Consider the following 57671-nt stretch of genomic DNA (forward strand, 5'->3'; position numbering starts at 1 on the left):
GACCGCCTCGCGGTAGTAGCGGAGTTCGGCGATGGACTCGCGGATGTCGGCGAGGGCGCGGTGGTTGCCACCCCGGGGTGACACACCCCCCGACCGGACGCCGCCCGGTTCCTTCACACCCACGGCTCGATGACCGTCACCCCCGGCCCCCGGGCCGACCCCATCGCGGCCAGGGCGGCCGGTGCGGCGCCCAGTGCGATGGCGGAGGTCACGAGGAGGTCGGGGCGGAGTACTCCGGAGCGGACCAGTTCCAGCAGGGGCGGGTAGGCGTGGACCGCCATTCCGTGGCTGCCGAGGAGTTCGAGTTCGAGGGCGATGACCCGGGCCATCGGGACCGGGGTGACGCCGGTCGGCGAGGGCAGCAGACCGACCTGGACGTGCCGGCCGCGACGGCGCAGACCGTCGACGGAGGCCGCGCAGGTGCCGGGCGATCCGAGGGCGTCCAGCGACACGTGCGCGCCACCGCCGGTCAGTTCACGGACCGCCTCGGCCGGGTCCGCCACGGCGGAGGCGTCCACGCACTCCGCCGCCCCGAACCTCCGTGCCAGATCGAGGGCAGCCGAGGACACGTCGACGGCCACGACCCGTGCGCCGGAAGCCGTCGCGATCATCACCGCCGAAAGGCCGACGCCTCCGCAGCCGTGCACCGCCACCCACTCCCCCGGGGCCGCCCTCCCCTGCGAGACGACCGCCCGGAACGCCGTGGCGAACCGGCAGCCCAGGGAGGCCGCCGTCGCGAAGGACAGCTCCGGCGGCAGCGGGATCAGGTTCACGTCGGCGTGGTCCAGCGCCACGTACTGGGCGAAGGAGCCCCAGTGGGTGAACCCCGGCTGGGTCTGCCGCTCGCACACCTGCTGGTCGCCCGCCACGCAGGCGGGACAGCTTCCGCAGGCGCAGACGAACGGGACGGTGACCCGGTCGCCGGGGCGATGGCCGGTCACCCGGTCACCCACCGCCTCGATCACCCCGGCGAGTTCGTGGCCCGGCACATGCGGCAGCGTGATGTCCGGGTCGTGGCCCATCCAGCCGTGCCAGTCGCTCCGGCACAGCCCCGTGGCCTCGACCCGCACCACCACCCCGTGCTCCGCGGGCGCCGGGTCGGGCACCTCCCGTACCTCGGCCGGCTCCCCGTACCGCTCGAACACCACTGCCCGCATCGGCTCCCGCCCTCCGCTCGGAGATCAGCTCCCGCGGAAACGCTAGCCCCGCGCCTCGGCCCTGTCCCGACCGGGCTCCGACGCCTCTTCCGAGCCCGGCTCGGCGCCCGAGTCCGGCTCGGCGCCCGAGTCCGGCTCGGCGCCCGAGTCCGGCTCCGTGTCCGAGTCAGGCCCTGTGTCCAGGTCACGCTCGGTGTTCGAGTCACGCTCGGTGTCCGGGTCACGCTCGGCGTTCGAGGCCCGCTCGGTGTCCGGGTCCGAGGCCGTTTCGGGCGCCGCGTCCGGGACCGGCTCCCCCTCGGACATCGCGTCCGGGGCCGGAGCCGCCGGCGGGGCCACGGGTATCTCCCCCTCGCCGAGTCCGAACCGGTCGTGGAAGCGCCGCAGGGGTCCGGGCGCCCACCATGTGGCCCTCCCGGTCAGACGCATGACCGCCGGGACCAGCAGGCTGCGGACGACCATCGCGTCCATCAGGACGGCGAGCGCGACACCCAGTCCGAGCATCTTCGTGTTGGCCACCCGGGAGGTGCCGATGGCGACCATCACCACCGCGAGGATGACCGCGGCCGCGGTGATCAGCCCGCCGGTGCGCTGGAGTCCGAAGCGGACCGCCTCCCGGTGGTCGCCCGTGTGGTCGTACTCCTCCTTGATGCGGGAGAGGAGGAAGACGCCGTAGTCCATGGAGAGGCCGAAGGCGACGCAGAACATCAAAACCGGGAGAGTCGTCTCGATCGAACCGGAGCTGGTGAAGTCGAGGAGGCCGGAGAGATGGCCGTCCTGGAAGACCCAGACCACCGCGCCGAACATCGCGGTCAGGCTGAGCGCGTTGAGCAGGACCGCCTGGACCGGGATCAGCACACTGCCCGTCAGCAGGAACACCAGGAACAGGGTGACGATCGCGATGAAGCCCGCCGCCCACGGGAGCCGGTCGGCTATCGCGTGCTTGGAGTCGACCAGGACGGCCGCCGTGCCGGTCACGGAGGTGTCGAACGGGGCGTCCGTCGCGCGGAGTTCGCCCACCAGCCGCTGGGCCTCCTCGTCCACGGCCTCGCCCCTCGGCAGCACCGAGAAGTACGCGGTGTCGCCCTTCACCAGGGGGCCGTCCACGCGCAGCACCTCGGGCAGCGCGGCGATCCGCTCCTTGTACCGGGCGTACTCGGTCTCGGTGGCGGATCCTTCGGCCAGGACGTCGAGAGCGCCGCCGGGGCTGCCCCGGAAGCCGTCGCGGATGTGCTGCTGGACGACGTGCGACTCCGCGCCCGAGGGGAGCTGCCGGTCGTCGGCCGTACCGAACTTCACTCCCAGGAAGGGCAGTCCGAGGACGATGAGACCCGCCGTGGTCGCCACCGCGAAGAGCGGTGCCCTGCGCATGACGAGGGAGGCAGTGCGGCCCCAGAGGGCTCCGCCGCCGGCCGGGTCCGGTCGTCCGCGCCGGAACAGACGCCGCAGGTCGAGGGAGTTCACCCGGTCGCCGAGAAGCATCAGCGCGGCGGGGAGCAGGATCAGGGCGGCGGCCGCGGCGAGCAGCACGACGGCGATGCCCGCGTAGGCGAAGGAGCGCAGGAAGTACTGCGGGAAGACCAGCATCGCGGCGAGCGACACGGCGACCGTGAGGGAGGAGAAGAGAACGGTCCGTCCCGCGGTGCGCAGGGTGACACCGATCGCGGCGCGCGGCGGGGCGCCGGTGGCCAGCTCCTCGCGGAACCTGCGGACGATGAACAGGGCGTAATCGATGGCGAGTCCGAGACCGAGGGCCGTCGTCAGGTTCATCGCGAAGACCGAGACGTCCGTGACCTCGGTGAGTCCGCGCAGCACGGCGTTGGTGCCGAGGATCGCGATGATCCCGACCCCGAGCGGGAGCAGGGCCGCGACGGCGCTCCCGAAGACCATGACCAGCAGCAGGAGGGTCACCGGAAGGGCGATCATCTCCGCCCGGGTGAGGTCCTCCTTGATGGTCGTCTGCATCTCGTGCCGCACGGCGACCGGTCCGCCGACCTCGACCTCGACGGGACCGCTGCCGCCCCGGTAGGTGGGTGCGAGGCGGTCCAGGGTGGCGGCCGCGGCCGTCTCGTCGCCGGTGAGCCGGGCGGCGATCAGGGCTTCGTGGCCGTCGCTCGCCTTCAGCGCGGGTGAACCGGACTGCCAGTACGAACCGACGCCGGTGACACCGGGCTCGGCCGCCAGACGCGCGGCGATCCGCTTGGCCTCGGCGGCGACCGCGGGGTCGTCGACCGAGGCCCGGCCCGCGTCGAGTAGGAGCAGCAGATTGGGCTGCGAGGCGGGGAACTCCCGCTCCAGCGCCTTGGTGGCGTAGGTCGACTCCGCGGTCGGGTCCTCCCAGCCGCCGCTGCCCAGCCGGTCCGCGACCCCGCTGCCGGCGACCACGGCGAGCGCGGTCAGCAGGAGGGCGACGAGCAGGGAGAGCCGTGGCCGCGCCGTCACGAACCGGGTCCATCCGCCGAGGCGCGCGCCTGCCTCCGTACCCCCGCCCGAGCCCGAGCCCGTGAGCACGCCCCCGCCCGAGCCCGAGTCCGCAGGCGTGCCCCCGCCCCCGCCCTTGTCGGGCCTCGCCCCGGGCCCGTCGTCCACGCCGTCGACTTCGGACATGATGCGGTGTCCCCTCACCGTGACCCGATGACCCGCGTTCGTGCAGGCATCATGGATCGCCCATTGCCATAGACTGGCAAACACGAGTCGTCGCTCGCGTTCCCCAAGAATGCGAGTGGTAGCTCGCATTTGTCAATCGCGTCCCGAGAAGCTGGGGATCACCCGTGTCCGAGAAGCAGCAGACCGAGGAGCCGTCGGAGCTGGAGCAGCAGGCCGAGGACAGGCCGCGCCGCCGTCAGGCCCGCGGCGAGCGCCGCGTCGCCCAGCTCCTGCAAGCGGCGGCCTCGGTGTTCTGCCGGACCGGCTACACCGCGGCCAGCACCAACGCCATCGCCCGCGAGGCCGGCGTCTCGCCCGGCACGCTCTACCAGTTCTTCCCGAACAAGGAAGCCATCGCGGTCGGCCTCAGCGACCAGCTCCTCGACCACTGGGCCCACTCGCACGGACAGGCGCTCGCCCAGGAGAACGCCGGCCTCCCGCTGGACCGGATGCTCGACGCGGTCCTCGATCCGCTGATCGCCTTCAACGTCGAGAACCCGGCCTTCGCCGTCCTGATGCACGGTGCCGACACCCCGGGAGTGATCGTCGAGGAGATCGGCACCCTGCACGGCACCCTCCTCGCCCGCGTCGAGGAGATGATCGCGGCCCGGCTGCCGGACCTGCCGGCCGACGAGCGCGCCCGCACCGCGAACATGGCGGTCCACCTGTTCAAGGCGGGCCTGACCCTGGTCATGTCCCACGAGGGCGCCGAACGGGACGGGTACATCGCGGAGCTGAAGACGGTCATGCACCGCTATCTGGAGCCACTGCTCGACAGCGGGTCGCCCGCCGGCCGCTGAGCCGCGCCGAACGGAACCGGCCACGTCGGGCGGGGTCGAACGAGACGGGACCGGGCGAGACGGACAGGGCCCGACCGGGATGGGACCCACCCAGGCGGACGGGGCCGACCGAATCGGGACCGTTCCAGGCAAACAGTGCCGACCAAGACCGGCCCGTTCCAGGCGGACAGGGCCGACCGAGACCGGCCCACTCCAAGCGGGCAGGTCCGACCGGGACGAGGCCGACCCGGGCGGACACGGCCGACCCAGCCGGCACCGACCCAGCCGGCACCGACCCAGCCCGCACCGGCCCAGGCAGGGCGGCGCCAGCGCTCCGGTCCGCGACATCGGGAACATATGCCATAAGGTTCGGACAAATCGATCAGTGATCCGCGGCATCGACCCGTCCGCGCACCCCCGCGCCACCCGCCAGGGGGCCCGCCCCGACGCGCCGGAACGCGGGTCCCCCGTCCGAGCCCGCGGGCCACCCCGAGGGACAGAGGGATGGCCGTGACCCCGAATCAGCCGCCCGGCACACCCCGGGCCCGCATTCCCGGACCGCAGCAGCCCCCGCCGTCGTACCCCCGGATCCCCGCCGGCCTCTGGAAGCGCTGCCTGGGCATCGGGCTCGCCCTCTGGGCGCTGACCGCGGCCGCCGCGTACGCCACGGACGACGTCACGCCACTGCCGACCCTGATCCTGCTCGGCGGCTTCCTCACACCCGTCACCTTCATGCTCTGGGCGTACGAGCGGCACGGCCGCGATCCGGGCGCGACTCCCCTCCTCGGCTGCTTCCTGGCCGGCGGCGCCCTGGGCGTGCTCGGCGCGTCGGTGACGGAGTACCAGCTCACGCACCCCTCACTGTGGCTGTACGTCGTCTCGGGTCTGGCCGAGGAGGCCGTGAAGCTCGGCGCGCTGATGTACGTGCTGCGCCGACACACCCGGATCCGCGGGCCACGGGCCGGCCTGGTGCTCGGCGCGACGCTCGGGTTCGGCTTCGCGGCGCTGGAGAGCGCGGGCCACGCCTTCGACGCGGCCGTGTCGCTGCAAGGCCTCGACCTGCGCACCCTCCTGGAGACCGAGATCCTGCGCGGGATGCTCGCCCCGTTCGGACAGGGCCTGTGGAGCGCGGTCACGGGCGCGGCTCTGCTGGCGCGGCGCCGCCCGGACGGACGCTTCCGCCTCACCGCGCCGGTGGCCGGCGCCTGCCTCGGCGTCTCCCTCCTGCACGCGCTGCGGGACTCCACGCACGGGATCGCGCTGTGGCTGGTGGCCAGGCTCAGCCACGCCGGGCTCGGCGGGAAGCTGTTCGCGCCGGACCGGGCACCGCGGCCGACCGGCGGACAGGACCACCTCCTCACCCTGTTCTCGGTGGGCGGCCTGTTCCTCGTCGCGCTCGCGGGAGCGGCCTGGGCGCGTTCGCTGGCACACCGCGACCCTGCTTGGAGAAATACCCCCTAGGGGTATAGTGTCGTGAGCATCGAGGGGAACCCTGGGTTCCCAGGGATCCCTCCCGCACACGCACACGCCAGAACGCCTCGATGAGGAGTAACGCCATGACCGCCCAGACCGGCACCCAGGGTTCCGTCACCACCGTCTACCAGGTGAGCGGTATGAGCTGCGGACACTGTGAAGGCTCCGTCAGCGGCGAGATCTCCGCGATCCCGGGCGTGAGCTCGGTGAAGGCCGTCGCCTCGACGGGCGAGGTCACCGTCGTCTCCGCCGCCGCGCTCGACGAGAGCGCCGTGCGCGCCGCGGTCGACGAGGCGGGCTTCGAGCTCGTCGACCAGGCCTGAACGAGCCCCGGCAGCTCTCTTTACTCCGCACCGGGCCGTGCCGACCGGCTGATACCGGCTCCGCGCGGCCCGGCACATTCCTGGAGCCGCACCATGACCACCGCAGCACCCGAGACGCCGATAGGCGCGACCTCGGAGATCGAGCTCTCCATCGGCGGGATGACCTGCGCCTCCTGCGCGGCCCGCGTCGAGAAGAAGCTCAACCGCATGGACGGCGTCGTCGCCACCGTGAACTACGCGACGGAGAAGGCCAAGGTCTCCTACCCGGAGGGGATGGAGGTCGCCGATCTGATCGCCACCGTGGTCAGGACCGGCTACACCGCCGAGGAGCCACCGCCGCCCGCGCCGCGCGAGGAGGAGGCGCCCCCCGCGGCCGACGATCCCGAGACCGCCGCCCTGCGCGAACGTCTGACCGTCTCAGCGCTGCTCGCCCTGCCCGTCGTCCTCATGTCGATGGTCCCGGCCCTCCAGTTCGACAACTGGCAGTGGCTCTCGCTGACTCTCGCCGCGCCCGTCGTGGTCTGGGGCGGACTGCCCTTCCACCGGGCCGCCGTGACGAACGCGCGGCACGGCGCGGCCACCATGGACACCCTGGTCTCGGTCGGCACCCTCGCCGCGTTCGGCTGGTCCCTGTGGGCGCTGTTCTTCGGCGACGCGGGGATGCCGGGCATGCGGCACGGCTTCGAGTTCACCGTCTCCCGTACGGACGGGGCCTCCACGATCTACCTGGAGGTCGCGGCGGGAGTCGTCGCGTTCATCCTGCTCGGGCGCTTCCTGGAGGCACGCTCCAAGCGGCGCGCGGGAGCCGCGCTGCGGGCGCTGCTGGAGCTCGGCGCCAAGGACGTCGGCGTCCTGCGGGACGGCCGCGAGGTCCGCCTCCCGGTGGCACGGCTGACGGTCGGCGACCGCTTCGTCGTACGGCCCGGCGAGAAGATCGCCACCGACGGGACCGTGGTCGAGGGCACGTCGGCCGTGGACGCGTCCATGCTGACCGGCGAATCGGTGCCGGTGGACGTGGGCCTCGGGGACGCCGTCACCGGTGCGACCGTGAACGCGGGGGGCCGGCTCGTCGTCGAGGCCACCCGGATCGGAGCGGACACCCAGCTCGCGCGGATGGCCCGGCTCGTCGAGGACGCGCAGAACGGCAAGGCCGAGGTGCAGCGGCTCGCCGACCGGATCTCCGGGGTCTTCGTGCCCGTCGTCCTGCTGATCGCGCTCGCCACCTTCGCGGCCTGGATCGCGGTCACCGGGGACACGGTCGCGGCCTTCACCGCGGCCGTCGCGGTGCTGATCATCGCCTGCCCGTGCGCGCTCGGCCTGGCCACCCCGACCGCCCTGATGGTCGGCACCGGCCGCGGCGCCCAGCTCGGCATCCTGATCAAGGGACCCGAGGTCCTGGAGTCCACGCGCCGCGTCGACACCGTCCTCCTGGACAAGACCGGCACGGTGACGACGGGCCGGATGAGTCTGCACGAGGTGTACGTCGCCGAGGGGCGGGCCGAGGAAGACGTCCTGCGGCTCGCCGGAGCCCTGGAGCACGCCTCCGAGCATCCCGTTGCCCGAGCGATCGCGGCAGGCGCTCAGGAGCGCGTCGGCGGCCTTCCCGCGCCGGAACGCTTCGAGAACGTGCCGGGGCGGGGCGTACGCGGGCGGGTGGACGGCCGTGAGGTCACCGTCGGCCGGTTCCCGGGCGCGCTCCCGGCAACGCTTGCGGACGCGAAGAACGCGGCCGAGACCGCGGGCCGTACGGCCGTCGTGGTCGCGCTGGACGGCACGGCGGCCGGCGTCCTGGCCGTGGCCGACACGGTCAAGGCGACCAGTGCCGAGGCCGTACGCCAACTGCGGGCCCTCGGGCTCACGCCGATGCTGCTGACCGGGGACAACCGGGCGGTGGCCGAGGCCGTGGCGCGGGAGGTCGGCATCGGCCCGGACGACGTGATCGCCGAGGTACTGCCCGAGGACAAGGTCGCCGTCGTCGAGCGGCTGCGGGGCGAGGGGCGGACCGTCGCGATGGTCGGCGACGGGGTGAACGACGCGGCCGCCCTCGCCACCGCCGATCTGGGCCTCGCGATGGGCACCGGGACGGACGCGGCGATCGAGGCGAGCGACCTGACGCTCGTGCGCGGGGACCTGCGGGTGGCCGCGGACGCGATCCGGCTGGCGCGCGCCACCCTGTCGACGATCAAGGGAAACCTGGTCTGGGCCTTCGGCTACAACGTGGCCGCGCTTCCGCTGGCCGCCGCGGGACTGCTGAACCCCATGATCGCGGGAGCGGCCATGGCCTTCTCGTCCGTCTTCGTGGTCACGAACAGCCTTCGACTGAGAGCATTCGCGTGACGACAGGGCATGAGTCCCCCTAGAGTCCAACGCGAGCCTCACATAAGCTCTTCACAAGGCTCGCGCATCTTCCTTACGCTTGGTCCTCGATTCCCGTACCGGGTCTCTTGCCTATCTTCAGGACATATGCAAGAGATCCAGATCACAGTGATGTGAACGTAACCACCGAAGGGGTTCGTCAGTCTAAGTTGGCGATGTCAGAAGCGTCTTGGGGGGCGTGACTGGCATCTGGGGATGTCTTGGGGGACGTTCCCGGAAGTTGCGTCGCCGGGGCACGTACAGCGGGGAGCTTTGAGCGGCCCTCCCGATCCGTGCGCGTCCCGGCAGATCGCACCGCAGCAGCGCAGTACGGCGAGTTCCGCTCGCCCGGTTCACCGTCGGCCCCGTGCCGGCACACAGCGATTCAGGCGCTGTCCACAGACGCCCGGCCGGATCCCGTGGGGGGAATCCGCACCGGGACAAGGAAAGCGCCCTGACTACCGGCCCGTGGGGGGACCAGTAGCAGGGCGCTTTCCGTTTTTCGCGTTCTACGGGTTCTACGGATCCACCGGGCCCCGCGTGCGGAGCCCGGTGATCGCGTACGAGCCGCGTGCGAGCCTCAGCGAGCCTCGACCGGCACGAAGTCGCGCTCGACGACACCCGTGTAGATCTGGCGCGGGCGGCCGATGCGGGAGCCGGGCTCCTTGATCATCTCGTGCCACTGGGCGATCCAGCCCGGCAGCCGGCCGAGGGCGAACAGGACCGTGAACATCTCGGTCGGGAAGCCCATGGCGCGGTAGATGAGGCCGGTGTAGAAGTCGACGTTCGGGTAGAGGTTGCGCGAGACGAAGTAGTCGTCGGAGAGCGCGTGCTCCTCCAGCTTGAGGGCGATGTCCAGCAGCTCGTCGGACTTGCCGAGAGCGGACAGGACGTCGTGCGCGGCGGCCTTGATGATCTTCGCGCGCGGGTCGAAGGACTTGTACACCCGGTGGCCGAAGCCCATCAGGCGGACACCGTCCTCCTTGTTCTTCACCTTGCGGATGAACGAGTCGACGTCGCCGCCGTTCATCTGGATGCCCTCGAGCATCTCCAGGACGGACTGGTTGGCGCCGCCGTGCAGCGGGCCCCACAGCGCGGAGATGCCGGCCGAGATCGAGGCGAACATGTTCGCCTGCGAGGAGCCGACCAGACGCACGGTGGAGGTCGAACAGTTCTGCTCGTGGTCGGCGTGCAGGATCAGCAGCTTGTCCAGAGCGGAGACGACCACCGGGTCGAGCTCGTAGTCCTGCGCGGGGACCGAGAAGGTCATGCGCAGGAAGTTCTCGACGTACCCGAGGTCGTTGCGCGGGTAGACGAACGGGTGACCGATCGACTTCTTGTACGCGTACGCCGCGATCGTCGGAAGCTTGGCGAGCAGCCGGATCGTGGAGAGGTTGCGCTGCTTCTCGTCGAACGGGTTGTGGCTGTCCTGGTAGAACGTCGACAACGCCGAGACGACCGAAGACAGCATCGCCATCGGGTGGGCGTCACGCGGGAAGCCGCGGTAGAAGTTCTTGACGTCCTCGTGCAGCAGGGTGTGCTGCGTGATCTCGTTCTTGAAGGTGGAGAGCTCGTCGACATTCGGGAGCTCGCCGTTGATCAGCAGATAGGCCACCTCAAGGAAGGTGGAACGCTCGGCAAGCTGCTCGATCGGGTAGCCGCGGTAGCGGAGGATGCCCTGCTCACCGTCGAGATAGGTGATCGCGGATTTATACGCGGCGGTGTTGCCGTACCCGCTGTCCAGCGTCACCAGACCGGTCTGGGCCCGGAGCTTGCCGATGTCGAAGCCCTTGTCGCCGACGGTGCTGTCGATCACCGGGTAGGTGTACTCGCCATCGCCGAACCGCAGTACTACAGAGTTGTCGCTCACGTCATCCCTCACCGACGTTGTGCCTCTTCTTCGAGGTGCCCTGACTGTCTCTACCATCCCCCATTTGGCCCTGGAGAGTGCACTCGGGGTCGACCATTGGGCCTATCGGCGGCACTCAGTGCCGCCAACCTGCTCATCCTGCCCCGTTCGTCGCGCAACCGGAAGTGCTCTGTGACCTTCATGACTCGTTTGATCGATCATTTTTTGTGATGGACCTCGTCCCGAGTCCGAAAGGCCCCGTTCGGCGCTCGAACGGGGCCGGTTCGCCGCACGAGGAGGCGGTGGATCACGAGCCGGAGAGCCGGAAGTCCAGGGCCGTGCACCGGCGTCCCGCGGACACCGTACGCACCGCCTGGCCTATCGCCTTGCGCGAACCGACGAGAACGACCAGCTTCTTGGCCCGGGTGACCGCCGTGTAGAGCAGATTGCGCTGGAGCATCATCCAGGCGCCCGTGGTCACCGGGATCACCACCGCCGGGTACTCGCTGCCCTGGGAACGGTGGATGGTGACCGCGTAGGCGTGGGCCAGCTCGTCGAGTTCGTCGAATTCGTACGGCACCTCCTCGTCCTCGTCGGTGCGCACCGTCAGCCGCTGTTCGACCGGATCCAGCGAGGTGACGACACCCACGGTGCCGTTGAACACGCCGTTCTCGCCCTTGTCGTAGTTGTTGCGGATCTGGGTGACCTTGTCGCCGACCCGGAAGACCCGGCCGCCGAACCGCTTCTCGGCGAGATCCGGACGGCCGGGGGTGATGGCCTGCTGGAGCAGTCCGTTCAGGTGCCCCGCGCCGGCCGGGCCCCGGTGCATGGGAGCGAGGACCTGGATGTCCCGGCGTGGGTCCAGCCCGAACTTGGCCGGAATCCGCCGGGCCGCCACGTCCACGGTGAGCCGCCCGGCCTCCTCGGTGTCGTCCTCGACGAAGAGAAAGAAGTCCTTCATGCCCTCGGTGAGCGGATGCTGCCCGGAGTTGATGCGGTGCGCGTTGGACACCACCCCCGACTGCTGGGCCTGGCGGAAGACCTTGGTGAGGCGCACCGCGGGCACCGGGCCGCGCTCGGCGAGCAGGTCGCGCAGCACCTCTCCGGCGCCGACGCTCGGCAGCTGGTCGACATCGCCGACGAAGAGCAGGTGGGCGCCCGGGGGCACCGCCTTGACCAGCTTGTTGGCGAGGAGGAGGTCGAGCATGGAGGCCTCGTCCACGACGACCAGGTCGGCGTCCAGCGGACGGTCCTTGTCGTAGGCCGCGTCACCGCCGGGCTTGAGCTCCAGAAGCCGGTGCACGGTGGAGGCCTCGGCTCCGGTCAGCTCCGCCAGACGCTTGGCGGCCCTGCCGGTGGGCGCAGCGAGAACCACCTTGGCCCCCTTGGCGCGGGCCAGCTCCACGATCGAGCGGACCGTGAACGACTTGCCGCAGCCCGGTCCTCCGGTCAGCACGGCGACCTTCTCGGTGAGCGCGAGCCGCACCGCGGCCTCCTGCTCGGGGGCAAGCTCCGCGCCCGTACGTCCCTTCAGCCAGGCCAGCGCCTTGTCCCAGGCCACGTCGTGGAAGCCGGGCATCCGGTCCTTCCCGGTGCGCAGCAGGCGCAGCAGCTGCGCGGAGAGCGAGAGTTCGGCGCGATGGAAGGGGACCAGGTAGATCGCCGTCACCGGGTCGCCGCCGTCCTGGCCCGGCACCTTCTCCCGTACGACTCCGGGGTCCTCGCCCTCCTGCGGCGGGGCCGCCAGCTCGGCCAGGCACTCGATGACCAGGCCGGTGTCGACCTGGAGCAGCTTCACCGCGTCCGCGATCAGCCGCTCCTCGGGGAGATAGCAGTGACCCTGGTCGGTTGACTGCGACAGGGCGTACTGGAGGCCCGCCTTGACGCGCTCCGGGCTGTCGTGCGGGATGCCGACGGACTGGGCGATCTTGTCGGCGGTGAGGAAGCCGATGCCCCAGACGTCGGAGGCCAGGCGGTAGGGCTGGTTCTTCACCACCGAGATCGAGGCGTCGCCGTACTTCTTGTAGATGCGGACCGCGATGGAGGTGGACACCTCCACGGTCTGGAGGAAGAGCATGACCTCCTTGATCGCCTTCTGCTCCTCCCAGGCGTCGGCGATCCTCCCCGTGCGCTTGGGGCCGAGTCCCGGGACCTCGATCAGCCGCTTCGGCTCCTCCTCGATGATCCGCAGGGTGTCCAGGCCGAAATGCCCGGTGATGCGGTCGGCGAAGACCGGTCCGATGCCCTTGACCAGGCCGGAGCCGAGGTAGCGGCGGATTCCCTGGACGGTGGCCGGGAGCAGCGTCGTGTAGTTCTCCACGGTGAACTGCTTGCCGTACTGCGGGTGGGAGCCCCAGCGGCCCTCCATGCGCAGGGACTCGCCGACCTGGGCGCCGAGCAGGGAGCCGACGACGGTGAGCAGATCGCCCGCGCCCCGGCCGGTGTCGACCCGGGCGACTGTGTATCCGTTCTCCTCGTTGGCGTACGTGATGCGTTCGAGCACGCCTTCCAGCGTGGCCGGCCGCCGCTCGCCCGTCTGGGCGGCCCCCGCCTGATCGGTCATGAGCCGACGGTACCGCCCGCCTCCGACAGCGCCTCGGCCGTGCGGGTGACTCACCCGTTCGGAGTCCGCGGAGGGTGTCGGTCCCTCCCGGGTCCCGGGAAAATTTCGAGGGGCCCGGTCCGTCGACCGGGCCCCTCGGTTTCCCCTCCCGTATCAGAACCCCCGCGATCCCCCCGGATCCCCCTCCAAAGGTCCTGATGCCACGTACGACCCACGAGGCCGCGGAAGGGTTGCACGAACTTCCCAAGATTTTTCCGGCGGCCGCGACGGTACGGATCACCGCTGGTCGAAAGCCGGTTGGACGCCGGATCACCGCAGGTCACGGGGTGGTCGGGCGGTGATCCGGAGAACTATCCGGCGTGTTCCAGGAACCGGGCCACCGTGTCCGCCAGTACCTCGCGCCCGTCCCGGGCCCACAGTTCCTCGTTGAAGAGTTCGACCTCGATGGGGCCGGTGTAACCCGTCGCCTCGACCAGGCCGCGCCACGCGCGGAAGTCGACCGAGCCGTCGCCGAGCCGGCCGCGGCCGTTGAGCACGCCCTCGGGTAGCGGGGTGGTCCAGTCGGCGAGCTGGAAGCTGTGGATGCGGCCCCCCGCACCCGCGCGGGCGATCTGGGCCGGAGCCGTGTCGTCCCACCAGAGGTGGTACGTGTCGACGGTGACGCCGACCTGGTCGGCGGGGAAGCGTTCCGCGAGGTCCAGGGCCTGGGCGAGGGTGGAGACCACGCAGCGGTCGGCCGCGTACATCGGGTGGAGCGGTTCGACGGCGAGACGCACCCCGTGGGCGGCGGCGTAGGGGCCGAGTTCGCCGAGCGCGTCGGCGATGCGCTCCCGGGCCCCGTACAGGTCCTTCGAACCGGACGGCAGGCCTCCGGAGACCAGGACGAGGGTGTCGGTCCCGAGGGCCGCGGCCTCGTCGACGGCGGCCCGGTTGTCGGCCAGCGCCCGCCGCCGCTCCCCCGGGTCGATCGCCGTCAGGAAGCCGCCCCGGCAGAGGGTGGTGACGGCCAGGCCCGCGTCGTGGACGAGTCCCGCGGTGGCGTCGAGCCCGTACGAGCGCACGGGTTCGCGCCACAGGCCGACCCCCCGGATGCCCAGCTCAAGGCAGCCGGCGACGAGTTCGGGCATCGACAGCTGTTTGACCGTCATCTGGTTGACGGAGAAGCGGGCGAGGTCGCTCATGAGGACACTCCGTACAGGGCGAGCAGGGTCTTCATCCGGGCTTCGGCGAGCCCCGGGTCCGGGAACAGGCCCAGTCCGTCGGCCAGTTCGTAGGCACGGGCGAGGTGCGGCAGGGAGCGGGCCGACTGGAGGCCGCCCACCATGGCGAAGTGCTCCTGGTGGCCCGCGAGCCAGGCCAGCAGGACGACTCCCGTCTTGTAGAAGCGGGTCGGGGGCTGGAAGAGATGGCGGGCCAGGTCCACGGTGGGGTCGAGGAGTTCGCGGAAGCCCTTGACGTCTCCGGTGTCCAGGACGCGTACCGCCCGCGCGGCGAGGGGGCCGAGCGGGTCGAAGACGCCGAGCAGCGCGTGACTGAAGCCGCGCTCGTCGCCCGCGATCAGCTCGGGGTAGGCGAAGTCGTCGCCCGTGTAGCAGCGGACGCCGTCCGGGAGACGGCGGCGCAGGTCGACCTCCAGGCGGGCGTCCAGCAGGGAGACCTTGACCCCGTCCACCTTGTCCGGGTGGGCGGCGATCACCTGGAGGAACACCTCCGTCGCCGCGTCCAGGTCGTCCGATCCCCAGTAGCCCGACAGGGCCGGGTCGAACATCGGGCCGAGCCAGTGCAGGATCACGGGGCCGGCGGCCTGGCGCAGGAGGTGGCCGTAGACGTCGAGGTAGTCCTCGGGTCCGGTGGCGGTCGCGGCGAGCGCGCGGGAGGCCATGAGTACCGGCTGCGCGCCCGACTCCTCGACCAGGGCGAGCTGTTCCTCGTAGGCAGCCCGTACGTCCTGGAGCGCGGCCGGGCCGGTGAGCTGGTCCGTGCCGGCCCCGCAGGCGATCCGGCCGCCGGCTGCCCTGGCCTCGGCCGAGGACCTGCGGATCAGTTCGGCGGCCCCGGCCCAGTCCAGGCCCATGCCGCGCTGGGAGGTGTCCATCGCCTCTGCGACACCGAGGCCGTGCGACCACAAGTGGTGGCGGAAGGCGAGCGTGGCGTCCCAGTCGACGGCGGCGGGCGAGTCGGGCGAGACGTCCGCGTACGGGTCGGCGACGACGTGGGCGGCCGCGAAGACCGTACGGGAGGCGAGCGGTCCGCCCGCGGGAAGGACGGAGAGGGGGTCGGTGCACGGCTGGTGGGTACGCAACCCTCCGCCGGCGTCCGGGAGTTCGATGGTCACCGCGCGATCTCCGGGACGTCGAGGCGGCGGCCCTCGGCCGAGGATCTCAGGCCCAGTTCGGCGAGTTGGACGCCCCGGGCGCCGGCGAACAGGTCCCAGCGGTAGGGGGCGCCGGCGTAGACGTGCCGCAGGAACAGCTCCCACTGGGCCTTGAAGCCGTTGTCGAACTCGGCGTTGTCGGGGACCTCCTGCCACTGGTCGCGGAAGGAGTAGGTGGCCGGGATGTCCGGGTTCCAGACCGGCTTGGGGGTCGAACCACGGTGCTGGACACGGCAGTTGCGCAGTCCGGCGACGGCGGATCCCTCCGTGCCGTCGACCTGGAACTCGACGAGCTCGTCGCGGTTGACGCGCACCGTCCAGGAGGAGTTGATCTGGGCGACCGCGCCGCCCTCCAGCTCGAAGACGCCGTAGGCGGCGTCGTCGGCCGTGGCGTCGTAGGGCTTGCCCCGCTCGTCCCAGCGCTGCGGGATGTGGGTGGCGGTGAGCGCCTGGACCGAGGTGACCCGGCCGAAGAGTTCGTGCAGCACGTACTCCCAGTGCGGGAACATGTCGACGACGATGCCGCCGCCGTCCTCGGCACGGTAGTTCCAGGACGGCCGCTGCGCGCTCTGCCAGTCGCCCTCGAAGACCCAGTAGCCGAACTCCCCGCGGACGGAGAGGATCCGTCCGAAGAAGCCGCCGTCGACGAGCCGCTTCAGCTTGAGCAGGCCGGGGAGGAAGAGCTTGTCCTGGACGACACCGTGCTTGACGCCCGCGGCGTGCGCGAGGCGGGCCAGCGCGAGCGCTCCGTCGAACCCGGTGGCGGTCGGCTTCTCGGTGTAGACGTGCTTGCCCGCGGCGACGGCCTTCCTGAGAGCCTCCTCGCGCGCGGAGGTCACCTGGGCGTCGAAGTAGAGGTCGACGGACGGATCGGCGAGCACCGCGTCCAGGTCCGTCGACCAGTGGCCGAGGCCGTGCCGCTCGGCGAGCGCCTTGAGCGCGTCCTCGCGGCGGCCGACGAGGACGGGTTCGGGCCACAGCACGGTGCCGTCGCCGAGGTCGAGTCCGCCCTGGTCGCGCAGGGCGAGTATCGAGCGGACGAGGTGCTGGCGGTAGCCCATGCGTCCCGTCACGCCGTTCATGGCGATCCGCACCGTCTTGCGTGTCACGTCTTTCCCTCCGTACCCCTCGGACGCCGCGCACGCTTCCAGGTGAGCGACGCAGCAAGCGCTTTCTATTCAGGAAGAAGCTAGCCTCTGTGCAGCGGTATGGACAAGACCACTGCGAAGACGAGTTGTTCGAGGGGGCGAACAACGGGGGCCGATGGCCGTATGGTCTGCACGGACCCTGCCCACAGAAAGCGGCGCACCCGGCCTTCGACTCCGTGTTCGACGCCGTACGACGAGACATGACCAGGCACGACGACGTACGAGACGTACGGCGTGCAGGACCAGACGCACGACCGGAGGACGACGAGATGACGGTGACCCTGGCGGACGTGGCGGCCCGCGCACAGGTCTCTCCCGCGACGGTGTCGCGCGTGCTGAACGGGAACTACCCCGTGGCCTCCTCCACGCGCGAGCGGGTGCTGCGCGCTGTGGACGAACTGGACTACGTGCTGAACGGGCCGGCGAGTTCGCTGGCCGCGGCGACCTCCGACCTCGTCGGCATCCTGGTCAACGACATCGCCGACCCCTTCTTCGGGATCATGGCGGCGGCGATCCAGGCGGAGATCGGCGGGCCCGGGGGGCGTGCGGGCGGGGAGCGGCTCGGGGTCGTCTGCAACACCGGTGGCTCCCCGGAGCGCGAGCTCACGTACCTCACGCTCCTTCAGCGCCAGCGCGCCGCCGCGGTCGTGCTCACCGGCGGCGCGATAGAGGACACCGCGCACGCGGGCGCCGTCGCCGCCAAGCTGCGCAAGCTGACGGAGGCAGGCACCCGGGTCGTACTGTGCGGACGGCCGCCCGCGCCGGAGGCGCCCGAGGCGATCGCGCTCACCTTCGACAACCGCGGTGGCGGCAGGCAGCTCACCGAGCACCTGATCGGTCTCGGCCACCGGCGGCTCGGATACATCGCCGGCCCCGAGGAACGTACGACGACCCGCCACCGGCTGGAGGGCCACCGCGCCGCGCTCGCGGCCCATGGCGTCGAGGACGACCCGCGGCACACCGTGCACGGCCGCTACGACCGCCGGTCCGGTTACGAGGCGACGCTCGAACTCCTGCGCCGTGAACCGTCGTTGACGGCCGTCGTCGCCGCGAACGACACCGTGGCGCTGGGCGCCTGTGCCGCCCTGCGCGACTCCGGGCTGCGCATCCCGGACGACGTGTCCGTCGCGGGCTTCGACGATCTGCCGTTCAGCATCGACGCGGTGCCCGCCCTCACGACCGTACGGCTGCCGCTCTCCGAGGCGGGCGCCCGCGCGGGCCGGATCGCCATGGGCCGCGAGGAGCCGCCGCCGGGTGGGATCGCCACGGTGCGGGGGGAGTTGATGGTGCGGGGCTCCGCCGGGGTTCCTCGCAGCTGAGGTCCGCTCACCGCGGGGGTCGGGGGCTCCCGGGGGCCGGGGTTCTTGGGCTTCCGGGGTTGCCCGGGCCGGGGTTACCGACATTCCCAGGGTTCCCGGAGTTCCCGGAGTTTCCGGGCCGGGGTTCCCGGGCCGGGGTTCCCGGGGTTCCCGGGCCGGGGTTCCCGGGCCGGGGTTCCCGGGGTTCCCGGGCCGGGAGTCCTGGAGTTTCCCCCCGTTCCGGGGCCGGGGTTTCCGGGGGCGGGTTCCAGGGGTCCCGGGGCCCAGCCTTTTTCGCCCCCTCCGCCCCTGCCCTTCCCACCCCTGGGGCTCCGCCCCAGACCCCGCTCCTCAAACGCCGGAGGGGCTGAAATTCACCCCCGCACCCGAGCCACGGTCCACCCGCAGCCGGCATCCGGCGCAAGGGGCCGTGCCGGTACATCGATGCCCGTCGCCACCGACGCTCACCCCTCACCCGACGGCGACGGGCTGATGCACCGGCACGGCCCCGACCCACCCACCGGACAGAACCCGGCCCGCCAACGCCGGCGCCAGTGCAAGCGACCCGTCGCCGAGAGGGTAGGCGGGAGGCCGTCGAGGGTTCTATGCTCGCAGCGGCGATATCTCTGACTGAGTCAGCCATCGAGGCCGAGCAGGCCGCCGCGTCCACGCACAGCCGACCTCCGGGGCCGATCATGACCGTCCAGGACATCCGCTCCTTCAACCGCTTCTACACGAACGTCATCGGCGCACTCGACTACGGCCGCCACCTCTACGCGCCGTACACGCTGACCGAGTCCCGAGTCCTGTACGAACTGGCGCACACGCCCCACGCCGACACCGCCGATCTCCGGACCGAACTCTCCCTGGACTCGGGCTACTTGACTCGCATCCTGAACAAGTTCGAGCAGGACGGGCTGATCGAGCGCGCCGCGTCCGAGAAGGACCCGCGGCGCCGCCGGATCACGCTCACCACGGCCGGCCGGAACGCCGCCGCACTGCTGGACGAGCGGGCCCGCCAGACGGTGGGCACGCTGCTGGCGACCGTACCGCCCGCCGACCGGCCGCGACTGGCGGACGCGATGCACACGGTGCGCGCGCTCCTCGGCGACGCGCGGACCGCGCCACGCCCCGAGGACGTCCTCCTGCGCGAGCCGGGCCCGGGCGACCTCGGCTGGATCGTGCAGCGCAACGCGGCACTGTACGCGGCCGAGTACGGCTGGAACGCCGACTACGAGGGCCTGATCGCGAGGATCGTCGCCGACTTCGCCGAGGACCACGACCCCCACCTGGAGCGGGTGTGGATCGCCGAGCTCGACGGGCGGCCCGTCGGATGCGTGATGTGCGTACGGGACGACGCCCCCGGCACCGCCCGGCTGCGGCTGCTGCTGGTCGAGCCGGAGGCGCGGGGTCTCGGCATCGGCGACCGGCTCGTCGGGGCGGTCGCCGACTTCGCCCGCGGCGTCGGCTATCGCGAACTCGTCCTGTGGACCAACGACGTCCTGACCGCCGCCCGGCGGATCTACCAGCGCCACGGTTTCGCCCTGGTCGCCGAGAAGCCGCACCGCTCCTTCGGCGCGGATCTGACCGGCCAGGACTGGCGACTGGACCTGCGCGCCGACCTGGACTGACACGGCCGGCGAAGGCTCGCACCGCACGCCACCGCACGCCGGCCAGGACCCGAACGGACGTCCGCCCGTCCGGAGTCCGGACAGCGCGTCCGCCCGCTGAACGAAGCCGCATCGCAGAGTTAACTCAAACACCCACCGTAAAGAACCGCTCACGCAACCTGGGTGCGGAAGCGTACTCCCCCAAGTAACCCGCTCTTAGGGGGAGTTGGCATATATGCAAGGCACCGTGGACGGCTTCGCGTTCGGGGCGGTGACTCCGGCGGCCTCCTACCTCGTCGCCTGTGTGGGCAGCGCCCTCGGGCTGCGCTGCGTCGTCCGTTCCCTCAGCAACCGGCAGTCGTGGAAGCCCGGTTGGCTGGCCCTCGGGGCAGCGACCATCGGCTGCGGCATCTGGACCATGCACTTCGTCGCGATGGTCGGCTTCAGGATCCAGGGGATCCCGATCGACTACGACTCCCGTCTGACCTCGCTCGGCCTCGTCGTGGCGATCGTGATGGTCGGCATCGGCGTCTTCGCGGTGGGATACCGCGGAGCCACCCCCGTCACCCTGACCGCGGCCGGGATCCTCACCGGACTCGCCGTGGTGGCCACGCACTACACCGGCATGGCCGCGCTCCAGCTGAACGGATCCCTGGAGTACGACTCGCTCACGGTCGCGGCCTCCGTGCTGATCGCGGTCGCCGCCGCGACCGCCGCCCTGTGGACCGCCGCCTCCTACCGGGGTTTCCCGGCCGCGCTCGGTGCCTCTCTGCTCATGGGGGTCGCCCTGACCGGCACGCACTACACCGGAATGGCCGCCCTCTCGGTGCATCTGCGCGGCGCGACGGACGCCTCGTACATGACGGGGATGTACGGAAACGCCTCGCCGGCCTCGATCCTGCTCCCCATGCTCATCGGACCGGTCGTCTTCCTGATCCTGGCCGGAGTGGTGGTGATGTTCGACCCCCAGCTCGTCCTCGGCGACGGGGACTGGAGCCGGGCCAACCCGCGCAGGCGCCGGGGCACGGCCGTCGTGCCCCAGCGCCCCGCGCACACCCCGCAGACCGCCTCGCTCTTCGAGCCCCGCGACCAGGGTGTGGGCCGGCACACTAGTCCGCGCGGGCGGTGATCCGCGCCGTACCGTCGAGGCACCAGTCCAGCACGGCGGGCCAGGGTCCGTAACCGGCGTCCATGCCGAGATGCCCGGCCCCCGACAGGACGTGCGTCGGTATGCCCAGGGGGTCGCCGTAGACGGCGCCGGCGCCCTCGGGGCAGTACGGGTCGTCGTCGCCGGCGACCAGCCGGGTGGGGCCGGGAAGAGTGAAGTCCCTTTCCCTCAGGGCAAATCCGGCGATCTCCGGCAGCCCCGCGAGGACGGAGGCGGACGGCGGGGCGACGAGCAGCACCCGGTCGACTCCCGCCACGCCCGGCAACGCGCGGGCGGCGGCGTGCAGCCACAGCACGGCCGAGAGGCTGTGGGCGACGACCACACGCTCGGACCCGCGCTGGGCGTCCAGATGGCGGGCCAGCTCCGCCATCCACACCTCCAGGTCCGGATCGTCGGGGCCGGGGAGCTGCGGGTAGACGACGTGCTGCCCCAGTTCCCCGAGCCGCCCGGCGAGCCAGTGCTGCCAGTGGCCCCGGGGGCGGTGGTTCTGCCAGCCGTGCAGGATCAGGAAGGACCGCGGGACCGGCCCGAGGCCGCCGTCGACGAGGTCGTCGGTGTCGCACGTGTTCATGGCACCGATCGTTTCCGATGCACGGCTCCCCGGTCCAGTGGCTCCGGTGGTCGATCGTGGACGGCGGTCTCCGAATCGGCCTCGCGCCCCGTGTACGGGTGCCCGTCAGCGGACCGTCGCACCCGCCACCCTCGCGGCCAGCCGTCGCCTGCACTCGGGCCACTCCGCCGCCGTCATCGAGAAGACCGCGGAGTCGCGCAGGAGGCCTTCCTCGCCCGGCGCCCAGGAGCGGGACCAGTTGCGCAGGACACCCTCGAAGCGGGCGCCGGTGCTCGCGATCGCCGCGCGGGAACGGGCGTTGCGGGCGTCGGTCTTCAGGTCCACGCGCGCCACGTCCCACTCCTCGAAGGCGTGGCCGAAGAGCAGAAGCTTTGACTCGGCGTTCAGGCCGGTGCCCTGGGCCGAGGCCGCGAGCCAGGTGAACCCGACCTCGACGGCGTCGAGCCGGTCGTCCGAGCGCCAGCACCGCGGCTCCCAGTACGCCGTGGCGCCGACCGGCCGTCCGGAGGCGAGGGCGATCTGCGCGTAGGGCGCGAGCCGCCCCGTCGCGGCGCGGGCGAGCTGCGCGTCGACGTAGTCCCCGACCTCGTCGGCCCGGGGCACCCAGGTGAACGCGTACGAGTCGCGGTGCTCCTCCGCCGCCTCGGCGAGGCCGGCCGCGTGCCGGTGGCCGAGCGGCTCCAGCCGTACCAGTGAACCTTCGAGGACCGGCCCCTCCAACTGGAATCCCAACGCCCCGCGTCCCTCCGCCGAATCGGTCGTGTCCGCTGCGATTCCTATGCGGTGGGGGCGGCCCGTGTCCAGCGGTTATACGGTCTCCACGGTGCCCGCGTGACGGGCGCGTTCGGCGGCCAGGACGGTGAGATGGCTGGTGAGGGACTCCCGGGGGCCGGACTTCACCAGGGCGGGGTCGCCGGTGGCGACGGCGGCGACGAACGCGTCCATGAGGGCGGCGTCGCCCCCGCCGTGGCCGCCCGCCGCGTCCATGGCGCCGGGGGCGGAGAGGCCGACGGCCTCCTCGGTCCGGGTCAGGAAGTCGTAGACGCTCAGGCTCTCGCCGTCGCCGCGCAGTTCGCCGCGGGTTCCGAAGATCCGGGTCCGGCGGTCGGCCTGTTCGGTGAAGGCGGTCATGGTGAAGGTGGCGGTGGCCCCGGAGGCGAACTCCATCGACACCACCTGGTGGTCGACCACGTCGTTGTCGCAGGCGTACACGCACCGCCCGTACGGGCCCTCGCGCAGGGCGGTCTCCAGGGCCTTAGGGGTGAAGTCGTCGACCACCACGCTCAGCGGCCAGTGGTGTTCGCCGCGGGCGAGCCGGTCGCCGTACTCGCGCCGGGCGGAGTAGGGGCAGGCGCTCTCCACCGAGCAGTCGAGGCAGCGGTCGGCGGCGCCCTCGGGCCTGTTCTCGGGCCGGAAGTGCGAGAGGCGTCCGAAACTGGAGACGCGGACGGGGGGTTGCCCGAGGACGTACTGCAACCAGTCGATGTCGTGGCAGGACTTGGCCATCAGCATGGTCGTGGCCCGGTCCGTGCGGCCCCAGTTGCCGCGGACGAAGGAGTGGGCCTGGTGCCAGAAGCCGACGGGCTCCAGGTGCTGGACGTTGACCACGTCACCGATCCGGCCGGAGTCCACGACCTCCTTCACGGCGCGGGTGTAGGGGGTGTAGCGCAACACGTGCCCGACCGCGAGGATCACCCCGGCCTTCTCCACGGCGTCGACGATCCGCCGGCACTCGTCCTCGGTCAGGGCCATCGGCTTCTCCAGCAGGATGTGGTAGCCGAGAGCCGCGAACTCCAGGACGGGTTCCAGGTGTTCGCGGTCGAGGGTGCAGATCAGCACGGCGTCCGCGATCCGGCCGCGGGCGGCCAGCACCCGCCAGTCGTCCACCGCGGCGTCCGGTTCCAGGGCGTGGGCGGCCGCGAACCGGTCGCGCCGGGTCCGCCGGGGTTCGGCGACGGCCACCACCCGGGCCCGCTCCGGGTGGTCCAGGGCCCAGCGCGCGTGACCGGTCCCCCGGTCCCCGGCACCGACGACGGCGAGTGTGACCACGGAGGAGGCCAAGGGGACGGAGGACATCGGCGGACCGCTTTCCCGAGTCGGGTCGCAGGCGCGGTCGCCGCTGTCCGGCGCCGAGCCGGCCTGCGCTGTCCGTCGCGAAGCTAGCCGTCCCGGATCTCCGCGACAAGACGCCCGCGGAGATCGACCGGGCCCGCTCAGCCGTCCTTCCCGGCGGCCGCCCAGGCCCCGAACACCTCGTGGAATGCCGGGAACGTCTTGCGTACGCATCCCGGGTCGTCGAAGACCATGCCCGGGGCGCGCAGCGACGTCACCGCGAAGGCCATGACGATGCGGTGGTCCCCGTACGTCCTGATCTCGGTGGCGGCGGGGGCGCCCGGGTGGATCTCGATCCGGTCGGGGCCGGTCTCCACCCGGACGCCGAGCCGCCGGAGGTTCTCGGCGCAGGCCTCGAGACGGTCGCACTCCTTGACCCGGGTGTTGGCGACGTCCTCGATGCGGACCGGACCTGAGGCGAAGGGCGCGATGGCGGCGAGCGTCGGCATGGTGTCGGAGATGTCCCGCATGTTGACGGTCAGGCCGCGCAGTTCGCCGGTGCCGCGCACCGTCGTGCGGTCGGGCCCGGTCTCCACGTGCGCGCCCATCCGGCGCAGGACGTCGACGAAGGCGAGGTCGCCCTGGAGCGCTCCCGCGCCGAGGCCGCGCACGGTGACCTCGCGGCCGGTCAGGGCGGCCGCCGCGAAGAAGTAGCTCGCGGTCGAGGCGTCGGGTTCGACGGGGTAGGTGGTGGCCCGGTAGCCGCCGGGCGCCACTTCGAAGACATCACCCTCCACGCGTACCTCCGCCCCGAACGCGCGCATCATCGCGAGGGTGATGCCGATGTACGGGGCGGAGACCAGGTCGGTGACCTCGATGCGCAGGCCTTTGCGGGTCAGCGGGCCGAGCAGGAGCAGGGCGGTGAGGTACTGGGAGGACTGGCCGGCGTCGAGGGTGACCGTGCCGCCCTCCACCCCGGAGGCGGCGATGCTCAGCGGGTGGTGGCCCTCCGCCTCCTCGTGCCGCAGGTCCACGCCCAGGTCGCGCAGGGCCCGTGAGAGGGGTCCCAGCGGGCGGCGGCGCATCTGGGCGGAGGCGTCGAAGCGGTAGGTGCCGTGGCCCGCGGCGGCGAGGGTCGGCAGGAAGCGGGCCGTGGTCGCGCCGTCCCGGCAGTACACGTCGGCCGTTGCCGCCGCGGGACCCTGCGGGCGGCCGTCGATGTGCCAGCTGTCCGGGGTCCGGCCGACGCGGTAGCCGAGCCGGGTCAGTCCCTCCGCGAAGCCCTCGGTGTCGTCGGAGCGGAGCGGGCGGAGGAGACGGGTGACCCCGTCCGCCGCCGCGGCCAAAAAGAGCGCGCGGGCGGTGATGGACTTGGAACCGGGAATGTCGACGACGGCCATGGGGTCATGCTGGCGCCCCGGCGTGTTCCGGCGCCGGAACGTCCGCCGACTGGACCTTTCGCGGCGTCCGCGAGGTGAGTGCGACCCCGCCCACGAGCAGGGCCGCGGCCACCCACCGCAGCGGGCTGATCGACTCGTGCAGGAACAGCGCCGCCGACGACATCCCGAAGACCGGGACGAGCAGCGAGAAGGGCGCGACGGTGGACGCGGGGTGCCGGTGCAGCAGCCAGCCCCAGGCGCCGAAGCCGAAGACGGTCGTGATCCAGGCGACGTAGCCGACGACGGCCGCGCCCTGCCAGTCCAGGGCGCGCAGGGCGTCGAGGTCGCGGGCGGGACCCTCGGTGAGCAGGGAGAGGCCGAGCAGCGGGAGGACGGGGACGGTGCTCACCCACACCATGAAGTTCAGCGGGTCGGGCGGGGACGCCTTGCGGGTGAGGACGTTGGACACTCCCCAGCAGGCCGCCGCCACGACGACCAGGGCGAAGGCGCCGAGCGGTCCTGTCGTGCCCTCGTCGACGGCGGCCAGGACCACTCCGCACAGGGCCACGGCCATGCCGGCCAGCCGGACGCGGCTGAGGCGTTCGCCGAGGAAGGCGAAGGCGACGGCCGCGGTGAAGACGGCCTGGATCTGGAGCACGAGGGAGGAGAGTCCGGCGGGCATCCCCGCGTTCATGCCGATGAACAGCAGCCCGAACTTCGCGACCCCGAGGACGAGGCCCACCGCCACGATCCACTTCCACGCCACCTTGGGGCGGCCCACGAGGAACACGGCGGGCAGGGCCGCCACCAGGAAGCGCAGGGCGGAGAAGAGGAGGGGCGGGAAGTGGCCGAGTCCGACCTCGATGACGGTGAAGTTGACGCCCCAGACGGCGGCGACGAGGACGGCGAGGCTGATGTGTGCGGGTCGCATGCGTCGAGCATCGGATGCCACCACCATGTAGCACCAGCGCGAATGTCTGCATGGATGGATGAAGCAACGCTTACGTAAGCTGGGTGCGGGCCGAGTCGGCCACATCACGGACCGGGAGGCTTCCATGCTCGATCTCCAGCGTCTGCGCGCCCTGCACGCCGTGTCGGTGCACGGCACGGTCGGCGCCGCCGCGGCCGCGCTCGGCTACACCCCGTCCGCCGTGTCCCAGCAGATCGCGAAACTGGAGCGGGAGACCAGAACCGTCCTGCTGGAACGGCGCGGGCGCGGTGTCCGGCTCACCGAGCAGGCCGAACAACTCGCATCCACCGCGCAGGAGTTGCTGGCGATCGTGGAGCGGGCGGAGACCGAACTCGAGGAGCGCCGGGGGATGCCGGCGGGGCGGCTGACGGTGGCCGCGTTCGCCTCGGCGGCCCGCGGTCTGATGCCTGCCGTGCTGGCCGATCTGGCCGCCCGTCATCCGGCCCTGGACACCCGGCTGACGGAGATCGACCCGCATCTGTCCGTCGACCTGGTCGCCAGGGGCGCGGTCGACATGGCCGTCGCGCACGACTGGGACATCTCCCCGCTGCCCGCCCCGCCGGGGGTGGAGCAGGCGGTGATCGGGGACGACCTGTGCGATCTGCTCGTCCCGGCCGGGCATCCCTTCGCCGGACGGGCCTCGGTACGGCGCGAGGACCTGGGCGGCCAGCGGTGGATCTGCCAGCCGCCCGGGCGGGTCTGCCACGACTGGCTGGTGCGCACGCTGCGCGCGGCGGGCAGCGAGCCGGACATCGTCCACCAGGCCGAGGAGAACCCGACGCTCATCGCCCTCGTCGCCGCCGGTCTCGGCGTCGCCCTCATCCCGCGCCTGGGCCGCGGCACCCTTCCCGAGGGGGTGGTGGAGGTGCCGCTCGACCCGCTGCCGGTCCGCCGGCTGTACGCGCTGTGGCGCTCGGGGGCGGCGCGTCGGCCGGCCATCGCCGAGACGGTCCGCACGCTCCAGGCACTCTGGCCCGCGGCGTCGGAACGCGCCTGAACGAGCCCGCAGCGCGGCCGGCACCGGCGCGCCCTCCTCCAACTGCGCCGGTGACGGCCCCTTCCCGGATACTGTGCACACTCTTGACTGGAAGAAACTTCCCGGATAATCGTAATTCCTCGAAAGTTTCCTTCACGAGGGAAGGAGCGCTTGTGCGCGACTCCAGCACGGGAAGCACCGCCGGACCGTCCGGACCGGCCGAGCCGGACAGACCGTCAGCGCCCAGCCGGCGTACGGTCCTCGCCGCCACGGCGGGCATCGGCGCCGCGCTGGCCGCCGGCCCCCGCGCCCACGCGGCCGGCGCCCGCCCGCACGACGACAAGGCCCTGCGCGCCCTGATCTCCCGTATGACACTGGAGGAGAAGGTCGGCCAGCTCTTCGTCATGCGGGTGTACGGCCATTCGGCGACCGCGCCCGACCAGGCCGACATCGACGCCAACCTCGCGGAGATCGGCGTCCGCACGGCCGCCGAGCTCATCGCCAAGTACCGTGTCGGCGGCATCATCTACTTCGCCTGGGCGCACAACACCCGTGATCCGCACCAGATCGCCGCCCTGTCGAACGGGATCCAGCGGGCCTCGCTCGAGCAGCCGCGCGGGCTGCCGCTGCTGATCTCCACCGACCAGGAGCACGGGATAGTGGCCCGGGTGGGCAAGCCCGCGACGCTGTTCCCGGGCGCCATGGCACTGGGCGCGGGCGGATCGCGGTCCGACGCCCGGACGGTGGGCCGTATCAGCGGCGCCGAACTCCGCGCGATCGGCATCAACCAGGACTACTCCCCCGACGCCGACGTGAACGTCAACCCGGCCAACCCGGTGATCGGCGTGCGCTCCTTCGGCGCCGATCCGGACGCGGTGGCGGGTCTGGTGGCGGCCGAGGTGAAGGGGTACCAGGGCTCGGGGGTCGCGGCCACGGCCAAGCACTTCCCCGGCCACGGCGACACCGCCGTGGACAGCCACTTCGGCTTCCCGGTCATCACCCACAGCCGCGAGTTGTGGTCGGAGCTCGACGCGGTGCCGTTCCGGGCGGCGATCCGCGCCGGCATCGACGCGATCATGACCGCGCACATCATGGTCCCGGCGCTCGACCCGGCCGGCGACCCCGCCACCCTGTCCCACCCGATCGTCACCGGCGTCCTGCGCGGCGAACTGGGCTACGACGGTGTCGTGGTGACGGACGCGCTGGGCATGGAGGGCGTGCGGACGAAGTACGGCGACGACCGCGTCCCCGTCCTCGCGCTCAAGGCCGGTGTCGACCAGCTCCTCAACCCGCCGGACCTGAACGTCGCGTGGAACGCGGTGCTGAACGCCGTGCGCGGCGGCGAGTTGACCGAGGCCCGTCTCGACGAGTCGATCCTGCGCGTCCTGCGGCTCAAGGCGAGGCACGGGCTGCTGAGCGACCCGTACGTCGCCGACGCGGACGTCGACCGGGTGGTCGGCGTCCCGGCGCACCTCAGGGCGGCCGACCGGATCGCCGAGCGGACCACGACGCTGCTGGTCAACAAGGAGGGGCTGCTCCCGCTGTCCCGGCGGCGCACCCCGAGAGTGCTGGTGGTGGGCGCCGATCCCGCCTCGCCCTCGCTGTCCGACGGGCCGCCCACCACCGTCGCCGCCGCCACGCTGACCGGACTGGGCTTCACGGCGACGGCCCTGTCCACGGGGACGGCGCCGTCGGCCGCCATGATCGACAAGGCCGTGGCCGCGGCGGCCGGCGCGGACGCGGTGGTCGCCCTGACGTACAACCTGACGGCGGCCGGGTCTCAGAAGACCCTGGTCGAACGGCTGGTCGCCACGGGTGTCCCGGTGACCGCCGTCGCCGTCCGCAACCCGTACGACATCGCCCAGATCCCGGGCGTCGGCGCCTGTCTGGCCTCGTACTCCTGGACCGATGTCGAAGTGCGCGCCGCCGCCCGGGTGATCGCCGGCCGGGTGGACCCGCACGGCAGGCTTCCGGTGGCGGTGCAGCGGGCGGACGACCCGGCGCAGGTGCTGTATCCGATCGGGTACGGGCTGAGGTACTAGGGCGGGTCCCGGGAGCCGCCGCCCTCGCGCCCGCACCGAGGAAGGCCGGCGGTCCGCGCCCGCCCGTGTCGGACACGGGCGGGCGCGGCCCCGATCCGGACAGGCCTCAGGGGCGCAGGGTCATGTCCCGTTCCGTGTCCCGGCGGTCCAGCCTCGCGTCGAACCGCGCGAGTGGCCGGGCCGCCGACGGGTTCGCCCGGACCGCGGCGGAGGCGACCCCGGCCCAGTCGAGGATGCGGGCGGTGGCGAGCGCCTTCTCGTCGGCGACGAGCCCGGCGACATTGGCGCCGTGGTTCAGGCCCGGTGCCGTCAGGACGTAGGAGTCGCGCGCCCCGGTGCCGAGCCGGAACCGTTCGGCTCCCCAGGGGTCGTTCTGGCCGTAGACGAACAGCATGTGGTGCGCGTGGCGGCGGACCCAGCCGTCCACGTCACGCATCGCCGACGGCTGGAACTTCATCGGGATGGAGCGCGGCACGAAGTTGCGCGGGGGCTGATAGCCGTAGCGGATGTACTTCTTCTCGATGTAGGGGAAGTGGATGGTGGGCGCGCCCAGTTGGGTGCCCGCCTGGTAGTAGTACGGGGTGTACGTCTCCAGGCCCTGGTCGGCGTAGGCGGAGAAGCCGGAGATGGTGTCGACGGAGTTCCAGATGTCGTCGTCGCTCGCGTGGGCGGCGTCCGCCGGGATCGTGTCGCAGTCCTTCAGCAGGCTGTACTGCCAAAAGCCCCACACGTAGTCGAGCACGACCGCCTCGTACGCCTTGTCGAGGCCGCCGATCGTGGTGAAGGTGTAGCCGTTGTCGGCGGCGTACGCGGCGTACTTGCTCTCCAGGGACGCCCGGCGCACCAGGGCCTCGCGCTGCACGGCGTTCAGTCTGTCGCGGCACTCCTTGGTGCCGACCTGTGCGAAGAAGCGGTCGTACGCCGAGTCCTCGTCGTTCACGACGTCGTCGGGCGCGACGTACGCGACGACGCCGTCCATGTCGCGCGGGTAGAAGCGCTCGTAGTACGTGGCGGTCATGCCGCCCTTGGAGCCGCCGGTGGAGAGCCACTTCTGGCCGTAGATCGGCTTCAGCGCCTGGAAGATGCGGTGCTGGTCGCTCGCCGCCTGCCAGATGTCGAGCTTGGACCAGTCGGCCGGGTCGGGCCGGGACGGCGTGAAGAAGCGGTACTCCATGGAGACCTGGTTGCCGTCCACGATCTGGGTCGGCTCGCGGCGGCTCGGGTTGGTCGAGACGTTGTAGCCGCCGGTGTAGAAGACCGTCGGGCGCGCGGTGTCCTTGTGCAGCACGGTGATCCGCTGCTGGAACGTGCCCTTGGACGGGTGCCGGTGGTCGACCGGCTGGGTGTAGTTCAGGACGATGAACCGGTAGCCGGGGTACGGCTTCTCCTGGACGAGGCTCATGCCCGGGATCGCGAGCAGCCGGTCCAGGATGTCCCTGCTCTCGTCGGCCGTGCTCGTGGTGCCGGTGGTTCCTGTGGTGGCGTGGGCCTCCGGCGACGGGGGTCCCCCCTGCCCGAGCGAAGTGGAGAGCTCGGGGGAGGCGGTGGCCGTCCCTGCCGTGCTCAGTGTGCCGATGAGCACCGTGAGCACGAGCAGCCCTCTGAGCGCCTTGCGCATGCACCCTCCCCTGGGAATACGCAGCTGTCCGCCGGAACCTAACGGAGCAACTCCCGTGACACCAGGGGGTCTTGGGTCATACGTGGTTCAGCACAGGATCCAGCCGGAACTCACCGATCCGGAGCCGACCGAGCCCTTGATGCGGACGCAGCGATGGCCCGCGTACAAGGTCACCGGGCCCGCGTGGTGCGCGAAGTGCCCGGCGTCCATCACCGGCCGGCCGCCGCGGGCCTGCACGCTGACGGACATCCGCTTGCGCGAACCGCGCGCCTCGGGGAGCGTCACGGCGCAGACATAGCCGCCGCGTCTGTACACCTGCACGATGCCGGTGGTGAAGGACAGGGTGCGGACCTTGCGGCCCGAGCAGAAGGAGGGGGCGGCCTGGGCACTGCCCGCACTCACGAAGGCGAGCAGTCCGGCCGCGGCCAGCACTCCCAGACCGAGCGCCAGGCGCCGGCGTATCGCACCACTGTCCACTGTCGTCCCTCCCGCAGCAATCAGCGTACTGGTGTACGGACGCAGAACATGCGGCGGATGGTTGCGTACCGCTACGACTTCACCGCCGGGCCCGCCTCATCCGTGTGAGGTTTTTTCCTTTTCGGACACAACCGTGCCTGTTTCCGCTTGGTCCAACGGAGCAGGAAACGAAAGGCGGTTACTCATGTCCGGCATCAAGTCCTCACTCACGACCGGTCGCGCGCTCATCGCCGCGGCCCTCCTGATCGCCGCCGGCGCCTCGGTGCCGGCAGTGGCCAGTTCCACCGCCGCGCCGCCCGCCCGCAGCGGGAGCAGCGCTCCCGCCTACGACCGGGTGGCCGACTTCTACGGCGCCTACATCGACGCCGTGACCGACGGGGATTCCGGCACCCTGAGCACCCGGCTGCGGACCTTCTACCTGACCCCGGCGCTCCGCTCCCAGCTCGCCGGCTGGGAGCACCGGCAGCACGCCGACGGGGTGCTGCGCGCCCAGGACGTGCCGAGCGCCTGGAGGGTGACGGCGGGCGACAGCGGCGCCGGGCACACCTGGTCGACGGTCCGGCTGACCTGGGGCTCCCCGCAGCACCCGACGTACACCTATCTGACGGTGCAGTCGGATCTGGCGACGAAGAAGATCTCCGGCATCAAGCCGAGGAGCTGACGGGCTCCTCGGGCTCCGGGGAGCCCACGAAGGTCCGCCACAGCGCGGCGTAGCGGCCGTCCCGGCGGAGCAGTTCCTCGTGGGTGCCGTCCTCGGCGACCCGGCCGTGGTCCATCACCACGACCCGGTCGGCGCGGGCGGCCGTCGTCAGCCGGTGGGCGACCACCAGCGTCGTACGGCGGCCGGCCAGCCGGTCGGTGGCCTGGTTGACCAGGGCCTCGGTCGCGAGGTCGAGCGCCGCCGTCGCCTCGTCGAGGAGCAGCACGTCCGGGTCGACCAGCTCGGCCCGGGCCAGCGCGATCAGCTGGCGCTGGCCCGCGGAGAGGTTCCGGCCGCGCTCGGCGACCTCGTGGAGATAGCCGCCGTCCAGCGTGGCGATCATGTCGTGGGCGCCGACCGCGCGGGCGGCGGCCTCCACCTCGGCGTCGCCGGCGCCCGGACGGCCGTAGGCGATGGCGTCGCGGACGGTCCCCTGGAAGAGGTAGGCCTCCTGGGGGACGACACCGAGCCGGTGCCGGTAGGCGGTGATGTCGAGGTCGCGCAGGTCGGTCCCGTCGACCGTGACCCGGCCGTCCGTCGGGTCGTAGAACCGTGCGACCAGCTTCACCAGCGTCGACTTGCCCGCGCCGGTCTCGCCGACGAAGGCGACGGTCTGCCCGGCGGGGATGCGCAACGACACCGCGCTGAGCGCCTCCTCGGCCTTGCCCGCGGGGCCGTACGCGAAGCCGACGTCCTCGAACGCGATCTCGCCCCGCAGCGCGGGCACCTCCAGCGGCTTCTCGGCGGCCTTCGTCGACGTCGGCTCCCGGAGCAGTTCCTGGATGCGGCCCAGCGAGACGGTGGCCTGCTGGTAGCCGTCGAAGACCTGTGAGAGCTGCTGCACGGGCGCGAAGAACAGGTCGATGTAGAGGAGATAGGCGACCAGCGCGCCGGTGGTGAGCGTGCCGGAGCCGATCCGGTGGGCGCCCACGATCAGCACGGCCGCCGCGGCCCCCGAGGCCAGCAGCTGCACGAAGGGGAAGTAGACGGAGATCAGCCACTGTCCGCGGATCCGTGCCCTGCGGTAGCTGTCGCTGCCCTCCGCGAACCGCCGCGCGCTCGCGTCCTCGCGCCGGAACGCCTGGAGGATCCGCAGCCCGGACACCGACTCCTGGAGATCGGCGTTGACCACCGAGACCCGCTCACGGGCCAGTTCGTACGCCTTGACGCTCGCCCGGCGGAAGAAGAACGTGCCGACGACCAGCGGCGGCAGCGTCACGAAGACGACCAGCGCCAGCTGTACGTCGATCACCAGCAGGGCGGCCATGATGCCGAAGAAGGTGACGACGGAGACGAACGCGGTGACGAGCCCGGTCTGGAGGAACGTCGACAGGGCGTCGACGTCGGTCGTCATCCGGGTCATGATCCGGCCGGTGAGCTCCCGCTCGTAGTAGTCGAGTCCGAGGCGCTGGAGCTGCGCGAAGATCTTCAGCCGCAGGGCGTACAGGACCCGCTCGCCGGTGCGGCCCGTCATCCGGGTCTCACCGATCTGCGCGGCCCACTGCACGAGCACGGTGATCAGCCCGAGCGCGGCGGCCGCCCAGACCGCGCCGAGCGCGAGCCGGGTGACGCCCTGGTCGATGCCGTGCCGGATCAGGACGGGCAGCAGCAGCGTCATCACCGCGTCGACGGCGACCAGCGCGAGGCTGATGAGCAGCGGGGCGCCGAAGCCGTGCAGCAGCCGGCGCAGTCCGTAGGAGTCCTCGGCCTTCACCGCGCGGGCCTCGTCGATGTCCGGCACGTCGTCGGCCGGGGGCAGCGCCTCGACCTGGGCGAGGAGCCCGGGGGTGGCGGGCATCCCTTCGAGCGCGTTGTCCCTGGGCTCGCGGTCGCCGGTCCACAGGTGCGGGGTCACTCCGCGCTCGGCGTCGAACTCGGCGTCCAGCTCGTCGCGTACGGAGGTGTCCTCCTGCGGCGCCGCGGGCAGGGCGTGTCCCGGGGAGACGCCGCCCAGCTCGTCGGGGTCGGTGAGCAGCCGCCGGTAGAGCGCGGAGCGGGCCTGGAGTTCCTCGTGGGTGCCGATGTCGGCGAGCCTGCCGCCGTCCAGGACGGCGATGCGGTCGGCGAGGTTGAGGGTGGAGCGGCGGTGCGCGATCAGCAGGGTCGTACGGCCCCGCATGACCTGTCCGAGCGCTTCGTGGATCTCGTGCTCGACCTGGGCGTCGACGGCGGAGGTGGCGTCGTCGAGGACGAGCAGCCGCGGGTCGGTGAGGATGGCGCGGGCGAGCGCGACGCGCTGGCGCTGGCCGCCGGAGAGGGTGAGGCCGTGCTCGCCGACCGTGGTGTCGTAGCCGTCGGACAGCTCGGCGATGAAGCGGTGCGCCTGGGCGGCGCGGGCGGCGGTCTCTATCTCGTCCTGGGTGGCGCCCGGGCGGCCGTAGGCGATGTTGGCGCGCACGGTGTCGGAGAAGAGGAAGGAGTCCTCGGGGACGAGCCCGATCGCCGCGCGCAGGGACTCGGCCGTCAGCTCGCGGACGTCGTGCCCGCCGATGAGGACGGCGCCGTGCGTCACGTCGTAGAAGCGGGGCAGCAGCAGCGAGACCGTCGACTTGCCCGAGCCGGAGGAGCCGACGACGGCGAGGGTCTCGCCGGGCCGGATCTCGAAGCTGAGCCCGTCCAGGACGGGCCGGTCATTGGTGTACCCGAAGGACACGTCGTCGAACTCGACGGTGGCGGGCGCGTCGGCCGGCAGGGTCTTGGTGCCGTCCTTGATCGACGGTTCGGTGTCGATGAGCTCCAGCACGCGTTCGGCGCCGGCACGGGCCTGCTGTCCGACGGTCAGGACGACGGCCAGCATCCGGACGGGTCCGACGAGCTGCGCGAGGTAGGTGGAGAAGGCCACGAAGGTGCCCAGCGTGATCTGGCCGCGCACCGCGAGCCAGCCGCCGAGCGCGAGCATCGCGACCTGGCCGAGGGCGGGCACGGCCTGGAGGGCCGGGGTGTACTTGGAGTTGAGCCGGATGGTCCGCAGCCGGCCGGCGAAGAGCCGCCGCCCGACCTCGCGCAGCTTGCCGGTCTCCTGGTCCTCCTGGCCGAAGCCCTTCACCACCCGGACGCCGCTGACGGCGCCGTCGACGACACCTGCCACGGCGGCGGCCTGCGCCTGCGCGTACCAGGTGGCGGGATGCAGCCGGGAGCGGCTGCGCTTGGCGACGAACCACAGGGCCGGGGCGACGGCCAGCGCCACCAGGGTGAGCGGCAGGGACAGCGCGGCCATGATCCCGATGGAGATCAGGAAGAGCAGGACGTTCCCGATGGTCATCGGGAGCATGAAGAGCAGGCCCTGGATCAGCTGGAGGTCGCTGGTCGCGCGGCCCACGACCTGCCCGGTGGACAGCTCGTCCTGGCGCCGGCCGTCGAGCCGGGTGATCGTCTCGTACATGTCGGTACGGAGATCGTGCTGGACGTCCAGGGCCAGCCGCCCGCCGTAGTAGCGGCGGACGAAGGTGAGGGCGTACACGAGGACGGCGGCGCCGAGCAGCGCGCCCGCCCAGGGGGCCATGTTCCGGCTGTGGTCACCGATGACGTCGTCGATGATCACCTTGGTGACCAGCGGGACCACCGCCATCAGCGCCATGCCGCCCAGTGAGGAGCCGAGCGCGAGCACCACGTCCTTCGGGTACCGCCAGGCGTACCCGGCGAGCCGCCGCGCCCATCCCCGTTCCGTCGCCACTCCGGCACCTTCCGTAGATCTCACTCCGCCGGAAGATGCCAACACCGAGCGAAGCGGATTTCATCCCTCCGCAACAATCGTCCGCCCGCCGGGCACGGTGGCCGGGCGGGCGGACGGAAGATCACGAACGTGGTGACGCGACAGGACGGCCCCGGTCAGCTCGCCGGAACGGCCGGGAAGGCCTCCGCCGGCCGCGAGGTCGGCGTGAACCGCTGGGGTGCGACGGCGGTCGGCACGAGGTCCTTGTGGATGACCTTGGCGACGGCCTGAACGGTGGCGACGCCGTAGTCCATGGTGCTGCTGCCGACGGTGAGCACCGACATCATGTAGTCGTGGCCGCCGCCGTTGAAGGTGCCGAGGCTGTGCACCCGCCACGCGTTCGAGGAGCGCGAGAGCCAGCCGTTCTTGACGTGCACGGCGACGGTCGAGGGGGCCCCGGCCGGTGTCCCCCAGCGCTGCGAGGAGATGACCTGGCCCATGAGCTTCAGGATGTAGGCGCGGGAGCTGTCGCTCAGCACCGTGTTCTTGGCGGTGACGAGCTTCAGCAGCTTCTGCTCGTCGGTGACGTTGATCTGGGTGAGACCCCAGTAGCCGCCGGTGCCGGGCGTGGTCTTCGTCATCCCCGCGGCGGTCAGGAAGCCCTTGATCTTCGTCAGACCGAGCTGGTTCCACAGCGTGGTCGTCGAGGCGTTGTCCGACTGGGTGATCATCTTCGTGGCGAGCGACGTCTCGGTGCTCGTCAGATAGCGGTTGTGCTTCTTCGCGTCCCACAGCAGCGTGGCGAGGACGGTGACCTTCACCGTGCTGGCCGAGTCGAACGAGGTGGTGGCGCGGAGCGTGCAGGTGGTGTTGGTGGACCGGTCGTACAGACCGACCGCGACGGTGCCCCGGCGGTTCGCGAGCGCCGCGGTGATGTCCGTCCGAAGCTTGGCGGCCAGACCGGCCTTGCCCGACGTACAGCTGACCGTCGGCGCCGGCGCGGCCCCGGCCGCGCCGGCCGCGAGCGGCACGATCACCGCGGCACCGATGCTCGCCGCGAGCACGCGGGCACCCCGGGATATCCGGTGAGTCATGGAGGTTTCCCATCCCCTTGAAGCGATACGAACGCGCCAAGGGCGCGCTCGCCTCAGATGACTCACAAGGGGGCCCGATAGTTGTACAGGTGTTCTGGGTACGGGGGTTCGGGTGCGGGGAGCCCAAATGCACAGGTCACACCCAGCCGGGCCACAGTCCGCACCCATCGGTGCGCGTCAGGGTGCGATGGTGACGTCTGCCACTGACCCATCGCCCGACGCCCCCACGACTCCCCCCGCCCCGCCGCCCGTTCCGGTGCCGGCGGGGTCCGCGGAGACGGCGCCGGCCGCACCTCGCTGGTCTCTCCCCGCGCTCCTCGCGATCCTCGTACTGGCCGCGGTCCTGTACTCCTGGAACCTGTCGGCCTCGAGCCTCAACAGCTTCTACAGCGCCGCCGTGCTCAGCGGTACGCAGAGCTGGAAGGCCTGGTTCTTCGGCTCGCTCGACGCGGGCAACTTCATCACGGTCGACAAGCCGCCGTTCGCGCTCATGATCATGAGTCTGTCCTGCCGGGTCCTCGGCTTCGGCACCTGGCAGATGATGGCGCCCATGGTCGCCGCCGCGCTCGGCACGATCTGGATCCTGCACGCGAGCGTGAAGCGGTACTTCGGGCACGCGGCCGCCGCCGTCGCCGCGCTCGTCCTCGCGCTCACCCCGATCACGGTCGCCATCAACCGCGACAACAACCCGGACACCACCCTCGTCCTGCTGATGGTGGCGGGCGCGGCCCTGGGCCTGCGGGCCACCCGCGACGGCAGGCTGCTGCCGCTGCTCGGCTCGGCGGTGTGCTTCGGGCTCGCCTTCAACACCAAGATGCTCCAGGCGTACATCGCCCTGCCCGCCGTCTTCGCGGTGTACGTGTACGCCTCCCGGCTCCCCTGGGCGAGGAAGGTCCGCGATCTGCTGCTCGCCACCGTGGCCCTGGCCGTCGCGAGCTTCTGGTGGGCGGCCGCCGTCTCCCTCGTGCCGGCCGGCGAGCGCCCGTACATCGGAGGCTCGACCGACGGCTCCGCCTGGGACCTGATCACGGGCTACAACGGCCTGGGCCGGGTGCTGGGCGGCGAGGGCAACGGCGGGGGCGGCGGAGGCGGAGGCGGCACGTTCGCCGGGACCGCAGGCCTCGGCCGCATGTTCAACGACATCCTCGGCGGCCAGATCTCCTGGCTGCTGCCCTTCGCCGGCATCGCGCTCGTGGGCGGCCTGGTGCTGTGCGGGCGTGCGCCGCGCACCGACCCGACGCGCGCCGCGCTGCTGCTCTGGGGCGGCTGGACCGTCCTGCACTACCTGACGTTCAGCATGGCCGAGGGCACCATGCACCCCTACTACACGACCGCGCTCGCCCCCGGCATCGCGGCGCTGACCGGCGCGGGCGGTGTCATGCTGCTGCGCGCGCTGCGCGGCCCCGACAGCCGCTGGGTGTGGGTGCTGCCCGCCGGACTCGCGGTCACCGCGGTCTGGGCGGTCGTCCTGCTGCGCCGGGCCGCCGACTGGAACGGCTGGCTGTGGCCGGCCGTCGCGGTGGTCATGGCACTGGCGGTCGCGGGCCTGATCGTCTTCCGCTCCGGCCACCGCGCCCGGCTGTTCACCGCCTCCGTGGCCGCGGCGGTCGTCGCGGCGCTGGCCGGCCCCGCGGCGTACTCCGTCGCCGAGCCGCTGGGGGCGGGCGGCGGCATGGGGGGCGGCGGCATGGGCGGCACCAATCCGACCGCCGGGCCGAGCACGGGCGGCGGCTTCGGCGGCGGTCCCGGCGGAGGCCTGAGCGGGTCCGGCGGTCCCGGCGGCACCCGGCAGGGCGGTCCGGGCACCGAGGCCGGCGGCCAGGCGGGCGGCTTCCCCGGCGGCCAGGCACCCGGCGGCAACGGCGAACCGTCCCAGGGCGGATTCCCCGGCGGGAACGGCGAGCTCCCCGCCGGCGGTCAGGCAGCGGGCGGGAACGGGGAACTCCCCGGCGGCGGCCAGGCGCCCGGCGGGAACGGCGCTCCGGGCGGTACCGGGGACCAGCCGGGCGGAGGCGGCGGAGGCGGCGGCATGGGCGGAGAGACCAGCAGCGCCCTGGTCGCCTATCTGGAGAAGCACCAGGACGGCGCCGAGTGGCTGCTGGCGGTGTCCAATTCGCAGGGGGCCGCCCAGCTGATCGTGAGCACCGGCAAACCCGTCATCTCCATGTTCGGCTTCACCGGTTCCGACAAGGCCATGACCCTCGCCAAGCTCAAGGAGCTCGTACGCAAGGGCGAGTTGCACTACATCCAGCTCGGCGGCGGCATGGGCGGCGGTATGGGCGGCAACAACACGCTCAGCTCGCAGATCACCGCATGGGTGGAGAAGAACGGCACGGCGGTGAAGCAGAGTGCCTACGACAAGTCCGCTTCGTCCGGCTCCACTTCGGAGTCCGGGTCCAACTCCGGGACCAGCACCGGCACTGGTTCCAACTCCGGTTCCGGAACCGACTCCGGTGCACAGAGCGGTGGTCAGTCGACCTCGGCGCTCTACCGGCTGGATCCGTCCGACCTCGGCTGACCGGCCCACCCGGCACGGCACAGCAGGTGCACCACGGGCACACCACACCCACGGCCCCCGACCGCTCGCACCGGTCGGGGGCTGTCCGTTCCGTCATGTCCCGCGTAGAACGGCCGAGTTGTTGAATCCCGACACAGAACCGCCACCTCCCCTTAACCCCACCACTCACATGTCCATGTCACCCTCCCGGTTATCCGCTCCATTCAACCCGCGTAGAACGGACACCCCACGATGCCCGCCACGCAGATACGCCGCTGGAAGACCCTGGCGCTGAGCACCTCCGCGGTCCTCGTCGGCCTCACCCTGCCGACGATGACCGCTTCCCCCGCGAGCGCGACGACGACCGCGTACGACAGCACGTACTACAAGAACGCGGTCGGCAAGACCGGCACGAGCCTGAAGTCCTCGCTGCACACCATCATCAGCAGCCAGACCAAGATCTCGTACTCCGCCGTCTGGAACGCGCTGATGGTCACCGACCAGGACCCGAACAACAGCAGCAACGTGATCCTGCTGTACAGCGGTGTCTCGCGTGCCAAGTCCCTCAACGGCGGCGACGTCGGCGACTGGAACCGCGAGCACGTCTGGGCCAAGTCCCACGGCAACTTCGGCGAGGTGACCGGTCCCGGCACCGACCTGCACCATCTGCGTCCGGCGGACGTCCAGGTCAACAGCATCCGGGGCAACCTGGACTTCGACAACGGCGGCAGCGCCGTCACCAGCGGGGGCGGCAGCAAGGTCGACTCCGACTCCTTCGAGCCGCGCGACGCCGACAAGGGCGACGTGGCCCGCATGATCCTCTACATGGCGGTCCGCTACGACGGCGGCGACGGCTTCGCCGACCTGGAGCCCGACGAGAAGGTCAACAACGGCAGCACCCCGTTCATCGGCAAGCTGTCCGTGCTCAAGGCGTGGAGCGACGAGGACCCGCCGAGCGCCTTCGAGGAGAAGCGCAACCAGGTCATCTACGACACCTACCAGCACAACCGCAACCCGTTCATCGACCACCCGGAGTGGGTCGATGCGATCTGGTAGACGGGCCGGCCGTCCCGGGACCCCCTCCCCTGCTGGAGGGGGTCCCGGGACGGCGTTCGGCTCAGGCGAGTCGGGCTCTCAGCCCAGGTGCGTCGGCGCGAACATGCGCAGCAGCGCCGGGAGGACGACCACCGAGGGGCCGGGGGCGGCCAGAGCCTTCGCCAGGTCCTCCTCCAGCGTCTCGGGGCTCGTCAGCACGCCCGGGACCCCGAAGGACTCGGCGAGGGCCACGTAGTCCGGGCGGGACAGTTCCGTGGCGGTCGCCTGGCCGAAGGCGCCGTTCATGTACTCGCGCAGGATGCCGTAGCCGCCGTCGTCGACGATGAGCCAGGTGACCGGGAGGTCGCACTGCCTGGCCGTAGCCAGCTCGGCGATGGAGTACAGCGCGCCGCCGTCGCCGGAGACCGCGAGGACCGGGCGGGAGGGGTCGGCCGCCGCCGCGCCCAGCGCCGCGGGGAAGCCGTAGCCGAGGCCGCCGGCACCCTGGGCGGAGTGCATGGTGTTGGTGCCGCGCGGATCGAAGGCCGACCACGCCCAGTACGCCAGGATCGTCATGTCCCAGAAGGACGGCGAGGTGTCCGGCAGGGCACGGCGGACGGACGCCAGGACGTCCTGTTCCAGGGTGAGTTCCTGACCCGCGATGCGCTCCGCGACCAGGGCGAGAACCGTGCTCACGCGCTGTTCCGCCGACGGGTCCGGGCGTTCGTCCACCGTCTCCAGGAGCGCCGACAGCGCGAGGCGGGCGTCCGCGTGGATGCCGAGCGCCGGGTGGTTGGACTCCAGCTTGCCGAGGTCGGCCTCGATCTGGATCACCCGGCCGCGGGGCCTGAACGTGTGGTAGTTCGAGGAGAGTTCACCCAGACCCGAGCCCACCACCAGCAGGACGTCCGCGTCCTCCAGGAAGTCGGTGGTGTGCCGGTCCTCCAGCCAGGACTGGAGCGAGAGCGGGTGCTCCCAGGGGAAGGCGCCCTTGCCGCCGAAGGTGGTGACGACCGGCGCGTTCAGCTTCTCGGCGAGCGCGAGCAGCTTGCCGGACGCGTCCGACCGTACGACCCCGCCGCCCGCGATGATCGCGGGGCGGGTCGCCGAGGACAGCAAGTGGGCGGCCAGCTCGGTCAGTTCGGGGCGCGGGACGACGTCCTCGGGGGTCGCGTCCATCGCCGTCACCATCGGCAGACTCGTCTCGGCGAGCAGGACGTCCTGCGGGATCTCGACCCAGACCGGTCCGTGCGGGGCGGTCAGCGCCGACTCCCAGGCCGCCGCGATGGCGGACGGGATCTGGGACTGCGTACGGACCGTGTGGACGGACTTCACCACACCCCGGAACGAGGCCTGCTGGTCGGGGAGTTCGTGCAGATAGCCGTGCCGGCCGCCGCCGAGGCCCGCGGTCGGGATCTGGCTGCTGATGGCGAGGACGGGCGCCGAGGCGGCCCGCGCCTCCTGGAGGGCGGCCAGCGAGGTCAGCGCCCCGGGGCCGGTGGAGAGCAGCAGCGGCGCGGCCTCGCCGGTGATCCGGCCGTAGGCGTCCGCCGCGAACCCGGCGTTGTTCTCGACGCGCAGTCCGACGTACTGGAGCGAGGAGCGGCGCAGCGCGTCGAACATGCCGAGCGCGTGCTGGCCCGGCAGTCCGAAGACGGTGGTGGCGCCGAGACCGGAGAGGGTCTCCACGACCAGGTCTCCGCCGTTGCGGCCAGGCTCCACGTGGCGCGAAGCGCCTCCATGAGGGGTGGCGGCCGGGTGGCGGGAGGGAGGGTTGAGCGCGGCCTCCGTCTGTGCCGCCGACGGGCGGAGAACCAGGTCGTGGTCGTGGGTCACTTGCTTCGGGCCTCCGCGATCTGGCGGGACATGATGGTGGTCAGTTCGTACGCGGTGTGGGACGCCGCCACCGCGGTGATCTCGGCGTGGTCGTAGGCCGGGGCGACCTCGACGACGTCGGCGGAGACCAGGTTGCAGGACGACAGTCCGCGCAGGATCTCCAGGAGCTCGCGGGAGGTCATGCCGCCCGCCTCCGGGGTTCCGGTGCCGGGCGCGTGCGCCGGGTCCAGGCAGTCGATGTCGATGGAGATGTAGAGCGGGCGGTTGCCGATGCGCTGGCGCAGCTGGTCGGCGACCTCGTCGGCGCCGCGGCGGTAGATGTCCGCCGAGGTGACGATGCCGAAGCCCATCTTCTCGTCGTCGGTGAGGTCCTGCTTGCCGTACAGCGGGCCGCGGGTGCCGACGTGGGAGAGCGCCGAGGTGTCGAGGATGCCCTCCTCGACGGCGCGGCGGAACGGGGTGCCGTGGGTGTACTCGGCGCCGAAGTACGTGTCCCAGGTGTCGAGGTGCGCGTCGAAGTGGAGCAGCGCGACCGGGCCGTGCTTCTTGGCGACGGAGCGCAGCAGCGGGAGCGCGATGGTGTGGTCGCCGCCGAGGGTCATCATGCGGGCGCCAGTGCCGAGGAGGTCGTCCGCGGCGGCCTCGATGGTCTCCACGGCCTCGTTGATGTTGAACGGGTTCGCCGCGATGTCTCCGGCGTCCGCGACCTGCGCGAGGGCGAACGGGGAGGCGTCCTGGGCGGGGTTGTAGGGGCGCAGCAGCCGGGACGCCTCGCGGATCGCGTTGCCGCCGAAGCGGGCGCCCGGCCGGTACGAGACGCCGGAGTCGAACGGCACACCGACGACGGCGACATCGGCGGTGCCGACCTCGTCGAGGCGGGGCAGCCGGGCGAAGGTCGCGGGACCGGCGTACCGCGGGACGCGGGACGAATCGACAGGGCCGCGGGGCGTCTCGTTGCTGCTCATGGGGTTTTGCCTTCTTTCCTACGCTTCGTCGCGTATGTACAACTAAGTACAAGTACTACGACTCTACTGGTGAACCGGGACCGGTTCGGACACGGGTTCGGCGTCACGGCCCGCGAGCCGCTCCCGCCAGGCGGCCAGCACCGCGGCGTCGGTCGCCGACGTGGCCAGCGAGACGATCACGTACGCGGCCAGGGAGAGGAGCAGTCCGTAGTAGACGGGCTCGTTCGCGAGGATGCCGAACGAGGCCATCAGGCCGATGACGGCGACCCCTCCGACGACGACGGAGGCGAGCGCGCCCTGGACCGTGCCCCGCTTCCACAGCAGGCCGCCGAGGATCGGGACGAGCAGACCGGCGACGAGCAGGTTGTAGGCGACGGTCAGCGCCTCGACCACGTTGTTGAGCGCGATCGCCGTGCAGATGACGGCGATGCCCATGACCAGGATGAAGACGCGGTTGCCCTTGACCTCGTCGTGGTCGTCACCGGCGTCACGCTTCACGGCGCCGCGCAGCCGCGACCAGATGTCGTTGTTGGCGACGGTGGCGCAGGCGATCAGGGCGCCGGACGAGGTGGACATCACGGCTGCGAGGGCCGCGGCGAGCACCAGTCCGCGTACGCCGACCGGGAGTTCGTCCTTGACGATGGTCGCGAAGGCGGTGTCGGCACTGGGCAGCTTCGGGTACATGACCTTGGCCGCGGTGCCGATGACGGCGCCGGCGACGGCGTACACCAGGCAGTAGGTGCCGGCGACGGTACCGCCCCACCTGGCGGTCGTGTCGTTGCGCGCGGTGAACACGCGCTGCCAGATGTCCTGGCCGATCAGCATGCCGAACGTGTAGATCAGCACATAGGTGAAGATGGTCTCGCCGCCGAAACCCAGCGGGTCGAAGTACTCGGTGGGCAGCTTGGCCTTCATCGCGGAGAAGCCGCCGGCCTTGACGACCGCGATGGGCAGCAGCAGGAGCAGCACGCCGACGGTCTTGACCACGAACTGCACCATGTCGGTGAGGGTGATCGACCACATGCCGCCGAGGGTCGAGTACGCGACGACGATCGAGCCGCCGAGGATGATCGCGAGCGTCCGGTTCATGTCGAAGAGGACGTCGAAGATCGTGGCGTACGCGATGGTCGAGGTGACCGCGAGCATCAGGGTGTACGCCCACATGACGACACCGGAGATGACCCCGGCCCGGCCGCCGTAGCGCAGGTCGAGCATCTCGGAGACGGTGTAGACCTTCAGGCGGGCGATGCGGGCGGAGAAGAAGACGCTGAGCGCCAGCAGGCCGAGGCCGATGGTGAAGACCATCCAGGCGCCGGAGAGCCCGTACTGGTAGCCGAGGCCCACACCGCCGATGGTGGACGCGCCACCGAGGACGATGGCGGCCATGGTGCCGGAGTACATGACGGGGCCGAGCCGCCGTCCCGCGACGAGGAAGTCGCTCTTGGACTTGGCGCGGCGCATACCCCACCAGCCCATGGCCAGCATGCCGGCCAGATAGACGACGATCACTGTGTAGTCGACGGCCATGAGTCTCCTCCAGGCGTTCGGTGGCGTGTCGTGCGGGGATGTGGGGGACGAGCCGGCAACTGATCGCGGGGACATCCGCCCGTACCCGTGGCTACCGGTCGGGACCGACATTAGGTGGCCGGAAAGCGACTGCGAAGTGTACGTTTCATCCATTCGACCCGAACGGGATGGAGGAAACGTCCACCGTGCCGGACCCACAGTCACCGTCCGCCCCCGCCGTGTCCGCTCCGGCGGTACCGCCGACCCCGCCGGTACCGCTGTCGGCGCTGCTGGCCCGTGAGGATCTGGGTCTGCGCCTGATCGCCGGGCCCGCGGAACCCGACACGGTGATCCACTGGGCGCACACCTCGGAGATGGCCGACCCCTTCCCGTACCTGCTGGGCGGGGAGCTGCTGCTGACCGCCGGGGTCCATGTGCCCGCCGCGGCCGGTGCCGACGGCGGCACCCCCGGCCCGGGCGGCGACGCGGGCACCCCGGGTTCGGACGACGACGGGAGCACCCCCGGTGCGGACCCGGACCCCGGCCCGGACGGAGCCGGGAGCCACGGGGACTACTTCGACGGCTATGTCTCCCGCATCGTCGCGGCGGGCGGCGCGGCCCTGGGCTTCGGCCTCGCGCCGGTGCACGACACGGTCCCGCGCGCCCTGGTCGCGGCCTGCGACACCTACGGGCTGCCGCTGCTGGAGGTCCCGCCCCGGACGACGTTCTCCGGGGTCGCCCGCGCGGTGTGGCAGCTCATGGCCCGGGCCCGGCTGGCCGAGCTGCGCCGGGTGACCGAGGCCCAGCAGAGCCTGGCGGCGGCCGCCGCACGCCCCGATCCGGTCCCGGCGGTACTGCGTCAGCTGGCCCGGCACGTCAACGGCCGGGCGGTGCTGTACGGCCCGGAGGGCACGGAACTGGCCCGCGCCGGACGGCTCCCGTCCTCCGGCCCGCAGACGGCACGCCCCGCGAACCCGCCCGGCGCCACGCCTGCGGCCGCCCCCGCCCCGACCGGCCTGACGACTGCGGACCGCTCGATCGGGACCGCCCCGAGAACGCCGGCCTCCCCACCGGCACCGGACCACCAGACACCGGCCGACGCAACGGCTCCGGACCGCCCGACACCAGCCACCCCAACGACCCCGGACCACCCGACACCGGCCACCCGAACAGCTCCGGACCACCAGACACCGGCCACCCCGACGCCCCCGGACCACCCGGCACCAGCCAACCCCCCGACCCCGGACCATCCGGCACCAGCCGACCCCCCGGCTCCCGGCCACCCCGCGGACGACGTGTCTCCCGAGGTGCTGCTCCGCGAGCTGGCCGGTGTCGTGCGGCCGCGTAAGGCCCAGGGGCCCGCTCCCTCCTCGGCCACCGACACCGTGGGCGGTGTCCACCTGGCGGCCTACGCCCTCGGCAGCGGCCAGGGCTTCGTCCTCGGGGTCGCCGCGCCGCGCCGCGACCCCGGCGACCACACGATCGCCTCCGTCGCGTCCGTGCTGCTCTCCCTCCTCACCGGGGAGCACCAGAGCGCGAGCGGGGCCGCGCGGTCGGCGGCCCTGGTGCGGCTGCTGCTCGGGGCCGCGCCGGAGGCGGTGGCGCCGCTGCTCGGCGGTGAGCGGTGGGTGGTCGTGCACGCGCGCCCCGCCGGGGACGGCCCCGCCCCGGACGCCGTCTCCGCCTCCGCGCTGGCGGCCGCGCTGGGCTCCGCACTGGTGGACGCGGGCGGCGACGTCGTACGCGTCCTCGTCCCCGGCGACCGCGAGCCCGCCGCGCAGCCGGGCTGGACCTGCGGGGTGAGCGCGCCCGCGGGCCCGCACGGATGGGCGGCCGCCGACACCCAGGCGGCCCGCGCGCTGACCCGCGCCAGGGCCACCCGGGCGGCACTGGTCCGGCACGGCGACCGTCCCGCGCTCGCCGACCTCGTCCCTCCGGCGGACGCGGAGGCCCACGCGGACGCCCTCCTCGCCCCCGTCGCCGGGACCTCCGCCCTGACCGAGACCCTGCGCACCTGGCTCTCCCTGCACGGCAGTTGGGACCGCACGGCGGTGGCCCTGTCCGTCCACCGCAACACCGTCCGCCAACGCATCGCCCGCTGCGCCGCGTTGCTGGACACGGACCTCGACGACCCGGACGTACGCATGGAGTTGTGGTTCGCGCTCAGGGAGAACTGAACACGGGCCGCCCGGACCGGCCCCGGGGTCCCGACACCCGAGTGACGCCCGTCCCAGCGACCGGGACAGCCGCACCCCGGGCCGGAGCGCACCGGCACAATGGTGGTATGCCGATACCCGGGACGCCCAGCCGCGCCGAACTCGTCGACCATCTCGTGAAGACCCGTATCGCGGGCGATGTCGCCACGCCCCGCGAGAACAACCTCTCCCACTACCGCAAGCTGGCGAACGGCGAGCGCAACTGGTGGCTCGGTCTGGAACTCGGTGACCGCTGGAGCGACGAGCAGGACGTGCTCGCGGTGATGGCGGAGCGCGTCGGCGTCAACGACGACCCGGAGTACCGGTACGGCCGGGACACCATCGACCCCGAGCTGACCGTGGACGCGCTGGACCGTCTCGCGGCGCGGCTGCGCAAGGCGGCCGAGGACCGGCAGCGGGTGCTGTTCGCGACGGGTCACCCCGGCGGGCTGCTGGACGTGCACCGGGCCACGGCCGCCGCCCTGCGCGCCGCCGGCTGCGAGATCGTGGTGATCCCGGACGGGCTCCAGACGGACGAGGGTTACGTCATGCAGTTCGCCGACGTGGCGGTCCTGGAGCACGGCGCCACGCTGTGGCACACCCACTCGGGCGAGCCGATGCGCGCGATCCTCACCGCGCTGGAGCGGGAGGGCCGCCCGCTGCCCGACCTGGTCGTGGCCGACCACGGCTGGGCCGGTTTCGCGGGGCAGCACGGGGTGGACTCCGTGGGATACGCCGACAGCAACGACCCGGCGCTCTTCCTCGCCGAGTCGGAGGGCACGCTCCAGGTCGTGGTCCCGCTCGACGACCACGTCGTCAGCCCGAGACACTACGACCCGATGACGGCGTATCTGCTCGACGCGGCGGGCCTGAAGTAGGCGTCGGCCGCCCCCGGCGACCGGTCCGGAAGCCGCCCGACCGGTCGCATCACCATTGGTCGCATGACCTTTGGTCGCATCACCCCTGGTCACGACACCCCTGACCACGACACGCTCGGTCGCACCGCTCCTGATCGCGCCGGCCTTGGTCGTACCCCCTGGCCCCTCCCCCTCACGGCCAGGGATTCAGCCCCTCGGACCGCCGCTGGGCGTACCCGGGAGTCGGGTCCAGATACACCCGGGTCACCGAGGGGAACACCGACCTGAGCCGGTCCTCGGCCTGTTCGCAGGCCCACTCGATCTGGGCCGCGGTCGACGCGTCCCGGAAGTCGACCTTGGCGGCGATGAGCGCCTCGCGCGGCCCCTGCATGAGCGTCGTCAGCTCCAGTACGGCCTCCACGTGCTCCACCTCCAGCAGCTCCGCACGGATCCGCTCCCGCATCGGCCTGGGCAGCGGCCGTCCGATCAGCAGCTCCGCGTTGGAGCGGCCGAGCACCCAGGCGACGTAGAGCAGCAGGAGCCCGATGAGCAGGGAGGCGACGCCGTCCCAGACGCCCGATCCGGTGAGCTGGCCGCCGAGCAGACCGCCCGCGGCGAACGCGAGTCCCACGAGCGCGGCCGAGTCCTCCATGACGACGGCCTTCACGGCGGTGTCGGGCGTGCGCCGCAGATAGGTCTTGAAAGGGGCGTCGACCCTGGCGGCCTCGCCGCGCGCCTGCCGCAGTCCCGTCCGCAGCGAGAAGCCCTCCAGGAGGAAGGCGACGGCCAGGACGATGTACGACACGAGCGGGTCCCCGAGCTGCTCGCCCGCGACGAGGGTGTGGACGCCGTCGTAGATCGAGAAGACCGCCCCGCCGACGAAGGTGGCGACGGCGGCGAGCAGGGCCCAGATGTAGCGCTCGGGGCCGTAGCCCAGCGGATGGTCCTCGTCGGCCGGCTTCTCGCTGCGTTTGAGCGCCGTGAGCAGCAGCAGTTCCGTGACGGTGTCGGCCACGGAGTGGGCGGCCTCCGACAGCATCGCGCTGGAGCCGCTGATGACACCGGCGACCGCCTTGGCGAGGGCGATCCCGAGATTGGCGGCTGCGGCGACGATCACCGTGGTGACGCTCTCGCCGCCGCCCGCCTCCCCGCCCGCACCCGCGCTTCCGCCCGCGTCGCCGCCGTCCGCCTGCCGCGCTGCCGCTTCCGTCATCCCCCAGTCATACCGGGGAACGCCTACCGCGGGACGCGGACCACGCCCTCCTGGATCACCGAGATGGCCAGCCGGCCGTCCTGGGTGTAGATCCGGGCCTGGCCGAGGCCCCGGCCGCCCGACGCGGACGGCGACTCCTGGTCGTAGAGCAGCCATTCGTCGGCGCGGAAGGGGCGGTGGAACCACATCGCGTGGTCCAGTGAGGCACCGACGACGTCGCCGGTCACCCAGCCGCCGCGCCCGTGCGCGAGCAGGATGGAGTCGAGGAGCGTCATGTCCGAGACGTAGGTGGCGAGGACGACGTGCAGCAGCGGGTCGTCCGCGAGCTTGCCGTTGGTGCGGAACCACACCTGGGAGCGCGGTTCGCGGGCCTCGCCGACGGTGCCGTACGGCGGCGCGTCGACATAGCGCAGGTCGACGGACTCGCGGGCCTCCAGGATGCGTGCCACGACCTCGGCGTCGGTGAAGACGTCGGCGTACCTCGACAGCAGTTCGGCGGCCGTGGGCAGCGTCTCCGGGTCGGGTGCGGGCGGCATCGGGGCCTGGTGCTCCATGCCCTCCTCGTACGTCTGGAAGGACGCGGAGAGGTGGAAGATCGGCTGTCCGTGCTGGACCGCGACCACCCGGCGGGTGGTGAAGGAGCGGCCGTCGCGGATGCGGTCCACGGAGTACACGATGGGCGCGCCGGGGTCACCGGTCCGCAGGAAGTAGGCGTGCAGGGAGTGGGCGAGCCGGTCCTCGGGGACCGTGCGCCCGGCGGCGACCAGTGCCTGCGCCGCCACCTGCCCGCCGAAGACGCGCGGAATGACGGCCGACCGTGACTGGCCTCGGAAGATGTCCTCCTCGATCCGCTCGAGATCGAGCAGATCGAGGAGAGACTGAAGTGCCTCGCTCATAAGGCAGTTGTACCGTGCAGTCTTTTCGTGGGCCTTACAGGCCCATGTCCTTGGCGATGATCGTCTTCATGATCTCGCTGGTCCCGCCGTAGATGCGGTTGACGCGGTTGTCCGCGTACAGGCGCGCGATCGGGTACTCGTTCATGAAGCCGTAGCCGCCGTGGAGCTGGAGGCAGCGGTCGATGACGCGGTGCGCGACCTCGGTGCAGAACAGCTTGGCGCTGGCGGCCTCGGCCGGGGTCAGCTCACCGGCGTCGAGGGCCTCGAGGGCGCGGTCGGCGACGGCCTCGGCCGCGTCCACCTCGGCCTGGCAGGCGGCCAGCTCGAACTTGGTGTTCTGGAAGGAGGCGACCGACTTGCCGAAGACGGTGCGCTCCTGGACGTACTCCTTGGCGAACCGGACGGCGGCCTTGGCCTGCGCGTAGGCGCCGAAGGCGATGCCCCAGCGCTCGGAGGCGAGGTTGTGGCCGAGGTAGTAGAAGCCCTTGTTCTCCTCGCCGAGCAGGTCCTCGACGGGCACCTTCACGTCGACGAACGCCAGCTCGGCGGTGTCGGAGGTCTTCAGGCCGAGCTTGTCGAGCTTGCGGCCGATGGAGTAGCCCTCGGACTTGGTGTCCACGGCGAACAGGGAGATGCCGAAGCGGCGGTCCTCGGCGGTGGGCGCGGAGGTGCGGGCGCAGACGATCACGCGGTCGGCGTGGACGCCACCGGTGATGAAGGTCTTGGAGCCGTTGAGGACGTAGTGCGTGCCGTCCTCGGAGAGCTTGGCGGTGGTCTTCATGCCCGCGAGGTCGGAGCCGGTGCCCGGCTCGGTCATCGCGAGGGCCCACATCTCCTCGGCGCTGACGAACTTCGGCAGGAAGCGCTTCTTCTGCTCGTCGGAGGCGAGCATCTTGATGTAGGGCAGGCCGAGCAGCACGTGCACACCGGAGCCGCCGAACTGGACACCGGCGCGCGCGGTCTCCTCGTACATCACGGCTTCGAACTTGTACGAGTCGATGCCGGCGCCGCCGAACTCCTCGTCCACGCGGATGCCGAAGACACCGAGCTCGGCGAGCTTGTAGTAGAAGTCGCGCGGCGCCTGGCCGGCGGCGAACCACTCGTCGTAGACCGGAACGACCTCGGCCTCGATGAAGGCGCGCAGGGTCTCCCGGAACGCCTCGTGGTCCTCGTTGAACACAGTACGGCGCACCGCCGCCACCTCCGCCTGGATATGGGTTATGTCTAAGCGCTTGCTCAGATACGAGGTTACCCGCCGGTCACGAGCGCCGTCCAGGGGTCACCCCCCGAGACGCTCGTCACCCTCGGGAACCATGGGAGCCACAGGAGCCACCGCGGCCGCCCCGAAGGCCCCTCTCGCCATCCGGTGCAGCAGCTCCGCCGTCACCGCCCGCCCCGGCAGCGCGCCCGGCCGCCCCAGGTGAGGAGTCGAGTTCAGCAGGCCGAAGACCGAGTGCACGGCCGAACGGGCGGCCGGCTCCATCAGCTCCGGATACACCTCGCGGACCACCTCCACCCACAGCTCGACGTACTGGCGCTGGAGCTGGCGCACGAGCTTGCGGTCGCTGTCCCGCAGGCGGTCCAGCTCGCGGTCGTGCAGGGTGATCAGAGGGCGGTCGTCGAGCGCGAAGTCGATGTGCCCCTCGATGAGCGAGTCGAGGAGGCACCCGGCGCTCCCCTCGGCCTGGGTCTCGGCCTCCGCCACCCTGCGCCGGCCGCCCGTGAGCAACTGCCCGCTGATGCCCACCAGCAGCTCGGCGAGCATCGCGTCCTTGCCGGCGAAGTGCCGGTAGAGACCGGGGCCGCTGATGCCGACCGCCGCTCCTATCTCATCCACTCCCACGCCGTGGAAACCGCGCTCGGCGAAGAGCCGGGCGGCCTCCCTGAGGATCTGCTCGCGCCGGGTGGGGGCGTCGGTTCTGGTGGCCATGAAATCAATTCTAGACATCGCGGTTAGCGGTCGTTAACCTGAAGGAGTTGCGTTAACGCTCATTAACTGGTCGACCACCTGGTGAGGGGACCGCAGGATGCAAGAGGCACCGGAGCTGACGAGCGCGGCTGATCCCGCGTCGGAGGCCTGGAGGGCCAACGAGGCGGCACACCGCGCGCTGGGCGAGGAGCTGCGCCGCAAGCTGGCCGCGGTTCGGCTCGGCGGCGGTGAGAGGGCACGCGCCCGGCACACCGCGCGCGGCAAGCTGCTGCCCCGCGACCGGGTGGACGCCCTGCTCGACCCCGGCTCCCCGTTCCTGGAGCTGGCGCCGCTGGCCGCCGACGGGATGTACGACGGAGCGGCCCCGGCCGCCGGCGTCATCGCCGGGATCGGCCGGGTCAGCGGGCGCGAGTGCGTGATCGTCGCCAACGACGCCACCGTCAAGGGCGGCACGTACTACCCGATGACGGTGAAGAAGCACCTGCGCGCCCAGGAGGTCGCGCTGGAGAACCGTCTGCCCTGCGTCTATCTCGTCGACTCCGGAGGCGCCTTCCTGCCCATGCAGGACGAGGTGTTCCCCGACCGCGAGCACTTCGGGCGGATCTTCTACAACCAGGCGCGGATGTCCGGCGCCGGCATCCCGCAGATCGCGGCCGTCCTCGGCTCCTGCACGGCGGGCGGCGCCTATGTGCCGGCGATGAGCGACGAGGCCGTGATCGTCCGCAACCAGGGCACGATCTTCCTGGGCGGTCCGCCGCTGGTGAAGGCCGCCACCGGTGAGGTCGTCACGGCCGAGGAGCTGGGCGGTGGCGAGGTCCACTCGCGGGTTTCGGGCGTCACCGACCATCTCGCCGAGGACGACCCGCACGCGCTGCGGATCGTCCGCGACATCGTCGCCACGCTCCCCGCGCGCGGGACGCTCCCCTGGGAGGTCACGGCCGCCGTCGAGCCCGAGGTCGACCCGCACGGGCTGTACGGCGCGGTGCCGGTCGACTCCCGCACCCCCTACGACGTGCGCGAGGTCATCGCCCGCGTGGTCGACGGCTCCCGATTCGCCGAGTTCAAGGCCGAGTTCGGGCAGACCCTGGTCACCGGCTTCGCGCGGATCCACGGACACCCGGTCGGGATCGTCGCCAACAACGGCATCCTGTTCTCCGAGTCCGCCCAGAAGGGCGCCCACTTCATCGAGCTGTGCGACCAGCGCGGCATCCCGCTGGTGTTCCTCCAGAACATCTCCGGGTTCATGGTGGGCCGCCAGTACGAGGCCGGCGGCATCGCCAAGCACGGCGCGAAGATGGTGACGGCCGTCGCCTGCACCCGGGTGCCGAAGCTGACCGTCGTGATCGGCGGTTCGTACGGCGCGGGCAACTACTCGATGTGCGGCCGGGCCTACTCGCCGCGCTTCCTGTGGATGTGGCCCGGAGCCAAGATCTCCGTGATGGGCGGCGAGCAGGCCGCCTCGGTCCTCGCGACCGTCAAGCGCGACCAGATCGAGGCGCGCGGCGAGTCCTGGCCGGCCGCGGACGAAGAGGACTTCAAGGACCCGATCCGCCGGCAGTACGAGCAGCAGGGCAGCGCCTACTACGCGAGCGCCCGGCTGTGGGACGACGGTGTGATCGACCCGACGGAGACCCGGCAGGTCCTCGGACTCGCCTTGACCGCCTGCGCCAACGCGCCCCTGGGTGACCCCCAGTTCGGCGTCTTCCGGATGTGAGGGAACCCATGTTTGACACGGTGCTTGTGGCCAACCGGGGCGAGATCGCCGTACGCGTCATCCGTACCCTGCGCGCGCTCGGCGTGCGTTCGGTGGCCGTCTTCTCGGACGCCGACGCGGAAGCCCGGCACGTCCGGGAGGCCGACACCGCGGTGCGGATCGGACCGGCGCCCGCGTCGGAGAGCTATCTGTCGGTGGAGCGGCTGCTGGAGGCGGCGGCCCGCACCGGCGCCCAGGCGGTGCACCCGGGCTACGGCTTCCTCGCCGAGAACGCCGGCTTCGCGCGGGCCTGCGCGGACGCCGGACTGGTCTTCATCGGCCCGTCCGCCGAGGCGATCTCCCTGATGGGCGACAAGATCCGCGCCAAGGAGACGGTGAAGGCGGCCGGTGTCCCGGTCGTCCCCGGCTCCTCCGGCAGCGGTCTGACGGACGCCGAACTGATCGCGGCCTCCCGGGAGATCGGCGTGCCGGTGCTCCTGAAGCCGAGCGCGGGCGGCGGCGGCAAGGGCATGCGCCTGGTGCGGGACCTCACGGTCCTGGCCGACGAGATCGCCGCCGCCCGGCGCGAGGCGCGGGCCTCCTTCGGCGACGACACGCTGCTCGTCGAGCGCTGGGTCGACCGGCCCCGGCACATCGAGATCCAGGTCCTGGCGGACGGGCACGGCAACGTCGTGCACCTGGGCGAGCGCGAGTGCTCCCTCCAGCGCCGCCACCAGAAGATCATCGAGGAGGCGCCCAGCGTGCTCCTGGACGACGCCACGCGGGCCGCGATGGGCGAGGCGGCCGTCCAGGCGGCCCGCTCCTGCGGCTACCGGGGCGCGGGCACGGTCGAGTTCATCGTCCCCGGCGGCGACCCTTCCTCGTACTACTTCATGGAGATGAACACCCGCCTCCAGGTGGAGCACCCGGTCACCGAGCTGGTGACCGGCCTCGACCTCGTCGAGTGGCAGCTGCGGGTCGCCGCCGGCGAGCATCTGCCGTACGGGCAGGCGGACATCACCCTCACCGGGCACGCGGTGGAGGCCCGTATCTGCGCCGAGGACCCGGCGCGCGGCTTCCTGCCCTCCGGGGGCACCGTGCTCGCCCTGCGCGAGCCGCAAGGAGACGGGGTACGCACCGACTCGGGCCTCTCCGAGGGCACCGAGGTCGGCAGCCTCTACGACCCGATGCTCTCCAAGGTCATCGCGTACGGCCCCGACCGCCCGACGGCGCTGCGCAGGCTTCGGGCCGCCCTCGCCGACACGGTCACGCTCGGGGTCCAGACGAACGCGGGCTTCCTGCGCCGGCTGCTGGCCCACCCTGACGTGGTGGCCGGCGACCTGGACACCGGACTGGTCGAGCGGGAGGCGGAGGGCCTGGTCCCGGACGGGGTGCCGGAGGAGGTGTACGAGGCGGCGGCGGCCGTCAGGCTCGCCGCTCTGGAGCCCGCGGCAGAGGGCTGGACCGACCCGTTCTCGGTGCCGAGCGGATGGCGGCTCGGCGGCACACCGAAGCCGGTCGGCTTCTCCCTGCGGGTCCTCGACCCCGTGGAGTACACCCCGCGCGGCACCCACACGGTCACCGCCGACAGGGTCGCGGTGACGCTCGACGGGGTGCGCCACACCTTCCACCGTGCCGCCGACTGGATCGGCCGCGACGGCGACGCCTGGCATGTGCGCGACCACGACCCGGTGGCCGCGTCTCTCACCGGATCCGCCCACGCGGGCGCCGATTCGCTGACCGCGCCCATGCCGGGCACGGTGACCGTCGTGAAGGTCGCCGTCGGCGACGAGGTGGCCGCCGGGCAGAGCCTGCTGGTGGTCGAGGCGATGAAGATGGAGCACGTCATCTCCGCGCCGCACGCCGGGACGGTCAGCGAGCTGGACGTCACCGCGGGCACGACCGTCGCCATGGACCAGGTCCTGGCGGTCATCACTCCCGCGGAGGAGACGGAATGAACACGTCCGAGCTCGGCCTGCCGATGCCCGTACCGGCCCAGGACCTGCCCGCACAGGTACGGATCTACGAGGTCGGCGCGCGCGACGGGCTCCAGAACGAGAAGGCGACCGTACCGACCGAGGTGAAGGCGGAGTTCATCCGGCGCCTCGCGGACGCCGGACTGGGCACGATCGAGGCGACCAGCTTCGTCCACCCGAAGTGGGTTCCCCAACTGGCGGACGCGGAGCAGCTGTTCCCGCAGGTCGCCGACCTGCCGGTGGCTCTTCCGGTGCTGGTGCCGAACGAGCGCGGGCTGGAGCGGGCGCTGGCGCTCGGCGCCCGGCACGTGGCCGTCTTCGCCAGCGCGACGGAGTCCTTCGCGAAGGCCAACCTCAACCGGACGGTCGACGAGTCGCTCGCCATGTTCGAGCCGGTGGTGAGCCGCGCGAAGGACGCGGGCCGCGCGGTCCGCGGCTATGTCTCGATGTGCTTCGGCGACCCGTGGGAGGGAGCCGTCCCGGTCCATCAGGTCGTCCGCGTCTGCAAGGCGCTGATGGACATGGGCTGCGACGAGCTGAGCCTCGGCGACACGATCGGTGTGGCGACACCGGGCCATGTGCAGGCCCTGCTCGCCGAGCTGAACGAGGAGGGCGTGCCCACCAGCGCGCTCGGCGTGCACTTCCACGACACCTACGGCCAGGCGCTGTCCAACACGCTGGCCGCCCTCCAGCACGGCGTCGCCACCGTCGACGCCTCCGCGGGCGGCCTCGGCGGCTGCCCGTACGCGAAGTCCGCGACCGGCAACCTCGCCACGGAAGACCTCGTATGGATGCTCCAGGGCCTCGGTATCGACACCGGGGTCGACCTCGGCCGCCTCACCGCCACGAGCGTGTGGATGGCCGGACAACTGGGCCGACCCAGCCCGTCCCGCACCGTCAAAGCACTCGGTCAAACGACTCAGTCCCACCAGGAGTGAACAGCATGTCCCTGGACCACCGACTGTCCCCCGAGCTCGAAGAACTCCGCCGTACGGTCGAGGAGTTCGCCCACGACGTCGTGGCGCCGAAGATCGGCGACCTCTACGAGCGGCACGAGTTCCCGTACGAGATCGTGCGGGAGATGGGCCGTATGGGCCTGTTCGGGCTGCCGTTCCCCGAGGAGTACGGCGGCATGGGCGGCGACTATCTCGCCCTCGGCATCGCCCTGGAGGAGCTGGCCCGGGTCGACTCGTCCGTGGCCATCACCCTGGAGGCGGGCGTCTCGCTCGGCGCCATGCCGATCCACCTCTTCGGCACCGAGGAGCAGAAGCGGGAGTGGCTCCCCCGGCTCTGCTCCGGCGAGATCCTGGGCGCCTTCGGCCTGACCGAGCCGGACGGCGGCTCGGACGCGGGCGCGACCCGTACGACGGCCCGGCTCGACCCCGAGACGGACGAGTGGGTCATCAACGGCAGCAAGTGCTTCATCACCAACTCCGGCACGGACATCACGGGCCTGGTGACGGTCACCGCGGTCACCGGCCGCAAGCCCGACGGCAAGCCGCTGATCTCCGCGATCATCGTGCCCTCCGGCACGCCCGGCTTCACGGTCGCCGCCCCGTACTCGAAGGTCGGCTGGAACGCCTCCGACACCCGTGAGCTGTCCTTCGCGGACGTGCGCGTCCCGGCGGCCAACCTGCTCGGGGAGGAGGGCCGCGGCTACGCGCAGTTCCTGCGCATCCTGGACGAGGGCCGCATCGCCATCGCGGCGCTGGCCACGGGTCTGGCGCAGGGCTGTGTCGACGAGTCGGTCAAGTACGCCAAGGAACGGCACGCGTTCGGACGTCCGATCGGCGCCAACCAGGCGATCCAGTTCAAGATCGCCGACATGGAGATGAAGGCGCACATGGCCCGCGTGGGCTGGCGCGACGCCGCGTCCCGTCTCGTCGCCGGCGAGCCCTTCAAGAAGGAGGCGGCGATCGCCAAGCTGTACTCCTCCACGATCGCCGTCGACAACGCCCGTGACGCCACCCAGGTCCACGGCGGCTACGGCTTCATGAACGAGTACCCGGTCGCCCGTATGTGGCGCGACTCCAAGATCCTGGAGATCGGTGAGGGCACGAGCGAGGTCCAGCGGATGCTGATCGCCCGCGAACTGGGGCTCTCCGGCTGAGTCCCGCGCGCTACCGGCACACCGCGGCCACCGGCCGGGCACCCGCCCGCCGGTGGCCGCAGCGCGTTCGGCGCCGCCCGTGTGTCGCCGCGTCAGCGGACGTACCGCACGGGCGGATCGCGGAGCGCGGATCTCGGACCCGGCCGGGCACCCGCCCCCTGGACAAGTGGTGAGGTTAGGCTAACCTACCTTCGAACTCGTCCGGCGGGCGTTACCCGCCCCGTGCCGAAAGCAGCCACACTCATGCCCAACGCCCGTGCCACCCACCTCACCCGTCGCGGCATCCTCGCCGCGGGCGGCGCCCTCGGCCTCGGTGCCGTCCTCGCCGCCTGCGGCGAGGACAACGACTCGAAAAGCGGTGGCTCGGAGTCGACGAAGGCCGCCGAGAAGTCGGGCCCGTGGACGTTCAAGGACGACCGCGGCACGACCGTGAAGCTGGACAAGGCGCCGGCGAACATCGTCGCCTTCACGGGTGTCGCCGCGGCCCTGTTCGACTACGGCATCGAGGTCAAGGGCGTCTTCGGCCCGACGAAGACCAAGGACGGCAAGGCCGATGTCCAGGCCGGCGACATGGACATCAGCAAGCTGACGATCCTCGGCAACGAGTGGGGCCAGTTCAACATCGAGAAGTACGCGGGCCTCGCCCCCGATGTCCTGATCTCGACGATGTTCGACACCGCGGGCACCC

Annotated in this window: 42 protein-coding genes (1 of these 42 running past the window's edge); 19 read left to right on the forward strand and 23 right to left on the reverse strand. The window is 71.8% G+C overall.

Annotated features, from left to right (window positions below; genetic code table 11):
- Positions 1-113: 113 nt before the first annotated feature.
- Positions 114-1157: a zinc-dependent alcohol dehydrogenase family protein gene (locus ABZV42_RS35500; RefSeq protein ID WP_356055588.1), complete on the reverse strand. Its 1044-nt coding sequence runs from the start codon at positions 1155-1157 to the stop codon at positions 114-116.
- A 42-nt stretch (positions 1158-1199) separates the two neighbouring features.
- Positions 1200-3764: an MMPL family transporter gene (locus tag ABZV42_RS35505; protein WP_356055590.1), complete on the reverse strand. Its 2565-nt coding sequence runs from the start codon at positions 3762-3764 to the stop codon at positions 1200-1202.
- 164 nt (positions 3765-3928) lie between these two features.
- On the opposite strand from ABZV42_RS35505, the gene ABZV42_RS35510 reads away from it, so the two are divergent.
- The 4 genes from ABZV42_RS35510 (at position 3929) to ABZV42_RS35525 (ending at position 8715) form a co-directional block, all read left to right on the forward strand.
- On the forward strand, positions 3929-4603 hold the full coding sequence (locus ABZV42_RS35510) for a TetR/AcrR family transcriptional regulator (RefSeq protein WP_355990826.1): 675 nt from the start codon (positions 3929-3931) through the stop codon (positions 4601-4603).
- Between the two features lie 489 nt (positions 4604-5092).
- Positions 5093-6043 carry a PrsW family glutamic-type intramembrane protease gene (locus ABZV42_RS35515; RefSeq protein WP_356055632.1) on the forward strand — a complete coding sequence of 317 codons (951 nt, stop codon included), beginning with the start codon at positions 5093-5095 and terminating at the stop codon, positions 6041-6043.
- Between the two features lie 95 nt (positions 6044-6138).
- Complete coding sequence (locus ABZV42_RS35520) at positions 6139-6378, forward strand: heavy-metal-associated domain-containing protein (RefSeq protein ID WP_355990828.1); 240 nt, start codon at positions 6139-6141, stop codon at positions 6376-6378.
- A 93-nt stretch (positions 6379-6471) separates the two neighbouring features.
- Positions 6472-8715, forward strand: coding sequence for a heavy metal translocating P-type ATPase (locus ABZV42_RS35525; RefSeq protein ID WP_356055592.1), 2244 nt, complete (start codon positions 6472-6474; stop codon positions 8713-8715).
- A gap of 598 nt (positions 8716-9313) precedes the next feature.
- Here the strand turns inward: ABZV42_RS35525 and ABZV42_RS35530 are convergent.
- From ABZV42_RS35530 to ABZV42_RS35550, 5 genes are all read right to left on the reverse strand, one after another.
- Positions 9314-10603 carry a citrate synthase gene (locus tag ABZV42_RS35530; RefSeq protein ID WP_355990832.1) on the reverse strand — a complete coding sequence of 430 codons (1290 nt, stop codon included), beginning with the start codon at positions 10601-10603 and terminating at the stop codon, positions 9314-9316.
- A 286-nt stretch (positions 10604-10889) separates the two neighbouring features.
- A complete protein-coding gene (locus ABZV42_RS35535) occupies positions 10890-13145 on the reverse strand; it encodes an ATP-dependent RecD-like DNA helicase (protein WP_355990834.1) in 2256 nt (751 codons plus the stop codon).
- 350 nt (positions 13146-13495) lie between these two features.
- Positions 13496-14326: a sugar phosphate isomerase/epimerase family protein gene (locus ABZV42_RS35540; RefSeq protein WP_356055594.1), complete on the reverse strand. Its 831-nt coding sequence runs from the start codon at positions 14324-14326 to the stop codon at positions 13496-13498.
- Positions 14323-15480 (reverse strand): dihydrodipicolinate synthase family protein, encoded by a 1158-nt coding sequence (locus ABZV42_RS35545; protein WP_355990838.1) that lies wholly within the window; start codon positions 15478-15480, stop codon positions 14323-14325. Before ABZV42_RS35545 ends, ABZV42_RS35540 begins: the two co-directional genes overlap by 4 nt.
- Positions 15477-16628 carry a Gfo/Idh/MocA family oxidoreductase gene (locus ABZV42_RS35550; RefSeq protein ID WP_355990840.1) on the reverse strand — a complete coding sequence of 384 codons (1152 nt, stop codon included), beginning with the start codon at positions 16626-16628 and terminating at the stop codon, positions 15477-15479. Before ABZV42_RS35550 ends, ABZV42_RS35545 begins: the two co-directional genes overlap by 4 nt.
- A gap of 308 nt (positions 16629-16936) precedes the next feature.
- Here ABZV42_RS35550 and ABZV42_RS35555 point away from each other — a divergent pair, with 308 nt between their 5' ends.
- The 3 genes from ABZV42_RS35555 to ABZV42_RS35565 all read left to right on the forward strand — a co-directional run bounded on the left by ABZV42_RS35555 (position 16937) and on the right by ABZV42_RS35565 (position 20704).
- Positions 16937-17986 (forward strand): LacI family DNA-binding transcriptional regulator, encoded by a 1050-nt coding sequence (locus ABZV42_RS35555; RefSeq protein ID WP_355990842.1) that lies wholly within the window; start codon positions 16937-16939, stop codon positions 17984-17986.
- A gap of 674 nt (positions 17987-18660) precedes the next feature.
- Entirely contained in the window at positions 18661-19596 is a 936-nt protein-coding gene (locus ABZV42_RS35560; RefSeq protein ID WP_356055596.1) for a helix-turn-helix domain-containing GNAT family N-acetyltransferase, read from the forward strand.
- 214 nt (positions 19597-19810) lie between these two features.
- A complete protein-coding gene (locus tag ABZV42_RS35565; protein WP_356055598.1) occupies positions 19811-20704 on the forward strand; it encodes an MHYT domain-containing protein in 894 nt (297 codons plus the stop codon).
- Here the strand turns inward: ABZV42_RS35565 and ABZV42_RS35570 are convergent.
- The 5 genes from ABZV42_RS35570 to ABZV42_RS35590 form a co-directional block, all read right to left on the reverse strand.
- A complete protein-coding gene (locus ABZV42_RS35570) occupies positions 20685-21314 on the reverse strand; it encodes an alpha/beta hydrolase (protein ID WP_356055600.1) in 630 nt (209 codons plus the stop codon). The two genes, ABZV42_RS35565 and ABZV42_RS35570, sit on opposite strands and share 20 nt — an antisense overlap.
- A gap of 105 nt (positions 21315-21419) precedes the next feature.
- Complete coding sequence (locus ABZV42_RS35575; RefSeq protein WP_356055602.1) at positions 21420-22046, reverse strand: GNAT family protein; 627 nt, start codon at positions 22044-22046, stop codon at positions 21420-21422.
- 75 nt (positions 22047-22121) lie between these two features.
- Positions 22122-23390 carry a Gfo/Idh/MocA family oxidoreductase gene (locus tag ABZV42_RS35580; RefSeq protein WP_356055604.1) on the reverse strand — a complete coding sequence of 423 codons (1269 nt, stop codon included), beginning with the start codon at positions 23388-23390 and terminating at the stop codon, positions 22122-22124.
- 137 nt (positions 23391-23527) lie between these two features.
- Entirely contained in the window at positions 23528-24766 is a 1239-nt protein-coding gene (gene aroA, locus ABZV42_RS35585) for a 3-phosphoshikimate 1-carboxyvinyltransferase (RefSeq protein WP_356055606.1), read from the reverse strand.
- A gap of 4 nt (positions 24767-24770) precedes the next feature.
- A complete protein-coding gene (locus ABZV42_RS35590; RefSeq protein ID WP_355991395.1) occupies positions 24771-25676 on the reverse strand; it encodes an EamA family transporter in 906 nt (301 codons plus the stop codon).
- A 124-nt stretch (positions 25677-25800) separates the two neighbouring features.
- On the opposite strand from ABZV42_RS35590, the gene ABZV42_RS35595 reads away from it, so the two are divergent.
- Both ABZV42_RS35595 and ABZV42_RS35600 read left to right on the forward strand, forming a co-directional pair.
- Positions 25801-26712: a LysR family transcriptional regulator gene (locus tag ABZV42_RS35595; protein WP_356055608.1), complete on the forward strand. Its 912-nt coding sequence runs from the start codon at positions 25801-25803 to the stop codon at positions 26710-26712.
- A gap of 152 nt (positions 26713-26864) precedes the next feature.
- Complete coding sequence (locus ABZV42_RS35600) at positions 26865-28733, forward strand: glycoside hydrolase family 3 N-terminal domain-containing protein (protein WP_355991399.1); 1869 nt, start codon at positions 26865-26867, stop codon at positions 28731-28733.
- A 106-nt stretch (positions 28734-28839) separates the two neighbouring features.
- Here ABZV42_RS35600 and ABZV42_RS35605 read toward each other — a convergent pair whose 3' ends face one another.
- Both ABZV42_RS35605 and ABZV42_RS35610 read right to left on the reverse strand, forming a co-directional pair.
- Positions 28840-30351 (reverse strand): S28 family serine protease, encoded by a 1512-nt coding sequence (locus ABZV42_RS35605; protein ID WP_356055610.1) that lies wholly within the window; start codon positions 30349-30351, stop codon positions 28840-28842.
- Positions 30352-30438: 87 nt separating this feature from the next.
- Positions 30439-30828 (reverse strand): hypothetical protein, encoded by a 390-nt coding sequence (locus ABZV42_RS35610; RefSeq protein ID WP_355988857.1) that lies wholly within the window; start codon positions 30826-30828, stop codon positions 30439-30441.
- 184 nt (positions 30829-31012) lie between these two features.
- Here ABZV42_RS35610 and ABZV42_RS35615 point away from each other — a divergent pair, with 184 nt between their 5' ends.
- Positions 31013-31489 (forward strand): hypothetical protein, encoded by a 477-nt coding sequence (locus ABZV42_RS35615; RefSeq protein ID WP_355988855.1) that lies wholly within the window; start codon positions 31013-31015, stop codon positions 31487-31489.
- Here ABZV42_RS35615 and ABZV42_RS35620 read toward each other — a convergent pair.
- Both ABZV42_RS35620 and ABZV42_RS35625 read right to left on the reverse strand, forming a co-directional pair.
- Positions 31473-35201: an ABC transporter ATP-binding protein gene (locus tag ABZV42_RS35620; RefSeq protein ID WP_355988853.1), complete on the reverse strand. Its 3729-nt coding sequence runs from the start codon at positions 35199-35201 to the stop codon at positions 31473-31475. The two genes, ABZV42_RS35615 and ABZV42_RS35620, sit on opposite strands and share 17 nt — an antisense overlap.
- Before the next feature lie 155 nt (positions 35202-35356).
- Positions 35357-36274 (reverse strand): serine hydrolase, encoded by a 918-nt coding sequence (locus tag ABZV42_RS35625; protein WP_355988850.1) that lies wholly within the window; start codon positions 36272-36274, stop codon positions 35357-35359.
- Positions 36275-36464: 190 nt separating this feature from the next.
- Here ABZV42_RS35625 and ABZV42_RS35630 point away from each other — a divergent pair, with 190 nt between their 5' ends.
- Positions 36465-38792 (forward strand): glycosyltransferase family 39 protein, encoded by a 2328-nt coding sequence (locus ABZV42_RS35630; protein WP_356055612.1) that lies wholly within the window; start codon positions 36465-36467, stop codon positions 38790-38792.
- 231 nt (positions 38793-39023) lie between these two features.
- Positions 39024-39827, forward strand: a complete 804-nt coding sequence (locus ABZV42_RS35635) for an endonuclease (RefSeq protein WP_356055614.1) — start codon at positions 39024-39026, stop codon at positions 39825-39827.
- 78 nt (positions 39828-39905) lie between these two features.
- Here ABZV42_RS35635 and ABZV42_RS35640 read toward each other — a convergent pair whose 3' ends face one another.
- From ABZV42_RS35640 to ABZV42_RS35650, 3 genes are all read right to left on the reverse strand, one after another.
- A complete protein-coding gene (locus ABZV42_RS35640; protein ID WP_355988842.1) occupies positions 39906-41642 on the reverse strand; it encodes a thiamine pyrophosphate-binding protein in 1737 nt (578 codons plus the stop codon).
- The gene (speB, locus tag ABZV42_RS35645) at positions 41639-42607 is read right to left on the reverse strand and encodes an agmatinase (RefSeq protein ID WP_355988839.1); all 969 of its coding nucleotides are present in this window, start codon (positions 42605-42607) and stop codon (positions 41639-41641) included. Before speB ends, ABZV42_RS35640 begins: the two co-directional genes overlap by 4 nt.
- Positions 42608-42670: 63 nt before the next feature.
- Positions 42671-44134, reverse strand: a complete 1464-nt coding sequence (locus tag ABZV42_RS35650) for a sodium:solute symporter (RefSeq protein ID WP_356055616.1) — start codon at positions 44132-44134, stop codon at positions 42671-42673.
- 167 nt (positions 44135-44301) lie between these two features.
- On the opposite strand from ABZV42_RS35650, the gene ABZV42_RS35655 reads away from it, so the two are divergent.
- Both ABZV42_RS35655 and ABZV42_RS35660 read left to right on the forward strand, forming a co-directional pair.
- Positions 44302-46290, forward strand: a complete 1989-nt coding sequence (locus ABZV42_RS35655) for a helix-turn-helix domain-containing protein (protein ID WP_356055618.1) — start codon at positions 44302-44304, stop codon at positions 46288-46290.
- Positions 46291-46397: 107 nt separating this feature from the next.
- Positions 46398-47186, forward strand: a complete 789-nt coding sequence (locus ABZV42_RS35660) for a phosphatase (protein ID WP_355988833.1) — start codon at positions 46398-46400, stop codon at positions 47184-47186.
- A 172-nt stretch (positions 47187-47358) separates the two neighbouring features.
- On the opposite strand, the gene ABZV42_RS35665 is transcribed toward ABZV42_RS35660, so the two are convergent.
- The 4 genes from ABZV42_RS35665 to ABZV42_RS35680 all read right to left on the reverse strand — a co-directional run bounded on the left by ABZV42_RS35665 (position 47359) and on the right by ABZV42_RS35680 (position 51204).
- A complete protein-coding gene (locus ABZV42_RS35665; protein ID WP_355988830.1) occupies positions 47359-48378 on the reverse strand; it encodes a cation diffusion facilitator family transporter in 1020 nt (339 codons plus the stop codon).
- A 23-nt stretch (positions 48379-48401) separates the two neighbouring features.
- A complete protein-coding gene (tesB, locus tag ABZV42_RS35670) occupies positions 48402-49274 on the reverse strand; it encodes an acyl-CoA thioesterase II (RefSeq protein WP_355988827.1) in 873 nt (290 codons plus the stop codon).
- A gap of 34 nt (positions 49275-49308) precedes the next feature.
- Positions 49309-50466 (reverse strand): acyl-CoA dehydrogenase family protein, encoded by a 1158-nt coding sequence (locus tag ABZV42_RS35675; protein ID WP_355988824.1) that lies wholly within the window; start codon positions 50464-50466, stop codon positions 49309-49311.
- A gap of 87 nt (positions 50467-50553) precedes the next feature.
- Positions 50554-51204, reverse strand: coding sequence for a TetR/AcrR family transcriptional regulator (locus ABZV42_RS35680; RefSeq protein WP_356055620.1), 651 nt, complete (start codon positions 51202-51204; stop codon positions 50554-50556).
- 97 nt (positions 51205-51301) lie between these two features.
- On the opposite strand from ABZV42_RS35680, the gene ABZV42_RS35685 reads away from it, so the two are divergent.
- From ABZV42_RS35685 to ABZV42_RS35705, 5 genes are all read left to right on the forward strand, one after another.
- The gene (locus tag ABZV42_RS35685) at positions 51302-52918 is read left to right on the forward strand and encodes a carboxyl transferase domain-containing protein (protein ID WP_356055622.1); all 1617 of its coding nucleotides are present in this window, start codon (positions 51302-51304) and stop codon (positions 52916-52918) included.
- A gap of 8 nt (positions 52919-52926) precedes the next feature.
- Positions 52927-54855: a biotin carboxylase N-terminal domain-containing protein gene (locus tag ABZV42_RS35690; protein ID WP_355988816.1), complete on the forward strand. Its 1929-nt coding sequence runs from the start codon at positions 52927-52929 to the stop codon at positions 54853-54855.
- Entirely contained in the window at positions 54852-55811 is a 960-nt protein-coding gene (locus ABZV42_RS35695; RefSeq protein WP_355988813.1) for a hydroxymethylglutaryl-CoA lyase, read from the forward strand. The genes ABZV42_RS35690 and ABZV42_RS35695 overlap by 4 nt, the downstream gene beginning before the upstream one ends.
- A gap of 11 nt (positions 55812-55822) precedes the next feature.
- Entirely contained in the window at positions 55823-56983 is a 1161-nt protein-coding gene (locus tag ABZV42_RS35700) for an acyl-CoA dehydrogenase family protein (protein WP_355988861.1), read from the forward strand.
- A 243-nt stretch (positions 56984-57226) separates the two neighbouring features.
- Positions 57227-57671 carry the start of an ABC transporter substrate-binding protein gene (locus tag ABZV42_RS35705; RefSeq protein ID WP_355988810.1) on the forward strand. 605 nt of this gene lie beyond the right edge of the window, so 445 of the gene's 1050 nt are visible here — the first part of the coding sequence; the start codon lies at positions 57227-57229; its stop codon lies beyond the right edge, outside the window.

This window comes from Streptomyces sp. NPDC005281 (assembly GCF_040607495.1).
GTDB lineage: Bacteria > Actinomycetota > Actinomycetes > Streptomycetales > Streptomycetaceae > Streptomyces.

Coding starts and splice junctions, on each gene's coding strand:
- ABZV42_RS35500 (WP_356055588.1), bottom strand. CDS start 1,157: ATGCGGGCAGTGGTGTTCGAGCGGTACGGGGAGCCGGCCGAGGTACGG.
- ABZV42_RS35505 (WP_356055590.1), bottom strand. CDS start 3,764: ATGTCCGAAGTCGACGGCGTGGACGACGGGCCCGGGGCGAGGCCCGAC.
- ABZV42_RS35520 (WP_355990828.1), top strand. CDS start 6,139: ATGACCGCCCAGACCGGCACCCAGGGTTCCGTCACCACCGTCTACCAG.
- ABZV42_RS35525 (WP_356055592.1), top strand. CDS start 6,472: ATGACCACCGCAGCACCCGAGACGCCGATAGGCGCGACCTCGGAGATC.
- ABZV42_RS35535 (WP_355990834.1), bottom strand. CDS start 13,145: ATGACCGATCAGGCGGGGGCCGCCCAGACGGGCGAGCGGCGGCCGGCC.
- ABZV42_RS35540 (WP_356055594.1), bottom strand. CDS start 14,326: ATGAGCGACCTCGCCCGCTTCTCCGTCAACCAGATGACGGTCAAACAG.
- ABZV42_RS35555 (WP_355990842.1), top strand. CDS start 16,937: ATGACGGTGACCCTGGCGGACGTGGCGGCCCGCGCACAGGTCTCTCCC.
- ABZV42_RS35560 (WP_356055596.1), top strand. CDS start 18,661: ATGACCGTCCAGGACATCCGCTCCTTCAACCGCTTCTACACGAACGTC.
- ABZV42_RS35565 (WP_356055598.1), top strand. CDS start 19,811: ATGCAAGGCACCGTGGACGGCTTCGCGTTCGGGGCGGTGACTCCGGCG.
- ABZV42_RS35570 (WP_356055600.1), bottom strand. CDS start 21,314: ATGAACACGTGCGACACCGACGACCTCGTCGACGGCGGCCTCGGGCCG.
- ABZV42_RS35580 (WP_356055604.1), bottom strand. CDS start 23,390: ATGTCCTCCGTCCCCTTGGCCTCCTCCGTGGTCACACTCGCCGTCGTC.
- aroA (WP_356055606.1), bottom strand. CDS start 24,766: ATGGCCGTCGTCGACATTCCCGGTTCCAAGTCCATCACCGCCCGCGCG.
- ABZV42_RS35590 (WP_355991395.1), bottom strand. CDS start 25,676: ATGCGACCCGCACACATCAGCCTCGCCGTCCTCGTCGCCGCCGTCTGG.
- ABZV42_RS35595 (WP_356055608.1), top strand. CDS start 25,801: ATGCTCGATCTCCAGCGTCTGCGCGCCCTGCACGCCGTGTCGGTGCAC.
- ABZV42_RS35605 (WP_356055610.1), bottom strand. CDS start 30,351: ATGCGCAAGGCGCTCAGAGGGCTGCTCGTGCTCACGGTGCTCATCGGC.
- ABZV42_RS35615 (WP_355988855.1), top strand. CDS start 31,013: ATGTCCGGCATCAAGTCCTCACTCACGACCGGTCGCGCGCTCATCGCC.
- ABZV42_RS35625 (WP_355988850.1), bottom strand. CDS start 36,274: ATGACTCACCGGATATCCCGGGGTGCCCGCGTGCTCGCGGCGAGCATC.
- ABZV42_RS35635 (WP_356055614.1), top strand. CDS start 39,024: ATGCCCGCCACGCAGATACGCCGCTGGAAGACCCTGGCGCTGAGCACC.
- speB (WP_355988839.1), bottom strand. CDS start 42,607: ATGAGCAGCAACGAGACGCCCCGCGGCCCTGTCGATTCGTCCCGCGTC.
- ABZV42_RS35650 (WP_356055616.1), bottom strand. CDS start 44,134: ATGGCCGTCGACTACACAGTGATCGTCGTCTATCTGGCCGGCATGCTG.
- ABZV42_RS35655 (WP_356055618.1), top strand. CDS start 44,302: ATGGAGGAAACGTCCACCGTGCCGGACCCACAGTCACCGTCCGCCCCC.
- ABZV42_RS35660 (WP_355988833.1), top strand. CDS start 46,398: ATGCCGATACCCGGGACGCCCAGCCGCGCCGAACTCGTCGACCATCTC.
- ABZV42_RS35665 (WP_355988830.1), bottom strand. CDS start 48,378: ATGACGGAAGCGGCAGCGCGGCAGGCGGACGGCGGCGACGCGGGCGGA.
- tesB (WP_355988827.1), bottom strand. CDS start 49,274: ATGAGCGAGGCACTTCAGTCTCTCCTCGATCTGCTCGATCTCGAGCGG.
- ABZV42_RS35680 (WP_356055620.1), bottom strand. CDS start 51,204: ATGGCCACCAGAACCGACGCCCCCACCCGGCGCGAGCAGATCCTCAGG.
- ABZV42_RS35685 (WP_356055622.1), top strand. CDS start 51,302: ATGCAAGAGGCACCGGAGCTGACGAGCGCGGCTGATCCCGCGTCGGAG.
- ABZV42_RS35690 (WP_355988816.1), top strand. CDS start 52,927: ATGTTTGACACGGTGCTTGTGGCCAACCGGGGCGAGATCGCCGTACGC.
- ABZV42_RS35695 (WP_355988813.1), top strand. CDS start 54,852: ATGAACACGTCCGAGCTCGGCCTGCCGATGCCCGTACCGGCCCAGGAC.